This is a genomic window from Pontixanthobacter luteolus, from assembly GCF_947494915.1.
In the GTDB taxonomy this organism is placed as follows: domain Bacteria; phylum Pseudomonadota; class Alphaproteobacteria; order Sphingomonadales; family Sphingomonadaceae; genus Pontixanthobacter; species Pontixanthobacter luteolus.
Genome location: NZ_CANLWR010000001.1, coordinates 1,594,602 through 1,652,272 on the forward strand (window position 1 = coordinate 1,594,602; position 57,671 = coordinate 1,652,272).

The following is a 57,671-nucleotide window of genomic DNA, read 5'->3' on the forward strand; positions in this document are numbered from 1 at the left end:
GAGCGCGACAAGCATGATCATCACGATAATGCCGCTGATCCCGATCTGGAGACGTTGCAGCGCCTGCGACCGGGTTCCGCCCAGCGGCGTTTGCCCGACGGCATCTGCCGGCCCGTGCATGATGCGTTCAAAAAAACGATTTGCCATTTCTGGAATCTAGACCGTCCCGGCATGCGCGCCAAGAGCTAATGGGTCAGTCGCGCAGCCATTCGAAAACCGGCAGGCCTTTTTCTTCCAGCCAGTCGGCATTGTAAATCGTGGACAGATAGCGGAACCCGGTGTCGCATAGGATCGTCGCTACACGCGGCTTTTCCCGCCCTTCTTCGACCAATTGGCGGCCCAGCGCGATTGCCCCGGCAACATTGATGCCGGAAGAAAGGCCGAGGCACAGCCCCTCTTCACGCAGCAACCGCGAAACCCAATCCAGACCTTCCTCGTCGGAAATCCGGAACTGTGTATCGATCGGCGCACCTTCCAGATTGGCGGTGATGCGGCCCTGTCCGATACCCTCCGCTACGGAGCTGCCTTCGGCCTTGAGCTCGCCTTCGGCAAAATAGCTGAAAAGCGCCGCGCCGTGCGGGTCGGTCAGGGCGATCCGGATGTCTTCGTCGAACGCCTTCAGCCCAAGACCGACACCGGCAATCGTTCCGCCGGTTCCGGCAGCACAGGTAAAGCCGTCAATCCGGCCCTCCATCTGCTCCCACAATTCGGCAGCGGTAGTTTCGATGTGGACCTTGCGATTAGCCGTATTGTCGAATTGGTTGGCCCAGATCGCCCCATCGGTTTCTTCAGCCAGCCGGCGCGATGTGTGGACGAAATGATTGCAATCAGAAAACTTGGTCGGCGGAACGGTGACCAGCTGCGCGCCAAGCGCCCGCAGCGTATCCATCTTTTCCTTCGACTGGTTGTCCGGCATCACGATGATGGTTTTGTAGCCCAGCGCATTTGCCACCAGAGCGATACCGATACCGGTGTTTCCGGCTGTCCCTTCAACGATGGTACCGCCGGGCTTCAGATCGCCGCGCGCCTCTGCATCGCGAATTATTCCCAGCGCCGCCCGATCTTTCACCGAAGCGCCAGGGTTCGCAAATTCGCATTTGCCGTATATTTCGCAGCCCGCCGCCTCGCTCGGTCCCTGCAACAGGACGAGCGGCGTGTTGCCGATCAGTTCAAGCGTATCATCGCGCAATTGTGGTGCTGTCATGAGCCTGAACTAGGAAGCTGCGCCGTCAAGAGCAATGCAATTGCTCTTTCAGCGTTAAAATCAATCTTCAGGTGCGATGGTGACTTTGAGACCGTCGAGATCGCTGGTGAAAGGCACCTGGCATGACAGGCGCGAATTCTGCGCGCGGTGGTCAGAGCTTTCCAGCAGGTCGTCTTCGTCTTCCGACATTTCAGGCAGCTTGTCGGAGAATGCCGGGTCGACCAGCACGTGACAGGTCGCGCACGAACAGCAGCCGCCGCACAGCGCCAGCAATTCATCGAAACCGTTGTCCCGGATTGCTTCCATAACGGTCAGGCCGTCTTCGACTTCAACGGTCGATTCTTCACCGGCACGGTTGACGACAATCAGCTTGGGCATGATGAGCAGGCTCCATAAAAGGTCGGCCGGATTGGCCGTTCGGCGTGGCTGCTAAAAGAGCCCTCGCCGATTTGCAAGGCAGGAGGACACACTATGGGCTTGTCGAAAGACCAAATCAGGGAGGGCGTGGATCATGCGGCGGCGGTCGAACCTGCGTTTGCGGCTGCGCTGGACGCCGCAGGTTATCCCGAACCGCGCATCCGCCCGACCGGCTATCGCACCTTGCTGCGCACGATTGTGGGGCAGCAGGTCAGCGTGGCGGCAGCCGCATCTGTGTGGAACAAGCTGGAGGTTGAGCTGGGCGAAGATATCGCCCCGGACGAATTGCTCGCCCGGGATTTCGACACGCTACGGGCCTGCGGATTATCGCGCCAGAAACAGGGCTATGCCCGGTCGCTCTGCGAACTGGTGGTCAGTGAAGAACTCGATCTAAGCGAACTTCCGGCAGACGACGAAGAAGCCATCACGGAACTGACCAGGATCAAGGGCATCGGGCGGTGGTCAGCGGAAATCTACCTCCTTTTCGCGGAGGGCCGCCCCGATATCTGGCCTGCGGGCGACCTTGCCGTGCAAGTGGCCCTGCATAAAATCCTGAGCCTGCCCGCACGCCCGAGCGAGAAGGAGGCACGCGAATTGGCGCAGCCGTACAGCCCGCACCGCGGCGCGCTGGCGATTTTTTCATGGCATTGTTACGATAACCCCGCCCTTTAGGCAGGGGTATTGTGCGTCAGGAAGGCGTGTAAAAGGGGCCAACCTCAGATGGCCGCACATCTGCGCCGCCACGAGTTTTGTTTACGCCGGCGACGGTTTCAACACTCGGTTTGCTCCAACGCTTGGCCTGCGCTGCATCGCTTTTGCTACGATCAAACTTACTCATGAACCATCCCCCAAAACTGCTTAGCGAATCAGAGACCCCAAAAGTGGCTAGATCGCAAGCAGAACATTTGAGTGACATGCTCTCCGGGGATAACGATCATTGAGCCAGCTGTCGGCAGTCAGTCCACCAACGGGCGGGCGACAAGGCACAGACCCGGACTGCCGGGGATCGCCATATTCTTTCCGTAGAACAAAACGCGCCGCACCCAGATCAGCGATCATCAGTGCGGCGCGCTAGCGCATTCTCAATTTATGCTGCTTCGTCTGGAACCGTCATTGCCCCCTTATCAGGGCGCGGCATCAACAAACGCAAATCTTATGAGGCGCAAACCTCATGAGGGATTGTAGAAAGGATCCTCAATCGTGCGGCGAACCGCGCCGCCCATGGTCCGCTTAAGCGGTGTAATCGATTTTACCTGCGGTTTCGACCAGGACTTAGCCTGAACTTGATCGGATTTCGTATCTTTGGACATAAATACCTCTTTAAAACTGCGAATATTTTTTCTTACGATACGACCTTAAAGCCTTGATAGCATTCGAACTACCATAATTGCAAGTGGGCGCGACTATTCCCGCGAACTGGGCAAAGACCGGCAGGGCTGACAGACTTTACGAGAATATAACGCGCCCTGACGGCAAACAGTCCACCAACGGGCGGGCGACAAGGCACAGATCCGGACTGCCGAGGATCGCCATATTCTTTCCGTAAAACAAAACGCGCCGCACCCAGATCAGCGATCATCAGTGCGGCGCGCTAGCGCATTCTCAATTATGCTGCTTCGCCTGGAACCGTCATCGCCCCTGTATCAGGGCGCGGCATCAGCAAACGTAAACCTTATAAGGCGCAAACCTCATGAGGGATTGTAGAAAGTATCCTCAATCGTGCGACCACCAGTTGGACCGCCCATAGTCCGCTTAAGCGGTGTGATCGATTTTACCTGCGGTTTCGACCAAGACTTGGCCTGAACCTGATTCAATTTCGTATCTTTGGACATAAATACCCCGTTAAATTTCAAAGATTTGTTCTTACGATACGACCTTAAGGCCTTGTTAGCATTGCAACTGCCGGGTTTGCAAGGGGGCCAGGCTATACCCACACACCCGGTCACGACCTTTTACGGCGCGCGCACCCTACGCTGACCGATGGTACCCATTCGCGGAATGGACGACCACAGCATGCAAAACGAAGGCAGCCTTACGACGGATTGTAGAAAACAGATTCCGGCCGGGCCGCGTTGGATAGGAAACCCCCACGAGTTTGCCCGACTGAGGCAACTGTCCGCACCGTAGGTTTGGACCATTGTGCCGATGGAATGTTTTTCTGTGGCTCGGTCTTCGTCATTGGATTCCCCCTTATCCGTGAAGCTGAAGATGCCCCATTAACCCAAGCGATATGCAATTCATAACGATATTGACAGCTCGAGCATTTCGCCCGCCCAATTCGTTGGTTTGTCGAATAGTCATAATCCGGCCATGGCCTTTGCCTATCCTCTTCCTATGTTGCCTGAAGGGAGAGTTGTCATGAAATTCAGATCACTATCCAGGAATTTGTTCGCCGGCTGCGCATTCGCGGCATTGGCGATATCCCTGCCCGGCAGTGCTGCGGCAGACCATCATGCGGAGACGACATCAGGAATGAATACACCAGCACAAGCCGCCCCGTTGATCCCGCGCGAGGATTTGTTCGGTAACCCCACGCGCGCATCCGGCCAATTGAGCCCCGATGGCCAATGGCTGAGCTGGCTCGCGCCCAAAGACGGCGTGCTGAATGTGTGGATTGCACCGGCATCCGATCCCGCCGCTGCCAAAGTGATGACCAGCGCCGCCGACAGGCCGATCAGGCAGTATTTCTGGGCCCCGGATTCGCGCAGCCTGCTGTACATTCAGGATAAGGGCGGCGATGAGAACTTCCTGCTTTACGGGATCGACGTGGCGAGCGGCAAGGAACGCACGCTGACCCCCTTTGAAGAAACCCGGGTTCAGGTTTTCGGAACCTCCGAAACAATCCGCGACAAGATGCTGGTCGGCCTGAACAACCGCGATGCGAGGTTCCATGATCCCTATCTGCTGGACCTTAACACCGGCGAATTGACGCTGGTGCTGGAAAATAACGGTTATGCCGGTTTCCTCGCGGATGATAATCTTGACCTGCGGATGGCCGTGCGGCCCAACGCATCGGGGGGTATGGATTTCTTCCCTGTCACAAATGGCGAGATTGCTGCCGAGCCAAGCGAGAGTTCCGGTCTGGCGGATTCGCTGACCACACAGCCCGCCGGCTTCACCACCGATGGCAAGACTATGTACTGGATCGACAGCCGCGGCCGAAACACCGCCGCGCTGATCGCCCAGGATGTGGCAACCGGCGAAAAGACCGTAATTGCAGAGAATGAAAAGGCCGACATTGGCGGCGCCATGCAGGACCCCAAGACTGGCGAGATCGAGGCTTACAGCTTCACCTATCTCACCACCGAATGGACCGCGATCGACCAGGACGTGAAGTCTTCGCTCGATTGGCTGGGCGAGCGGCTGGAGGGCGAATTTGGCGTCCAGTCGCGGACGGAGGACGACACGAAGTGGATCGTCTGGAACGACCCGCTAACCGCACCCAGCAAAACGTTCATTTATGACCGCCCTGCAAAGACGCTGACGGAATTCTACACCACCCGGCCCGAACTGGTCGGGGCGCCGCTGCAGACGATGCACACGCTGGAACTGAAATCGCGCGACGGGTTGACGCTGCCTTCCTACCTCACCCTGCCGCCAGGCAGCGATAGCGATGGCGACGGGGTTCCCGATGCGGCCGTTCCGATGATCCTGCTGGTTCATGGCGGCCCCTGGGCACGCGACGGTTTCGGGTTCAATTCATACCATCAGTGGCTGGCCAATCGCGGTTATGCCGTGATGAGCGTCAACTTCCGCGGCTCCACCGGTTTCGGCAAGGATTTCATATCCGCCGGCGACCTGGAATGGGGCAAGAAAATGCACGATGACCTGATCGACGCGGTCCATTGGGCGATCGATAACGGAGTGACCCGTGCAGATCAGGTAGCGATTATGGGCGGTTCCTATGGCGGCTATGCAACGCTCGCGGGGCTGACGTTCACGCCCGACAAATTCGCCTGCGGTGTCGATATCGTCGGCCCGTCCAACCTCGAAACCCTGCTGGAAACCATCCCGCCTTACTGGGAACCGCTGATTGCTCAGTTCCACGAACGCATGGGCAATCCCAACACGCCGGAAGGGCTCGCAATGTTGAAAGAGCGCAGCCCGCTCTATTCGGCAGACAAGATCGTAAAACCGCTCCTGATCGGTCAGGGTGCCAACGATCCGAGGGTAAAACAGGCGGAAAGCGACCAGATTGTGGGCGCAATGAAGGAACACGGCATCCCCGTGACCTATGTGCTGTATCCCGACGAAGGACACGGTTTCGCGAAGCCAAACAACAACATCGCCTTCAACGCAGTGACAGAGAATTTCCTCGCCACCTGCCTTGGCGGGCGCGCTGAACCGATTGGCGACACGGTGAGCGGATCGACCGCTGAAATCATCGAGGGCGCAGAACATGTGAAGGGCCTTGAAGAAGCCCTCGGCGGGTAAATTTGCCGCCGCTGCTGACAAACGAGCCGCGCGGGGTTAGGTCCCCGGGCGGCTTATTTGTTGGGAGAGCATTTGTGAGCGAGCGGAAAGCTATTTTCATTACAGGCGGCGGGTCGGGCATCGGCCGCGCTATCGCGCAATATTTCGGCGAGCGCGGCTGGTTCATCGGCCTTGCCGATATCGACGCGGAAGGGATGAAGGGTACCGAAGCTTTGCTGCCCGGCGGTTATTCCTACAGCCGTGTGCTTGACGTTCGCGAGCGGGATGCGTGGGATACCGCGTTGGAAGCATTCTCTGTCGCTGCCGGAGGGCGGATTGACGTGGTCGCCAACAATGCCGGGATCCCGATCGGCGGCTCGTTGATCGAAAACAGCACCGATGAAATCGAACGCTGCCTGGATATCAATCTGAAAGGCGTGCTGTTTGGCGCGCAGGCAGCCTATCCGCATCTGAAGAAAACCGCGCCGGGCAGCTGCCTACTGAACACCGCAAGTGCAGCCGGTGTCTACGGCACACCGGGCGCATCGGTTTACAGCGCGACAAAGTTTGGCGTGCGCGGCATTACTGAAAGCCTGGACGGTGAATGGGCGGACGATGGCATTAATGTGCGGTCGCTGTGCCCCAGCTTCATCGACACGCCGTTGCTCGACAAGACCCCCAACCACGGGGCGAACGAGGCCATTCGTGCCCGCGTAACCGATGCCGGTCTTGAAATTACTCCGGTTGAAGAAGTCGCGAAAGCTGCATGGGACGCCGTGCATAGCGACAAATTGCATACGCTGGTTGGCAAGACCGCAAAGCAGATTGGCTTTGCTGCTCGCTGGATCCCGGGCCGGGTGCGCAAACAGACACGTTCATCCTTCCGCCCCCTTGGCAAATAGGCTCCGTATGAAATTTCCAATGATAGCGTGCGCCGCCGCGCTTGCACTGCTGCCGCACAATATTGCCGCCCAGCCTGCTGGCGGTGAACCAGTTTCGATCGGTATGACCTATTCCATTCCGGCGACAGCATTCGAGGGCGAGCGGCGCGTGACCGTGCGTCTGCCAGCCGGATACGTCGAACAGCCCGAAAAACAATTTCCCGTGGTCTATGTGATCGATGGCGGTCCGGAGCAGGATTTCCCGCATATCGCCGGGATTGCACAGAGCCGCGACATGAATTGGAGCTTTGGCCGGTTCATTCTGGTCGGGATCGAGACAGTGAACCGCCGGGCGGAAATTTCGCCCCGGGTCCGGCCAGAGGCGCTGGCAGAATATGAAGAAAGTCTGGGCGCCACGCCGGGCGGGTCGGAGAATTTTCGGCGCTTCATTGCTAAGGATGTAAAACCCTGGGTGGAGGCCAATTTCCGCACCGATGGTCATAACGCCGTCATGGGGGAATCGCTGGCCGGGCTGTTCATCATGGATACCCTGATGAAGCAGCCTGACCTGTTCGATGACTGGATCGCCGTTTCGCCTTCCATGTGGTTCGATGACATGAAATTGGCGCGCGAGGCCGCATCAATGATCCCGGCTGCCGCTGGCGGCAAGGAACGGATTTACCTGACGCTTGCCAATGAAGGCTACCGGCACGAGGAAGGTGTCGAACGACTGGTAGACGCGTTTCGCAGCAGTGCACCGGCCGATTGGAAATGGGCCTATGTCCCGCTGAATGACAGCGAAACCCACGGCACCATCTATCACACCGCAGCGCTCGATGCGTTTCGCCTGCTCTACGGCGAACCGCACCGCGAATACCGCCCTGCTGGTGAGATGGTGGGCGGCACAGCCGATCCCCGCACCGATGCCGAGCAGGCCATTTTTGATACTGAATGCGGTGCCTACAACACCATCAGCACCACCCCAGGGGCCGCAGCCATGGGACGCGACCGGCTGTTTTATCGCTGCCTCAGCCTCGACCTCGGCCCACGCGCGCGCGAAGGGACGCTGATACCCTAGAGCAATTCCTCGATTGCCTTGGCCAGTTTGATATCGCGCTGCGACAATCCGTCCGCATCGTGCGTGGTCAGGGTGATTTCGACGCGCTTATAGACGTTGAACCATTCCGGGTGGTGATCCTGTTTCTCAGCCAGGATCGCTACACTGGTCATGAAACCAAATGCTTCGACGAAGTTCGCGAATTTGAAGGTCCGCTCGATCGCGGCACCATCCCGGCCCAGCGTCCAGCCATCCAGCTGGATCAAAGCATCATCGCGCTCTGCTTCGGTTAGTTTTGCGACACTCATGTAATTCTCCGTGATTGTGCTCTGCGGACTGGCCGCGCGGCGACCCGCCACGCATGGTGGCGCTTGTTACCGGCCAGCCTTTCCCCTATCGGGCAGCGCCATGCAAGCCTGCAGCCTATCCGCATCCGAACTTGCCTGCCGGCGCGGAGATCGTGTGCTTTTCCGCGATCTGGGATTGGCCATGGTCGGCGGGTCTGCTTTGCACATCACCGGCTCCAACGGCATCGGCAAGTCCAGCCTCATGCGGATTCTGGCCGGATTGCTGCGCCCCTATTCGGGATCGGTCCAGCGAACTGGAACGGTGGCCCTCCTCGACGAAAACCCCGCGCTCGATCCGCAATTGCCACTTGGCAAGGCACTGCAATTCTGGGGCCGGGCCGACCGGTGTGATGATGCCGGCGAAATCGCCTCCGTTCTCGACATGGACAGCTTGCTGGATGTGCCCTTCCGCTATCTTTCGACCGGCCAAAGAAAACGTGCCGCATTTGCGAGATTGGTCAACCAAGGCGCACCGATATGGCTGCTCGACGAACCGCTTAACGGATTGGACGCAGAGGCGCGCAAACGCATCACTGCGCTGATCAAATTGCATTGCAGCGATGGCGGTATTTGCGTGATCGCGTCCCATCAGGCGATGGATTTGCCCGATTGCGAAACGCTGCCGCTAGAGGAGTATGCCCTGTGATCTGGCAGCTTCTGCGGCGCGATCTGAGTCTGTTGCTGCCCGGCGGAAAAAGCGGGGGCACGTTGCTGCCGCTGCTGTTTTTCCTGGCCGTTGCGATGCTCTATCCCTTCGCGGTCGGCCCCGATGCACCGCTGTTGGCGCGAACTGGCGGCGGGGTGATCTGGATTGCCGCATTGCTCGCGTCGATACTGCCGCTGGACAGGCTGATCGCCCCTGATCTCGAACTGGGGGTGTTTGATCAATTGGCCCTGCGGGGCATTTCGGATGAGGCGGTTATCGCTGTCCGCATCACCGCCCACTGGCTCAGTTTTGCACCGCTGCTGCTGTTTTCCGCCCTGCCCGCTGCTGCATTGTTGGGGCTGGAGGATGGCAGCGTTCGGCTGGTGATGCTCGGCCTTCTGGCGGGTACGCCGGGGCTTGCAGCAATCGGCGTGATGATCGCTGCCCTAACCGCAAGCCTCCGCGGGGGTGCTGCGTTGTCGGGCCTGATGCTGATACCACTAGCCGTGCCGATCCTGATTTTCGGTGCGGGCAGTCTTGCGCGCGGAGATGCCAGCGGCATCGCGCTATGCGCAGCGATTAGCCTGGTGCTGGTGGCGATTGCCCCGTTCGCTGGCGGCGCGGCGCTCAGGGCCGCGCGCGAAACCTAATCGTAAGGCGGCTGGTGCAGGCCCCTGGGGCTGAGAGTGAAAATCTCGTTGCCCGTTTCAGTGATTGCCAGCGAATGTTCAAACTGCGCCGACAGTGACTTGTCGCGGGTAACTGCGGTCCAGCCATCACTGAGCATTTTGGCCCAAGGCTTGCCGATATTGATCATTGGTTCGATGGTGAAGAACATCCCAGGCTTAAGCTCAGGCCCGGTTCCGGCCTTTGCCGCATGGATCACCTCGGGCGCATCATGAAACAGGCGGCCCAGCCCGTGCCCGCAAAATTCGCGCACCACTCCGTACCGGTGCTTTTGCGCATGCTCTAGAATGGCCGCACCAATATCACCCAACCTGTTGCCGGGTTTCGCCTGATCGATCCCGAGCATCAGGCATTCATAGGTTACATCGACCAGCCGCCGCGCTTTCAGCGGAACATCGCCAACAAAATACATTCGGCTGGTGTCGCCATGCCATCCATCCAGCAAGGGCGTAACATCGATATTGACGATGTCGCCGCTCTTGAGCGTTTTTTCGCTCGGGATACCGTGGCAGATGACATGATTGATCGAGATGCAGCAGCTGTGTGTGTAACCGCGATAGCCAAGCGTCGCCGGCACCGATCCGCCGTCGAACATCAGTTCGCGAACCTTGTCGTCAATTTCCGCAGTGGTCACACCGGGCTGAACCATCGGCGCGATTTCATCGAGGATGCTGGCGGCCAGCTGGCCCGCCTTACGCATACCCTCGAAACCGGCTTGGCCGTGGAGCTTGATAGTGCCGTCGCGCACGACGGTCTCGGTGCCTTCGATTACCTGATATTCGTTCATCTGGCTCACATAGCGATGCCCGCAGCAAATTGCGAGCTTGGAACATGCGCCTCAATCGCTACTTAGTATGGCATGAGCAGAACACATGAATTGATCCAGGCCGACCGCGGCCAAGACGCCATCGCCATCCACCTGGTCAACACAGCCAGCTTCGATGAATTTTCCAAAACGCTCAGTGCGGGGCAGCGATCATCGCTGAAAGCACAGAAATTTAATGGCGGCGGATATCAGGTGGCGATTGTGCCCGATGGCGACAGCTGGTTTGCCGTTGGCGGTGTGGCCGATCCTGCCGACCTGTCCAGTTGGTGCCTCGCCAAACTGGCCGATGTTCTGCCCGAAGGCACTTATCGCCTCAAATCCGGCGATCCCGGTCCGGCCATGCATGGCTGGATTACTGCCCAATACATATTCGATCGCTACACCAAGGATGAGAACGCGACCGGCCCGCGAGTACTGCTCAGCAAGCAAGCAAAGCACATCGATGCGGCGACCGCTGAGGCAAACGCCGTCAATCTCGTCTGCGATATGGTCAACACCCCGGCCGAAGACATGGGGCCAGCTGCAATCGAGGCCGAGGCCGAACGGATAGCAAAGGATTACAAGGCAGAAATCCGCGTAACCAAGGGCGATGCGCTCGAAACCGATTATCCCATGATCCACGCAGTCGGCCGCGCTGCCGCGCGCCATCATGCGCCGCGCCTGATCCAGATGGAATGGGGCGACGAAAAGGCCCCGCGCGTGGCAATCGTGGGCAAGGGCGTGACGTTTGATTCCGGCGGTCTCGACGTGAAATCCGCGGCCGGCATGAAATTGATGAAGAAAGACATGGGCGGTGCCGCGCACGCGCTCGCCCTAGCCGAACTGATTATGAATGCAGGGCTCAATGTGCGGCTGCACGTGTTGGTCCCGGCGGTCGAAAACGCGATTGCGGGCAACGCTTTCAGGCCCGGCGATGTATTGAACAGCCGCAAGGGGCTGACGGTCGAAATCGGCAATACAGACGCCGAAGGTCGGCTTATTCTGGGCGACGCACTGACCCGTGCCAGCGAAGACAATCCGGAATTGCTGATCGATTTTGCCACGCTGACCGGCGCTGCACGCGTGGCGCTGGGCCCTGACCTCCCCGCGCTAATGACCCGCCGCGACGAAACCGCAGCCGAGCTGATCGAAGCAGGCAAGGCGCATGACGATGAGCCGTGGCGCCTTCCGCTGCCCGAAGCCTACGCCGAATGGCTGAGTTCGGAAATCGCGGATGTGAACAACGCGCACGGTAACGCTTATGCCGGTGCCAGCGTCGCGGGCCTGTTCCTGGACAAATTCGTCGGCGAAGGGATCGAGTGGGCGCATTTCGACACATTCGCGTGGCGTCCCTTCGCAAAACCTGGCCGCCCAAAAGGCGGCGCGGCCTATGGCCTGAGGGCTGCGTTTCACATGCTGCGTCAACGTTACGGCTGATCCGGCTGGGCAATCATCGCCCATCATGCGTAAACTTGCCGGGAAGCTTATCTGCGTATAAGCGCGCCAATCCGCCTGCAAGCAGGTTGAAGGCGGTTACGATTAGGGGCAGACAGTCAACGTGAGCAGCAAGGCGCAATACGATTTGCCGAAAGGTGATCTGGGATTGAAGGGCCCCGTTGCGCGCCCGAAACCAGGGACGTTGCCCTTGCGCGGCGATCTGGCGCATATTGCGCTCGCAGACCGGTATCTGGTTCCGCATTATGTCGTGCCTCAAATCGGAAAAATCGCTTCTTCCGGGGCGGACCTGAAACTGACAGCAGATGATGCTTCGGACACCCTGATGCGTCTTGAGGCCGGATCGTATTTCGAAATTCTCGATTTTGCCGGAAATTGGTGCTGGGGCTGCGTTAGTGCAGATGGGCCGAGCGGGTATATCCAGAAGAGCGCGCTCGAAACCGCAGCAGCGTGACCCTGTCTGTCTTCATTGATGGTGCCGCTGGCACCACTGGTCTGGAAATCCGTGACAGGTTGGCAAATCGCGGTGAGTTTTCGCTCATCGTGCTCGGCGACGATCAGCGTAAAGACGCCAATGCGCGCCGCGATGCACTGAATTCTTGCGATATTGCGGTGCTTTGCCTGCCCGATGACGCTGCACGCGAGGCGGTCGGTATGATCGACAACAGCACAACGCGGGTCATCGATGCGTCGACCGCACACCGCGTCGCCAATGGCTGGGCTTATGGATTCCCTGAACTTGTAGGTCAGGCCGCAATCGCCAATGCCCTGCGCGTCGCCAATCCCGGCTGTTATCCCACAGGCTTCCTTGCGTTGCTCGCTCCGCTGGTGCGCTCAGGCTTACTGCCGTCCGACTGGCCATGGTCAGTGAACGCTGTTTCCGGATATTCGGGAGGCGGAAATGCGCTTATCGACCGGTTTGAACAGGACCGTTCGATTGCGTGGCGCGGTTATGGCCTTGCCATGGGCCACAAGCATCTGGGCGAAATGCAGCATTATGCGGGTCTGGCCCATGCGCCGATTTTCGCTCCGGCAGTCATCGATGCACATCGCGGCATGTTCGTGGAAATTCCGGTTCCGCTGGCCTGCCTTGAAACCTCGGCCTCACCTGCAGATCTGCACGGCGCGCTTTCACAGCATTACGCCAGCTCTGCCGTGGTGAATGTCGCCCCGTTTGGCACAGAGATCGGTGAATTGTTGCTGCGCAAGGACGCTGCACCATGGGACGGAATGACGCTGCATGTTTTCGCCGACGCAAACGGCGAACAGGTGCGGCTGATCGCGCAGCTCGACAATCTCGGCAAGGGCGCAAGCGGCGCGGCCGTGCAATCTCTCAACCTGATGGCTGGATTGCCCGAAGAAACCGGCCTTAGCCTGTCTGCCTGAAATTTAGGCACTCCCTGCTTTCGATTCGGGCAGATTCGCCGCACCGAGGCATCTTGCTTTGACTCGCAGCTTTGGCCCTGCTCTAAAAAACCCCGTATTTCCAAGATGTTTTGCGACAAGAAACGCGCATTGCGCCTACGCTCCGCATTTGGCACAGTTCTTGGATAGTCAGGACACGAAGTGTCCGACTAGCCAGTATCGCGCCGCACAGGTCTGCGATGCTGGCAAGTTGCGCAGGGGCAAGGCCCCGGATTTTGAAAGAGGACCGTGTGAAAAAGATCGAAGCGATCATCAAGCCCTTCAAGCTCGACGAAGTGAAGGAGGCGCTGCATGAAATTGGCGTGTCCGGTATTACCGTGACCGAGGCCAAGGGCTTCGGGCGGCAGAAGGGGCACACCGAACTTTACCGCGGCGCTGAATATGTCGTCGACTTTCTGCCCAAGGTGAAGCTGGAAGTCGTGGTGTCCGACACGATTGCCGAACGCGTAATCGAAGCTGTCGCAGCCGCCGCCCAGACCGGACGCATCGGCGACGGCAAAATCTTCGTGACTCCGATCGAAAGCGCGCTGCGCATCCGCACCGGCGAAAAAGACGACGACGCAATCTAGGTTTTTCTGGTTGTGGCCGCACAGGGCGGGCCGCAACCGACAATTCGACCGCCCTTCCCAATCTTTCCGATTAAGAGGAAAATTTATGGCCACCGCAAAAGACATCATCAAGCAGATCAAGGAAAACGACATCGAGTGGGTCGATCTGCGCTTCACCGATCCGAAGGGCAAATGGCAGCACCTTTCGATGGTCGCGAGCGTCATGGGCGAAGACGAGCTCGAAGACGGGCTGATGTTTGATGGTTCCTCAATCGCTGGTTGGAAAGCGATCAACGAATCCGACATGATTCTGAAGCCGGATCTTGATGCGATTTACATGGACCCGTTCAGCGCAACGCCAATGATGATCATCAACTGCGATATCGTCGAACCATCGACCGGCGACCTTTACAGCCGCGATCCCCGTTCGACTGCCAAGCGCGCCGAATCCTATCTGAAATCGACCGGTATCGGCGACACGATCTATGTCGGCCCAGAAGCCGAATTCTTCATGTTCGACGATGTTCGCTTCGAAGACGGCTATGCCGGTTCGGGCTTCATGATCGACGATATCGAGCTCCCGACCAATTCGGGCAGGGAATATGAAGCGGGCAACATGGCCCACCGCCCCCGTGAAAAGGGCGGCTATTTCCCAGTCGCTCCGGTCGACAGCTGCATGGACATTCGCGGCGAAATGGTCGCGACCATGCTCGAAATGGGCCTGCCATGCGACAAGCACCATCACGAAGTTGCCGCCGCGCAGCACGAACTGGGCCTGACCTTTGGCACGCTGGTTGAAACGGCCGACCGTATGCAGGTCTACAAATACGTCGTTCATCAGGTGGCGCATGCCTATGGCAAGACCGCCACGTTCATGCCGAAGCCGATCAAGGAAGATAACGGCAGCGGCATGCACACCCACATGTCGATCTGGGAAAATGGCAAACCGACCTTCGCAGGCAACGGCTATGCGGGCCTGAGCGACAACTGCCTGTATTACATTGGCGGCGTGATCAAACATGCCAAGGCACTGAATGCTTTCACCAACCCGACCACCAACAGCTACAAACGCCTGGTCCCCGGGTTCGAGGCACCGGTTCTGCTGGCATACTCGGCTCGTAACCGTTCGGCATCGTGCCGCATTCCTTACGGCGCTGGCGACAAGGCCAAGCGAGTAGAGTTCCGCTTCCCTGACGCGATGGCCAACCCCTACCTCGCCTATTCGGCGCTGCTGATGGCTGGCCTGGACGGGATCCAGAACAAGATCCACCCGGGCGAGGCGATGGACAAGAATCTCTACGACCTTCCCCCGGCTGAATTGTCAGAAGTGCCAACCGTTTGCGCTTCGCTTCGTGAAGCACTGGAAGCGCTCGAGGCGGATCACGATTTCCTGCTGCAGGGCGATGTATTCAGCACGGATCAGATCCTCGCATACACCGAACTGAAATGGGAAGAGGTCAGCCGCTGGGAAACCACGCCGACTTCTGTCGAATTCGATATGTATTACAGCGTCTAACGCGCAAACGCATACTGCGGCAGAATTGCAACAGGCGGCGGCTGGATTCATCCAGTCGCCGCTTTGTCTTTGGCATCACTGAATCAATCGTTAGTCTCCTTGAGGTTGCAGATTTATCTGTAAGGCTAAGAAATATCTGGCCGATCAACTTAATCAGGGATCACAACACATGAAGAAGTCTTCCGATCGTACCCGCTTCGGGCGTCTGATGGCTGGGGCCGCGCCTTTTGCGCTTGCGCTCGCAGCAGTCAGTTCGCCCGCCAACGCAATTGTCCCGAACGACAATTTCACTCCTGACGACATCGTCGATGAAGATGATGTCTATGCAGGTGTTGGCCAGTTCTTCCGTAACGATGGTTTCGTTTGCACCGGCACGCTGATCAACCCGCGCACCGTGCTTTTCGCCGCGCACTGCGTCAACGATCGCCCTGAAAGCGATTACGACACGAACGGCATCATCCAGTCGGCATTCTCGTTCAACGTAAACGCCCTTCCCGGCTTCATCGACTGGATCAACAACAACTTCACCAGCAATCCCGATCTTGCGGTCTTCAATGTGAACCGCATCTATTACAATCAGGATTCGCTGGCCAACCCCGAAGCGGTCGGTTTCTTGGAAGCAGACATCGCGCTCGCATCGCTCGACACGCCGGCAGCCAACCTGCCGACCTGGAGCCTGCTGTTCTCGCCGCTTCCGACCCCGGAACAGATCACCGATGCCGACGGCACCGGATATCACGTGGCGATCACCGGCTACGGCCGTTCGGGTTCCGGCACAACGGGCGCTACCGTTGGCATCGATTGGCGCCGTAAGGCAGCCGAGAACATGCTCGGTTCGCTGACTTCGTTCGACGAACGCAACACGTTCCTGTTCGGCGCCCCGTTCGGCAACCTGCCGCAGAGCCTGTATCGTCTCGATTTCGACGATCCGAACAAGACCAACCCGTTCGATTTCAACCTGTACAAGGATGAGCCGCGCGAGCTCGAAGGCACGACCGCTGGCGGTGACTCGGGTGGCCCGCTGATCCTCGATGCAGCCAACAACACGCTTTCGGACGAAGATCTGGTAATCGGCGTTCTTTCTGGCGGTTCGCGCTTCTTTGGCCCGCAAGCTTTCTCCAGCTACGGCACGGAAAGCTTCTACCAGCCGCTGTATCTCTTCTGGGATTACATCGTGGCGACCAACCCGTACCGCTATGTCACCAACAAGACTGGCGACGGCCGTTGGGAAGACAGCTCACACTGGGAAACCACGCTTGACCCGATCTACCGTGTCATCGACGCGGACGGCAATGTCGTAAACGGCCTGCCGACCACTCCGGGTGCTGGCATCACCGGCGGTTCGCCAGACTTCGGTGAAGTCTGCTTCGATCCGGAAGGTGACAATCCAGGTGACGGTTGTCAGGATCTGGGCACAGGCGATGACACTCCGCCAGCACGCAGCACCCTTAACGGCGGCGTGGCTTCGGGCATCGGCGTAGTCGATGGTATCGAACTGGCTGGCTTCGACCTCGACGGGGCTGTAACCCGCGATGGGCTGCTTGGTGACGGCCTCGCCCTCGCTGTTGAAGCTCACAACGGTGTCGAACTGGCTGAGGAATCGCCATTCGCTTCGGATGGCGGTTCGCCGGAATTCTCCGACGATCCACTGCCCGCACCGACCATTGACAACGGCCTTCCAGGCGCCACCGGCTTCGTGCCGAACAACGTCGACCCGGTTATCAGCGATGATCCAGTCGTCAACGTCGACCCGCGTTACTATGACGTAACCCTTCAGGCGGCTGGCAACACCACCCTGGGCACCGATGTAACGATCGACCGTCTGACCGTTCGCGGCCCTGCGGAACTGACCATCTACGACCAGGGTTCGCTTACCTCGCTGATCGATGTCAGCCAGTTCGGCGGTACAGTCACCGTGAACGGCGCGCTCAACTCCACCGGAGATTACACTCTCTTCGGCGGTCTGCTGGGCGGTCGCGGCACGGTAACTACGCCGTTCCTGACCAACATCATGGGCGCAATCTCGCCCGGCCTGATGGGTCAGATCGGTACCTTCACGGTTGATGGTAACCTGGTTCTGAGCTCCGGCTCGACCCTGCTGATCGACATCAGCGGCAACGGCGCTTCTGACACCGTGGCTGTAACTGGCGAAGCCAGCGTTGGCGGCGTTGTCGCTCTCGGCACCGGCGTCACGCAAGTGGTCAACGGCAATGGTGTTCAGTACACCATTCTGACTGCTGATGGCGGCGGCATCGTCGACACCGATGGCAATCCGATCAACACCTTCGTCGAAGGCACGGTCTCGGCAATCCTCAGCCAGAGCTTCACTTATGAAGAAAACGCTGTGCTGATGGAAATCGAGGCAGGAAACTACGTCGACGTGGTTGACGCAACTGACCCGGTACAGCTGGCATATGCCCAGCTTCTGGATCAGGAACGTTCGAACCCGCTGGCTGGTGACCTTTACGCCCTGGACTTCGCTTCGACTGGCACCATTCAGTCGACGCTCAACGGTCTTGCACCGGTTGGTGAAACTGCCATCCGCACCCTGACTGCACAGAGCTATACCCAGCTGATGAACTTCAACGCTGGCCGTATGGCTACCTCCAGCCGCGCAAGCACTGGTGGTACGGTTGCAACGCTCGGTAATCCGCTCGGCACCGCCGAAGCCGGCCTTGCCCGGGCTTACGCACCGAACGCGCTGTCAGAAATGGGACTTTCCGACCATGACGACATGGACGTGGAAGTAGGCGCGGTTCCGGACAGCATGGCTGTGTTCTTCGCAGGCGGCTTCATCAACGGTGAAGGCGACTCGATGCCGGGCTTCCAGAACGTTCAGACCGACTTCGACGGATATTTCCTCGCTGGCGGTGTTGAATTCTTCCCGAGCGACAACACCATGATCGGTGCTTCGGTTTACCACTCGAACCTCGATGCGGACGTTACCCTTGGTGGCACCGCTGATAGCGAATTGTGGGCCGGTTCGTTCTACGGAAGTGCAAAGACAGGCGCAGGCCTGGTCTTCGAAGGTCAGTTCAGCTTCTCGAACTACAATACGAAGACAGCACGGACTGTGGACTTCCTTGGCACGCCGCAGACACTTGTCAGCAACGGCACCAATGGCGGTATCACTGCAGGCCTCGGCGTCTCTTATGACATCGACATGGGCGGCCTCACCGTGGCACCGGGCGTTGAGACCCGTTACACCAAGGTTTCTTTCGATCGCATCTCCGAGCAAGGTGGCTTCGCAGCGCTTAGCATCGACCGCGAGAATTTCGAAAGCTTCCAGGGTCGTGCAGGACTTGAGTTGAGCACCAACGAAGACAGCGCCTTCCAGCTTCGCGCAAATGCCGATTATGTGCATGAGTTCGAAGACGGTCCGCAGCTCTTCACGGCCAACTTCGTCAACGGCGTTGGTCCGGGTGTACCGTTTGCTTACGACGTGACCGATGAAGACTGGTTCGAAGTTGGCGCATCGGCCAGCTTTGGCAACGGTCCGATCCGTCTCGGCGTCGGTGTCGACACCACGATTGGCCGCGATAATGCTGAAGCTCAGACCTACAGCGCAAGCGCGACATTCCGCTTCTAATATCGATCACTGCCGTAAGGCAGTGCCGAGAAAGTTCAGGGCGTCCGGAGAGATCCGGGCGCCCTTTTCTTTGAGCACCGCAAGCCTGCTCCATCTGATCGAACTGATGTCGGCCTTGCCCCGCACCGGCCGAAAAACCATTTTCCTACTGCCTACCCAGCTGTCTATTGGCGCTGCCTCATTCATCATCGAGGCGACGCAGGAATGAACCACAAACCGATTTTTGATGCAGTCCGCAGCATCGCTGGCCGCAAATTCAAAAGAAACGAAATCACAAAGCTGGATAGAGCGATCGAATGCGCCGCAGGCCAGATAGCTTCCTGCCACCCTAGTCCGACCAGTGAAATCGGCCCCGAGGGTATCGCGCTGATAAAATCATTCGAAGGGTGCGCACGGCAGCGCACCGACGGACTGGTAGAAGCATATCCCGATCCTGGAACGGGGTCTGCGCCCTGAACGATCGGTTGGGGAGCGACCGGCGCCGGAATTGGGCCGCAGACGGTCTGGACACGGCAAAAATGCGACCAGCGCCTGCAGTCCGATCTCGTCCGGTATGCGCAGGATGTGGCCCGCGAACTCGGCTCATCCCCCACTAGCCAGACCCAATTCGATGCGCTGGTCAGTTTTCATTATAACACCGGTGCCATTGGCCGTGCCACGCTCACCCGGCTACACAAGCAGGGCGATTTCAGTGCAGCGCAGGCAGAATTTGCCCGGTGGAATCGGGCCGGCGGACGTATTCTGAAAGGGCTGGTACGGAGACGAGCGGCAGAGGCGCGCCTGTATGCGCAAGGGATCTAGTAGTCCCGGCTGACTTCCACCCGCACGCTTTCACGGCCAATTGTCGATACGCTCGCCAGCAGCGATAGCCAGCTGGTTACCCGGAATTCAGCCTCTGTCGCGCTGTAACCACGCCCGTCAGTGATGATCTCGACGTAGAATTTGCGCCCGATATTCTTGCCCAGTGCAACGCCCGTACCGCGGTCCAGCGCCGGATCGGCCCCGACAATGCGCAGCCGGTCCAGGCCGATGGCGCTGCGCAGCTGATTGATCGGATCAAGGCCGGCCCCGCCCCTGAGGCTGGCCAGCGCCGTGCCCAGCTGAAGCGCGTCGGTTGCAGACAGGCTGGTGATCGATCCTCCGAACAGAAGGCGCGCGAGGATTTCCTCCTCCGGAAGAAGGGGGTTTGAACTGAATGAAATTTCCGGCTGCTGGGCATTGCCTTGCACGCGGACCGTCACGTCCAGACCGTCACGCTCGGTTTCTGCGATGATATCGATGCGCGGATCAATCGGCACATTCGCATCGAAATCGATCCGTCCGCGGGTCAGCTCGAACCGTGTACCGGCAAAGGTATAATCGCCGCGAACCACCCTCGCCTCGCCTCCGATACGGGGATCGGAAGTGGTGCCGCGAAGCTGAATGTCCGCCTGCCATTCGCTGTCGAGGCCCATACCGTCCACATCGACCCGGCTCGGGGCGCGGGCATTGATCAGATAGCGCCACGGGATACGCGCCGACCGCGCCGGTCCGATATCGGCTGCAAGGTTGATCTCGCGGGTCTTGATATCGGGCAATTCGGCGGTGGCATCCATCGCGGAGCCCAGGCGCCAACTTGCCCGGTCAATTTCGACCTTCCCAGCAATTGTTCCCTGATAACCGTCCGACACGATACGCAGCGGCCCCGTAATCACAGCGCGCAACCCGGCTGCGTCAAGCAAGGCCGCATTTTTGGCCGCCACCTTGATATCCATGCCCGGGCCGCGTTCTGTCAGATTGTCGAGATCGACGGTGCCGCTGCCCGATACCGTGCCGCCATTCTCCGTTGTCCCGGCAAAGCGGCTCAGCGTCAGCCGCGAGCCGGCAAAGGTGCCGCGCGCCTTGATGCTGCGCACATCGGTGCCTGAGAGGGAGCTTCGGACACGAAGATTATCGCTGGCGACCGAGCCGCGAACATTGGGGTTGGCTAGCGTTCCGGTGACATTGGCCGATGCATTGAGAGGCCCGGTCAAATCGAACCCTTCGACCCCCGATAGCCGCCACAGGGCAGCCGCCGGGCCGCTGTAGCGAAGCTGAGCGAATAGATCGCCGCGGTTCAGCCGGTCGACCAGTCCGCCAGCACCGGCCAGACCGGTGATACGTGCCTGCAGGCGGCCCCTGCGCTGGCCATCTTCGTCAATCACAGCACGCGCTTCGAGCCTGCTCGCCGAAAGCTGCGAAACAAGCGCCACGTCGATCGGGCTGGACGTCAGGACAAGGCCGGAGCGGGTCAGATCGTCGATCTTCACCCTGGCACTGCCTGTCGGAACACCTCCGCGATTGGCAGTGAACTCCACCTTGCCCGAGACGGTCCCGCCAAGGCCGATATCCGCGATTGCGATATCGACCAGCGACAACGGCATTTTATCCATCGCCAGATCGATTGCAGTCATCCCGCCGCCAAATTCACCAGAAACGAGGGTCGATCCATCTCCGTAATTGATCTGGGTTTTCTGCAGCTGCCAACCGCCGTCTTGCTGCGCCACGAAAACTGCCCTGCGCGGCATGGAGATTTGCTTGCCTGCGAAACCGCCTTGCGCTGCAATCGTGATGCGTTCGGGGGCGAAACTGGCATTCGCCTGAAGCGCGAAGCGGCTGCCTCGCCGCCCTGTGATAGATGCAGTCGCTGTGCCGCGTCCGTCCGTGATCTCTGCCTTGGCAGCCATGCGGCCAACAAACAGCGAACCGTAGCTGAGACCTTCGGCAATCAGATTGCCATCGACCATGCTCGAACCGTTTTTCAAATATCCCCGGGCCTCGATTTCGGCACGAGCAACCGAGATCGGCGTCGCGCCGCCAAAGCTTGCCCGGTTAGCATCAATATCGACTGCAAACCCCTGCCCACCGTCCCGCGTTGCCAGCCCGATCCTGCCGTCAAGGCCGCCGCCGCTGAGGTCCAGCCTACCATTTGCTCCGCCATCGCCAAGCACCAGGTCACCCCGAACGGAAGTCTTCCAGACATTCAGCTCGTTGACTGCAATCCGCGTCGGGCCATCGGCTGGCGATATCAGTCCAATAAGTCCGTTGAACTCGCCAAGCAGCGACTGGCCTTCTGTCTCGATGTTGAAACCGTCATCGCTAGGTGAAATGGCAACCCGGACATCGCGCAGCCCCGCGGCAGGCAGCGGGCTTGCAAACACCAGTTCTGCGACCGGACCGGCATCGTCGAGCGATGCCTCAACCGTGAAGTCGCCGTAATCGGCCTGTGTCCCTCGCCCGGCGAGGCTGGTCGTTCCATCCGCGACGCGGCCATCGAGCTGCAATGTCAGTTTTTGCGCGTTGACCCTGACATTGTTGAAATTGAGCGGCGCCGCTGCACCGATAGAGACCGCGCCGCTTGCGCGGATATCCGGGCCGGCAAGGTTCGCCAGCGTCGCATTCGACACGTCCGGGATCCGGGCATCGAATTGTGTCATCAGCGTCCACGGACGGTTGGCACCAATCCGGAAATCGATCTTGCCGGATCCGTTGACCGTGCCGACATTCTCCAGCGGCAATCCGCGCAGCTGGACCGGACCGACCAGTGCATAACCGCCCCGCGCAGTGTCGCCGCGCAGCGCGAGCCGCGCATTGGCGTCGCGGAAGACAATCCGCAAATCGTCCGATAGCAATTTCGACCCGGTGTATATTATCGTGCCGTCCACCGCACCGCTGCCAAGCCGCGGATCGATCAGATCGTTTCCGGTCACAACCGACGCCACTCGCGTATCCAGCGGAAGGGTCCAGCGGGTTCCGTCGAAGGTCGCAGTGCCCTGCTGGACAATATCGGATAGTCTGGTTTCGCCAGACACCAATTGCCCGACGGACAATGTATGTTCGATCGACAGATCACGGAACGCACCGTCGAGATTTGCGGCCAGAGACGTATTCCCAAGACTGAAACCATCGCCAAACAAGGCCGGATCAATCAGCTGTGCGTTGATTGAAAAGTCACTGAAACTGTTTCCGGCTAGGTCGACGCTTCCGCGCCCGCTCCCCTGAATCGCACGGGCAGCCATCTGCATCGTTCCGTCAAATTCGCTGTCGACCAGTGTACCCCGCGCGCGCAGCGACACTTTCTGGCCCAGCGCATCCTGCGGCAATCCGCTAAGGATTTGTGCCGGGTAAGCCTGGCCCAGCAGGCCGTATTCGCCGCCTTCGTTGGTTAGCTTGAAGGACGCGAACCGTTCATTGCTGCGCCGGATCACCAGTGCGCCGTCCCAATTGCTCCAAGTGCCATCGCCAAGAATGCGCGCCGTGTAGCCAGCATCTGTACCGAGCAATCCGGCCAGCACACCGCCCTCGGGCGCGCGGTAATCAAGGTCCAGATCGAACCTGTCACCATCGGGCTGTGCATCGATCAATGCAAACAGGCGATCTTTCTCACCAAGGTCGCTCTGCGCCTTCACAAAGACCCGGCCATCGCGAATGTCTGCCTCTGCAAGCAGATCGATTACCGGGCTCTGTTCGCCGACAATGCCCGGTGCAATCGTGAGACTGTCGATTTCGAAACGGTCGATGCGGATATCGAAGTCGGGCATGATCGGCGCGTCCGGATTTCCGGGCAGCAGTTCCGGCATTCGCAGCAAAGTGCCGCGCTTTGCGACCAAATTTCGAACGTCCAGCCCGCTATCGATCCAGCTGAGCGGACGCCAGTCCAGATCGACTTCCGGAATAGTGAGGAATTTGCCCTTGGGATCGTACAGCACCACATCGTGGAGCACGGCCTTGCCAAACAGGTCGCCTTCTATCCTGCCAACTTCGAACCGCATCCCGGAAGCCGGTGCAACCTTCGCGATCTCGTCTGCGATCAGCCGTTTGCCGATCGGGCTGTTGAGCACAGCAGCGAACAACAGCACCGCCGCGATCACGAAGATCACAAATCCTGCAAGCCATTTGCGCCAGCCTTTCGGCTTATCAATATCGGTAGTCTGCGCCAGCTCCGCGCCATCGTTGGTGACAGGTTCGCCCATCAGAAAGCCTGACCCAGCGAGACATAGACTGCGACCGGGCTATCGTCGGGATCGGGATTGAGCGGGACGCCCACATCAACCCGGATCGGCCCGAAGCCGGTTTCGTATCTCACGCCGACGCCAACGCCGTATTTGATGAAGCGGAAATCTGGCACCTGTTCAATCGATACCGAGGCAGCATCGACAAACGGGACCACGCTGAGCGCGCCGTCGAAGAAGCCGGTCTGTACGCGCGCCTCCAGCGAAAGTTCGACCAGCGATGAACCGCCCGTTGGCTCTCCCAGATCGTTTTTAGGCCCAATGGACTGATAGCCATAGCCCCGCACCGATCCGCCTCCGCCCGCATACAGCCTGCGCGAAGGTGCAATATTGAAAAATCTCGTGCCGACATTGCTCGCCAGCCGCGTACGCCCGGCCAGAACGACTTTGTCAGTGAACGATTGATAGATGCTCGCGTCGATCTGGCCGCGCAAATAAAAGCTTTCGATACCGCTGCTTCGCGATATTTCCGGCGAGAACCGGCCTGCTAGCCTGAAACCTTCGGTCGGGTTGAGCAGGCTGTCGGACGTGTCGATCTGAGCGAACAGCGGAATCGCCCCGACCAGATAGGTTTGGCGCGGTCGGGCGATCCCGCCGATAACCCGGTTACGTTCATCGGTCGCCACCGCTTCCAGCCCCACGCTCCAGCTCAGCGGCTTTTGAAACAGCAGGGTCGAGGTTTTTTCGAATGTCCCAACCAGCGCGATGGTCCGCGCATCGAAAGCGTCGCTATCGACAGTGCTGGCATAGGCATCGACCGTCAGAACGCGGTCGCGCCCCCTGAAATTGTTCTTGCGGAAGGTAACCCCGGCCAGTTGTTCCTGTGTGCCGACGATGCCGCGAACTTTCAGTGACCCTTCTGGCGGGAAGAAATTGCGGTGTTCCCAGCTTGCTTCCAACCTGAAGCCTTCTTCCGATCCGTAACCGATCGCCCCTGCAACCGTGCGCAGCGGGGCCTCCGTCAAATCGACCTCAAGATTGACCGTGCCTGGCGTGTCAGCCGTTGGCGGGGTGACCTCTTTGGGTGTGATCGTAATCGATGAAACAAGGCCCGTAGCGGTAATCGCGCGGCGCAGGTCGAGTTCCAGGCTGCGCTTGTAGACATCGCCTTCTTCAAAGCGCGCGATCATGGCGAGATGCTTGCCCGACAGGAAACCGGGTTTGGATGATACCACGCCGCCGAAAACATATTTGCCGTTCGGGCTGACAGGCAGTGTCAGCGAGCCGGTCACGGCGCGGTGATCGATGACCAGTTCGGGTTCATTGATCGCAGCAAAGGGGTAACCCGTCTCGCCCAATGCGATATCAAGGTTGATGCGTTCTTCAACGATCTTGTCGGTAAGAACGAAATCACCGGAGAAGATCTCGAACGCGGCGCGCAGTTCATCCGCATCAGGCGCGGTGGTCAGATCGCCGAGGTCGATTGCGTCATAAACATAGCGCTGCCCCGGGATGATGTTGAAACGCACCGTTGCTTCTTCGCTGGCGGCGCGTTCTTCACCGGGGGAAATGCCGCCAACGGTCCGGATTACCTGACCATCGTAGTAACCATAAGCCCGCAGAATTTCGTCGAGCAGTTCCTGGTCGGAACGCGCGCGGGCGGCCAGCTGGGCGATGTTGTCGTCCGACCCGGATAGCTGTTCGATCGTCGAAAGTGCTTCGAACCGTTCGATGAAATCCTCGCGCACAGGGAATGCCTGATCGGTCGCCGGAAACGCCAGCGCGACTTCGTCGCTCAGCCGTTCTACTGCAAGGTTCTTGTCGGTTGCGAGGTCAGGCAGGTCGGGAACGGCGAGCTGGATGCTGTCATCCGGCTCCAGCGGCTCGATCGGCTGCAGGTCCAGATCATCGGGCCAGTCCACCGCCAGATCGGGCAAATCTGCCAACGGGGCGTCGGGCTCTACTGAAACTGCGCTGTCGTCTTCCTCGATAGGAGGACCGTTGTCTTGGGCCCAGTCTTCTGGGTTTTCGACAGCGGAATCGGGTATCAGATCGTCGATACCTGCCTGGGGGCTGCTATCTTGCGCCGCAAGCGGACCGGCGATGGAAGCAGAAGCTGCGGCGAAAAGCAGGGCAGCGCGAAGCGCCGGAAAACTAGTTTTGGGGAATGGCCTGATCGGGGCGATACTGTTTCGGATCGCCATCCTTGGCTGGAACATTACCACCGATTTCAGTGCTGCGCTTTGTCGCGGCTGTGCTGGCGATGAGAGCGTCTTGCTGTTCCCGCGAGATACGCTGCCAGCCTTCGGCGGTAAGTTGTTCGATCGGCCGGTAACGGACTTTGTACCGCATTCGGTCCGACCCATCGACCCAATATCCGAGATAGACATAAGGGAGCCCTTGCTCGGCAGCGCGCCGAATATGGTCGAGAATGATATAATTCCCAAGACCTGATCGTGCCTCATGTTCCGGATCGTAAAAACTGTAAATCATCGACAGCCCATCGGACTGGCGATCTGTAAGGCAGGCTCCAACGAGGCGACCCGGTTCCGGCCCGTCGGATGGCTCCCTGTATTCAATGACATAGCTGGTTACTGGGGTGTGCTCAACCATATCCGCATAATCGACTTCGTCCATAGAAGCCATGCCGCCACCTGGATGGCGAACACCGAGATAACGCTGCAGCAGCTCAAACTGTTCCTCAGTCGCCCATGGGCGGCACTCGGTCGCCACAAGGTCGCTGTTCCGACGCAAATTCTTCCGCTGTGTAGCGCTGGATTCAAACGCCTCGGCAACGACCCGGACTGATACACAGGCATTACAGCCGGCGCAGCTTGGACGATAGGCCACCGTTTGGCTGCGGCGGAACCCAATCCGGCCGAGCGCCTCGTTCAGCTGATCCGAATGGTCACCCTTGAGTTCTGTGAACACCTTTCGCTCTTCACGGCCCGGCAAATACGGGCATGGAGCGGGCGTGGTCACAAAGAAGCGGGGGAAACGAACGGGAGCCGTCACGACGGGATGCTGTTCCTCTTGGGCCAAAACGAAATTGCGTGCGAATTGATTGCACTATGCCCATCTTACCGCGTCGGTAAAAGTCCCTTAACCATGAAACATCGTTAACAATTGATTATTTTGCACAATTTCGAAAAGGTTACCGAGGGCCCACAAGGCCCCGTCAGTTCAATTCCACCTGATTGACCTGATAACCCTTTAACCGCATCGACTCGATCAGAGCGTCGAGCTGCTCACGGTCCCGCGCCTCGCACTCGATATCGGTGATCAACCCCTTCGCAGGCAGGCTGGTAAAGATGCGTTGATGGTAGATTTCGATGATGTTGACGTTGTGGTTGTCGAATTCGCGCATCACCTTGAACAGCGAGCCGGGCCGGTCTTGCAGGGTAATCCGCAGCCGTGCCAATCGGCCGGACCGTGCAAGATCGCGCAGCAGCACATTTGCCAGCAGCCGGGTGTCGATATTGCCGCCGCAAAGCACCAGGCCGATCTTGCGGCCCGCAAATTTTTCCGGATTGGCAAGAACCGCCGCAAGTCCCGCTGCGCCTGCGCCCTCGACCACGGTCTTTTCGATCTGCAGCAGCAGCGAAACCGCTTTCTCGAGGTAGTTTTCACTAACCAGCAAAATATCATCGACCCGCTCGGCGATGATCTGCGACGTGAATTCGCCCGGCTCCTTGACCGAGATGCCTTCTGCCAGGGAGTCGCCCCCGCAATCCAGCTTCTGACCTTTGATCTTTGCGTACATCGAGGGATAGAGTTCGGCCTGGACCCCGATCACTTCCATGTCGGGTTTCAGTGCGCGCGCAACAGTCGCCATTCCCGATAGCAATCCCCCGCCGCCGATCGGAGTTACGATGCAATCAAGATCGGGGGCATCCTCGAACATCTCGAGCGCCACGGTACCCTGCCCGGCCGCGACGTTGGGTTCATCAAACGGGTGCACGAACGTCAGGCCGAGCTCTTTCTCCAGCTTGCAGGCGTGCGCATAAGCATCATCGAAAGTCTCGCCATGCAGCACGACATTGCCGCCGACACTCTCGGTCTGCATGACCTTCACCGTGGGTGTCGGGCGCGGCATCACGATTGTGACCGGAACACCAAGCCGCCGCCCGTGATAACTCAAACCTTGCGAATGGTTGCCGGCAGACGCGGCAATGACGCCGCGCTTTCGCTGTTCGTCGGTGAGGTGCAGCAACGCGTTCAGCGCGCCGCGTTCTTTGTATGCAGCGGTGAATTGCTGGTTCTCGAACTTCAGCCAGATTTCCGCACCGGTAATTTCCGACAGCGTAATGCTGTGCATCGTGGGCGTGCGCACTACAGCGCCTTCGATCCGCTTGGCGGCGGCACGAATTGTATCGATAGTCAGAAGATCTGTCGGTTTCTCGCTCATGACGGTGGGGTAAGCGAAAACCGATAATTGGGGAACACATGATTGGCTTTGGGCGGATATGCATTTGCTTTGACAGCCATCTCGCTTAACCACAGCACATGACTGACAGATACGATATCGCCTTTATCGGGCTTGGCGTGATGGGCGGACCGATGGCGGGCCACCTCGCAAAAGCCGGGCACCGCGTCATAGCGTTCAACCGAACCGGCTCACGCGCGCAGGAATGGCTAGCGCAGCAACGTGATCAGGGGCTCGACTGTGATAGCGCGCCCACCCCGGCGGCAGCCGCCGAAAATGCCGACATTGTCATCAGCTGTGTTGGCAATGACAGCGATTTGGCAGAGGTTCTGCTTGGCGACGATGGGGCACTGCAATCGATGCCGCAGGGCAGCCTGCTGATTGATCATACCACGGTTTCAGCGAAAATGGCCCGCTGGATCGACGAAAAATGCGCCGAGCAACAGGTTGCTGTGATCGACGCCCCTGTTTCCGGCGGGCAAGCGGGCGCTGAGAACGGCGCTCTTGCGATCATGTGCGGCGGAGACAGCGGCGCATTCGAGCGCGCCGAACCCGTGATGCAGGCATATGGCCGCCGGATCGTTCACGTCGGCCCTGCTGGCGCGGGCCAGACAACCAAAATGGCCAATCAGATGTGCATCGCCGGGGTCCTCGGCGGGCTGAGCGAAGCAATTCGACTGGTTCAGGCATCCGGTATAGATTCCGACAAGGTGCTGGAGGCGATATCGGGCGGCGCAGCGCAAAGCTGGCAAATGGAAAACCGCTGGCAAACCATGGTCGCCGGGGAATTCGACTTCGGCTTTGCAGTCGACTGGATGCGCAAGGACCTTGCCTATGCGCTGGATGAAGCGAAAAGGCTTGGTCTCGACAGCCCGGTGACGGCGTTGGTCGACAGTTTTTATCAGGAAATTCAGGAAATGGGCGGGGGCCGTCAGGATACAAGCTCTCTGATACGCCGCCTACCGGAAGGAAATTCTCAATGACAAAGTCCCGCTCGTTCAAAGCGTTGGTCGCCGCGATGTGCACCGCCGCCGCCTTTGTTTCCGTGCCGGCGCACGCAGATCAGCTGATCGACAATGTGCAGGGCATCCGCATCAACGAGGACGGCAAGGCAGAACGGTTCACCGCCTTGCTGGTCGGCGACGATGGCAAGATCGAACAGGTTCTCAAGCGCGGCGATCCCATGCCGGAAGGCGTAGAGTACCGGCTGGACGGCCAGGGCAAGTATCTGATCCCCGGACTGATCGACTCTCACCTGCACGTCATGGGTCTCGGCTTCGGTGCACTCACGCTCGACCTGTCCGGCACCAATTCGCTGGCGGAAGCCCAGGAAGTGATTGCCAAATACGCGGCGGAGAACCCGCAGGTTCGCTGGATCATCGGACGCGGCTGGAATCAGGAAAAATGGGGCCTCGGCCGCTTCCCCACAGCCGCCGAACTGGATGCGGTCGTCGCAGATCGGCCAGTATGGCTCGAGCGGGTGGACGGTCACGCTGGCTGGGCGAATACCATGGCGATGGATCTTGCCGGTGTCAGCGCTGCGACCAAGGCGCCCTCTGGCGGTAACATCGTGCGCGCTTCTGGCAGCCGACAGCCGACCGGAATTTTCGTAGATAACGCCGCCGCACTGGTGCAAAAGGCTGTGCCCACCCCGCGCCCGGAAGACCGTGATCTCGCGCTATCCAAGGCGCAGGAAATCCTCCTTTCTTACGGCATCACCGCCGCAGCCGACATGGGCACAACGATAGAGGATTGGCAATCATTTCGCCGGGCTGGCGATAACGGGTGGCTGCGGATGCGCATCATGTCCTACGCCGCTGGTGTCGGTGCGATGGAGCTGATTGGCGGCCCCGGCCCCTCTCCCTGGCTTTATGAGGACAAGCTTCGGCTGAACGGGGTGAAACTGTATCTGGATGGTGCGCTGGGATCACGCGGGGCGTGGCTGAAAAAGGATTATGCCGATGATCCGGGCAATACCGGACTCCCGCTGCAAACCCCCGACCAGCTGAGAAATCTGATGAGCCGTGCCGCGCTCGACCGGTTCCAGCTTGCGATCCACGCGATCGGCGATGCGGCTAACAGCGAAGTGCTGAATGCGATCGAAGAACTTTCGTTCACCTATGAAGGCGACCGCCGTTGGCGCATCGAACATGCACAAATCGTGGATGCCGCCGAGCTCGCCAAATTCGGAAAGCATGGGACCATCGCTTCGATGCAGCCGGTGCACCAGACATCCGACCGGACAATGGCAGAGGCGCGGCTTGACCCTCCTCGCCTCGAAGGGGCTTATGCTTGGCGCAGTATGCTTGGAAACGATGCCGGGCTGGTTTTCGGATCTGACGCTCCCGTCGAATCGCCCGACCCGTTTGCCGGACTGGCCGCGGCAATCTCGAGAACCGGGCCGGACGGCAAGCCATTCGGCGGCTGGCGCCCTGAAGAGGTCGTGAATCGGGAAGAGGCGCTGGCCGGATTTACCTCATGGGGCGCTTATGCCGGATTCGCGGAAGGCAAATTCGGCCGGCTGGCTCCGGGCGAACGCGCTGATTTCGTATTCATTGACCGCGATCTGTTGTTGGCATCGCCGTCAGAGATTCGTGAAACAAAGGTACTCCAGACCTGGGTTGGCGGAATGCGGGTTTATTCGGCCGACCAATAGCCCCTTTATTGCGTCGTATCATCCTGAATTGGCAACGGTTCGCCGAAATTTCCAAGATATTGCTTGGGCTTAACCATTTTGAAACCTTAACCACCCAAGTGAGGTATCCGGCGCTCGAAAGATTGAATTTTGTTCGGAACCAGCTTGTTTTTGAGCCGTTTAGCAGCTGAACCGGACGCGGTAATTAACTAGGATAAGTGTTACAATTCGGTAACATATCGCGAAAAGCGAGACTGAATTAGGACTTGCCTCACTTCGCAGACTACCGTAGGTGGTCGATGAGATTAAACGAATAGAGAGCTCTAAGGAGACGATTGAATGAAGTTCCGTAACCTGCTTGCCGCTACCGCGGCCGTATCGATGGCAGCCTCGCCTGCAATGGCACAAAGTGCAAATGCTGACCGTGTTGCTGCTCCGGCTGCTGATGAAAGCCAGCTCGGCGGTGACTCCGGCGGCGCCGGCATCATTCTCGCAATTCTTGCAGCTGCTGCAATTATCGCTGGTATCGTTATTGCTGGTGGTAACGAAGACGACGACGCACCTGCTAGCCCATAAGGCTCGGCACCAGTCGAACAAATTGAGCGGGGTCTTCGGGCCCCGTTTTTTTGTGCCTTGCGTCGGCGTGATCGGAAATGACGGCGGGTACAGAGAATGCTGTCTGGCCGTTCGCCATGGTCGAAGTGCCTGAGCACGTGAAACGAGCCCGAAAGGTCCTGCTACTTCGGCAAACGCTACACCGAAATTGAATAGTCTATCCTGGCTGAACGTCCGGGGCTCGTCTTTGCGCGAGATCACATCGAGATGCTGATTGAACCGGAGCCTTGGTTACACTCGCACCCAAGTGCAGTCCTAATCAGTAGCAGCCGCTTCCTCGGATGCCTCGGCCGCCTTGCGCTGCCGTCGTTCGGTCAGCCGCATGATCAGCAGCGACCCCTCGAACAACAATAGAAGCGGTACGGCCAGGATCAGCTGCGAACCAGGGTCCGGCGGGGTCACAATCGCCGCAACCGCCACAACCAGTACGACAACGTAGCGCCGTGCACCTGCAAGCTGCTTGCGGTCTACAATCCCTGCCCTGTTCAGTAGCAACAGCAATACTGGCAGCAGGAAGCTGATGCCGAATGCCAGAATGAATTGCATAACCAGGCCAAGATACTCGTTTGCGCTTGGCAGTGCCTCGATCTCGAGCCCGCCAGTCTGCCCCTGAAATCCCAGAAACCAGCTGAATGCTGTCGGCATCACAACGTAGTATGCCAGCGCCGCGCCAGAGGTAAAAAGGATCGGCGTCGCAATGATAAACGGCAGAAAGGCCTTCTTTTCTTTCGCATAAAGGCCCGGTGCCACGAACGCCCATAGCTGGTTCGCGATGATCGGAAAGCTGAGGCAGAAGCCGGCAAAAATCGCCACCTTCAACTCGACGAAGAAAACCTCGTAAAGCTTGGTGAAGATCAATTGGCCTTCGCCGTCGGGAAACGCGCCCTTGAGCGGCTGGACAAGGAAGCCGAGGATTGGATCTGCAAAGTACAGACATATGCAGAAAGCGACCACGAGTGCCAGAACGCAGCGCACGAGCCGCCCGCGCAGTTCGATCAGATGATCGAGCAGCGGAGCCTGTGTGTCGTCGATATCTTTCATTCCGAGCGCCACGACCAATCAATCCTTTGGCGCAGGGGTATTGAGGGGAAGCGAGCGCTGCTCGGTTTCTGTATCCGCCTCTACCTGCGCGGCTGCTTCAACGTCTGCGCTCTCCGCCCGGCTCTCTGCCGTGGCGGATGCTGCAGGCTCAGCGTGAGTCTGCATTTCCGACCCGCCATTCTCGGCGCTCGGTAGCGGCCTCATCTCGCCCTGCGGAGTTTCGGCCATAATCCGCTCGTTCTGCTCCTTCCACTTGCGCTCCATGTCCTCCATCTCGGCTTCGCGCACCATCGCGTCGAAGCCGCTGCGGAATTGCGCGGAAACCCGCCGGATCTTGCCGACCCACCGGCCTGCCACACGCAAGGCCGCGGGCATATCCTTGGGGCCGATCACGATAATCGCGACGACGACTATGAGCAGGAGTTCAAGAGCGCCGATGTCGAACATTCGATTGGCGGCTTTTCCGGATTAATCTGTGCGGTCTGCGGTCTTGCCGGGCTGCTTCTTTGGCGACGCGTCGACAGCAGGCCCTTCGATCGAACCGGTAGGCTTGGCCTGTGCCGATTCGTCTTCGTTCATGCCTTGCTTGAAGCTTTTGATGCCTTTGCCGAAATCACCCATCATCTCAGAAATGCGCCCGCGCCCGAAAAGGACCAGGATGACGAGCGCGATAATGATAAGTTGCCAGGGGCCGAGCGACATGATGAATTGTCCGTATTGGTGTTTCGCAGTTACCCGGCCAATATAGGGATTAACTCAGCCCAACGCCAGCGATTGCAGTCGCGGGAAGCGATAACCGGGATTACTCGTCCGGCTCTTTGCCATCACCTTCGATGGCAGACTGATCAGTCCGGGGCATGTCGGCTTCGGTTTCCGGCGTATCCGCAAGGCCCTGCGGCTCATCTGTTTCGATCAATGCATCATAGGCCTCGTCGACGGGATCGAGCAGACCGGCGGCACGCAGTTCATCCAGCCCCGGCAAGTCTTTGCGGGTCTGCAAGCCGAAGTGCTGCAGGAATTCAGCCGTGGTTGCATAAATCACCGGACGTCCCGGCACTTCCCGCCGACCGGCAATCTTGATCCAGCCGGCTTCCATCAGGACATCTACGGTGCCCTTGGCCGTTTGCACGCCGCGAATCGATTCGATCTCGGCCCGGCTGACTGGCTCGTGATACGCGACAATCGCAAGGACTTCGGTCGCAGCGCGTGACAGGCGGCGCACCTGCTCCCGCTCTCTCCTCAGCAAGTGTGCAAGGTCCGGCGATGTCTGGAAATGCCATTTCCTGCTTCGTTCAACCAGCTCGATACCGCGCCCTTCGTAATGGTCCGCCAATTGCCGGACCGCCTCACGCACTGCGGGCAGATCGGCATCTCCAAGATGCCCGGCGAGAGCTTCCAGCGTCATCGGCTCTTCTGCGGCAAACAGCGTCGCTTCGACCGCGCGCTGCAAATCATCGGGTTTGGTTCCGCTCATTGTGCGCCCTGCCCCCTGATCCGCCGAAGCCGCATCTCACCGAAAATCTCGTCTTGCGAGATTTCCGCTTTGCCCATCCGGGCGAGTTCCAGCGCGGCGACAAAACTGGATGCCAGCGCCGATTTGCGCAGCCGCGGCTCTGCATGGGGCGGAAGGAATTCCTCCAGCGTCATCCAGTCCAGCGTAACGCCAAGCATGCTGGACACCCGGTCCAGCGCACTTTCAAGCGTCATCACGGGCCGTTCGCGGACCATATGAACCGCCGGGGCCGTGCGGGCCTTCACCTGCCCATAGCCCTGGATGAGCATGTACATATCGCACCGCCACTGGGTCTTGCGATCAATCCGCAAGCCTTCGGGTGCCCCGCGAAGGAAGACATCCCGCCCGATCCGGTCCCGGGCCATCAGGCGTGCAGCGGATTCGCGCATTGCACCCAAGCGTTGCAGGCGAAGCTGCAACTTCAGCGCAAGTTCTTCGGGGCTTGGGTCTTCCTGCTCTTCCTTGGGAAGCAGCATCGAAGATTTGAGATAGGCCAGCCATGCGGCCATCACCAGATAATCGGCCGCCAGCTCCAGTTTGAGCGCCTCTGCACGGTCGATATAGTCGAGATACTGGTCAACCAGCGCGAGGATCGAGATTGCCCGAAGGTCGACTTTCTGTCTGCGCGCAAGGTCGAGCAACAGATCGAGAGGCCCCTCCCATCCATCCAGTTCAAGATAGAGAGAGGTGTCCTCCCCTTCCTTGGTGGCAGGGGCAATCCAGTCCGAATCGCCGGCCTGATCATCCGCCGTGAACATCAGGCCGTTCTCGCTCATGCCGCGTTCTCCGTTATCGCCAGCAAGCTGTCACGCTTGGCGAGCAATTCGCGTTTGTCCCCTTCCGAACCGCTTAGCCGCGTGGGTGCCAATGCACGTCCCAGCCGGGCCAGGGCCTTTTCAGTCATCGCGGGAACGCGCCCAGCGATCTGCTGCATCTCATCCATCTTGGCCCAGCAATTGAGCACGACATCGCAGCCTGCGGCGATGGCCCTTTCCGAACGGTCGGCGACTGAACCCGATAGGGCTTCCATGTCGATGTCATCGGTCAGCAGCAGGCCGTCGAAACCGATCCGTCCGCGAATAATCGTTTCGATTATATAGGGGGACAGAGTGGCCGGCTGGTCTTCATCCCAAGCGGTGAACAGCAGATGCCCGGTCATTCCGATGGGGGCGTCGGCCAAAGTCCTGAAGGGGGCGATGTCCCACTCCAGTTCGGCATCCGAAGCGGTTACGGTGGGCATTTCCTTGTGCGTATCGGTTGTCGTGCGGCCATGCCCGGGCATGTGCTTGATGCATCCGGCAATCCCCGCCTTTGCGAAACCATCCAAAATGGCGCGCCCAAGCGCGGCAACCTGCACCGGCTCAGCACCCAAGGCACGGTCGCCGATCACGTCGTGCGCCCCTTCCTGACGAACATCGAGAGGCGGATGATAATCCACCGTGATGCCCATTTCAGCCAGTTCCAACCCCATGGCCCAGGCGTTCACGCGCGCAGCCTCGATCGCGCTGGCTGGAGCAATCTGGTAAAGTTTGTCGAAGACTTCGCCAGCGGGAAACGGCGACCAGAGCGGCGGGCGAAGTCTCGCCACCCGGCCGCCCTCCTGATCGATGGAAACCAGCAGCCTGTCGCGCCCGTGAAGTTCACGCAGCGAGTCAGTCAGCGCACGCAGTTGCTCTGGATTTTCGCAATTTCGGCCAAACAGGATGTAACCCGCCGGGTCAGCCTCGCGGAAAAAGGACCGCTCATCAGCAGTCAGGGTTGCTCCGGCCAGACCGAAAATCGCGGGTGTCATGGTCTGAAAGTCGCAGTCTCATGCGGCTTGTGCAAGCGTATTTACCGCCAGCAATGTGGACAATTTGCCGCTTGGGAATCGGGCGGCTGCACGAGCCGCCCGGTCCTCATCCAATCAGCGCTTGACCTGGCAGGCCACGCCATCCGATTTCAGCGCCGAACACAGCGCCCGCGCCGATGCCGCATCGCCGGCCATGGCTTGCAGACGGAAGACTGTGCCGATGTCGGCCTTACCTTCTTCGATCCGGTATTTGACGCCTTGCAGCGCTTCGGTCTGCCCGCGCAGCGTGTTCCAGCCGGCCAGCGCGCTTTCGCGGGTTGAAAAAGCACCCACCTGCACCGCGACACCGCTCGCCGCAGCCGTAGCTTCCGAAGACGATGCAGCAGCGTCGATGCTTGGCCGCGGAGTTTCTTCCGCTGCGATCCGGCCTTCGGTCGTCTTGCCTTCACCTACGCCGGGAGCAACATTGCCGGTCCCTTCGAATGTCTTGCCACCGGCATCATCCGGTTTTTCCTTGATCGGTCCCTCAGGCGCCTCGATCGTGCCGCCCTGCTCAACCAGATCGGGATCAGTGCTGCGATTGGAAAACCACCAGATAAGCGCAACGAGAAGGGCAACCGCCAACAGGCCGAGAAGGGCAAAACCGACCAGACGACCGGTGTCGTATCCCTCTTCCTCTTCGTCATAATCCGATTCGAGCCACGGCAGCGGCTCGTCTTCTTCGACCAGACCCAGATCTTCGCTGGTTTCCGCCTCATAGTCCTCACCCTCGAACGGCTCTTCGCCGTCCCGGTCGTTCCCCTCATGGACCATCATTGTTACATCTCCTCGACGGCTTCGACCCCAAGCAGGGCCAGCCCGTTACGGATAACCTGCCCGATCTGCGACGCCAGGAAAAGTCTCGCAGCGCTCAATTCCGGATTCTGTGCCACGATGAAGCGTTTTTCAGGGCGATCGTTGCCCAGATTCCAGTATGAATGAAACGCTGCGGCGAGGTCATACAGGAAGAATGCGATCCGGTGCGGCTCGCGCGCCAGAGCTGCTGCTTCCACTATACGCGGGAATTGCGCCGCCTGTTTTACCAGTGCGAGCTCCTCTGCGCCGAGCAATTCGATCGCGTCGGTAGAAGGTTCGAATCCTTCAGCTGCACCCTTGCGCAAGGTCGAGCTGATCCGCGCATGGGCATATTGGACATAGAAGACAGGGTTGTCTTTCGATGCCTCGACCACCTTGGCAAAGTCGAATTCCATCTGCGCTTCGGGTTTGCGCGTCAGCATCGTGAAGCGGACTACGTCCTTGCCGACTTCCTTGACCACGTCGGCCAGCGTCACAAAAGTGCCTGAGCGCTTGGACATTTTGACTGGTTCGCCGCCGCGCAGCAGCTGGACCATCTGAACCAGCTTAACATCGAAAGGGATCGTCTTGCCCTGCCCTTCGCCCAGCGCGGCCACTGCGGCCTTGATCCGCTTGACCGTGCCAGCGTGGTCAGCACCCCAGATATCGATCAGTGCATCGGCCTTCTCCGCCTTTTGCATGTGATAGGCGAGATCGGCCCCGAAATAGGTCCATTTCCCATTGGACTTCTTGATTGGCCGGTCCTGATCGTCACCGAATTTGGTCGAGCGGAACAGTGGCAATTCCACCGGTTCCCAATCGTCAGGCGTTTTGCCTTTCGGCGCTTCCAGAATGCCGTCGAACACAAGATCATGCTCACGCAGCCATTTTTCCGCTGTTTCCGGCTTGTGCGCCGCTTGCAGTGCGGCTTCCGAAGCAAACTCGTCATGCTCGATACCGAGCAGTTTGAGGTCGGCCTTGATCAGCCCCATCATCTGTTCGACGGCTTCAGCGCGGAAAATCGCGAGCCATTCTTCTTCCGGCTCGTCCTTGAACCGGTCGCCCAGTTCCTGAGCCAGATACTCGCCCACCGGAATCAGGTAATCGCCCGGATAAAGTCCCTCGGGAATAGCGCCGATGTCTTCGCCCAGTGCCTCGCGGTAACGCAGGTGCGCGGACCGCGCGAGCACGTCCACCTGACCGCCCGCGTCGTTGATGTAATATTCGCGAACGACATTGTGCCCGGCATATTCCAGCAGCGATGCCAGCGCGTCACCGACCACCGCACCGCGGCAGTGGCCCATGTGCATCGGACCGGTCGGATTGGCCGACACATATTCGATATTCACGGTCGAACCGCCGCCCAGGTCTGACCGGCCATATGTCGCGCCAAGTGCGGCGATGGCCTGCAATTCGCGCTGCCAGGCAAGATCAGACAGACGCATATTGATGAAGCCGGGGCCAGCGATGTCAGCGGAAACAATGTCGGGATCAGCGGTGAGCTTCTCGACAATTTTGCCGGCAAGCTCGCGCGGATTTGTCTTCGCATGCTTGGCCAGAACCATCGCAGCATTGGTTGCAAGGTCGCCGTGGCTTGCATCGCGCGGCGGCTCCACCGTCACGTTCGAGTGAGGTGTTTCCGGCGGGAGAGCGCCTTCGGCTTCAAGCGCGGCGAGAACTGCACCGACCTTCTCGGCGAAGGCGGCGTGCAATGTGTGCAGCTCCGGAGCTGCTACTGATGTGTTTTCAGACATGCCGCGCGACTAGCCGAACTGGCCAGAATCGCAAGCATTCCGCACCGCAGAAGCGTAGTGTTGGCGAAATTAGTCGGCGCTTTGCGGGTCGCGCTTAGCGGGTCGCGTTGAAAGCCAGTTGAGCCTCGGTCAGCTGGAAGCCGACAAGAAGTTCGAACGTTGCCCGTGTCAGGGCGGCGCGGACTTCCGGATCGGCCAGCGGATCAAGCGCGGCATCGGGATCGCCCGCCTTGCGCTTGCGGGTGATCTTTTCGCGGATATCGGCCGGCAGCGTGGCTGCGGAACGATCGACAAATGCCCCGCCCTTGCCGGTTGCCTGAGCGCGTTCCTGCCCGTCTGCGAATGTGAGCGTTACCGAACCGATACGCTTCGCCTGAACTGCAGATCCGCCCTGCAAGACGGTTGTGAAGTAAGGCAGAGTTACCGTTCGCTGGCCGCGTGTGTCGGTGCGGCGCGCAAGCACGTCGAAGCTCGCTTCGGCATACACCTTCTCACCCGTTTCGTTGCACGTGCTGCGCAGATTGGTGATCGCCGCCACCACATCGATCTGGTCGGCCGTGGTCGCGCCCGGCGTACGGAAGGTCGTGATATCGCCAGTGTAGTCGGGAATACCGACCGCAGGGCAAGCCGTGCGGACTGCTGTGATCCCCACGCCCTGGTTCACGACCAGATCGCCTTCTTTCGCACAACCAGCGAGCGTACCCGCCAAAATAGCGAGAATAAGCGATGGGCGATGGAGTTTCATGCAGCAGAGTCCTTCACAATTTCGTTCCACGATCCTAGCTAGGCAGCGGATGCAGCCCCAGCTTGGCATCAATGATTTTCACGGCCCTAGCGGGCCATCGCGCAAAGCGCTAGAGGCCTGCATATGAACGCCCCCTTGCAATCCACGAAAGCGAGCGCGACCAAACCCGCGCTGACCATCCTGATCGCCGCCCCACGCGGATTTTGCGCAGGTGTCGATCGGGCGATCGAAATCGTCGAGCGTGCGCTCGAACGTTATGGCGCGCCCGTCTATGTCCGCCATGAAATCGTGCACAACAAGTTCGTTGTCGACGGGCTGAGGCAAAAAGGCGCCATCTTCGTCGAGGAACTGGATCAGGTGCCCGATGGCGCGCCGGTCGTATTCAGCGCGCACGGCGTTCCCAAGGCAGTCCCGGCAGAGGCGGATCGCAGGGGCCTCGATTATCTCGACGCGACCTGCCCGCTGGTCAGCAAGGTTCACCGCCAGGCGGAACGCCAGATAGAGGCAAATCGCCATATCGTGTTCGTCGGCCACCGCGGTCATCCCGAAGTCATCGGCACCATGGGACAGGTGCCGGAAGGCACGATGACCCTGGTCGAGACGGTGGAAGATGTTGAGGCTCTTAGCCTCGCGGCAGACCAGCCGCTCGCTTTCCTGACGCAGACCACGCTGTCGGTCGATGACACGCATGAAATCGTGCGAGCGTTGCAGACCAAATTTCCGCACATCGTCGGACCGAAGGCGGAAGACATCTGCTATGCCACGTCCAACCGGCAGGCAGCGGTGAAGAGAATTGCGCCTGGCAGCGATCTGGTGCTGGTGATCGGGGCAGGAAACAGCTCCAATTCGCTCAGGCTGGTCGAGGTTTCCCAGAAGTGCGGCACCGACGCCAAACTGATCCGGCGTGCATCGGAAATCGACCCCGCATGGCTCGAAGGGGTTGGTACACTGGGCCTGACTGCCGGCGCTTCCGCACCGGAAGAACTCGTCCGCGAAGTGGTCGCCAAGCTGTCCGAATGGCGCGAAGTTGAAGAGCACACGCTGGTCACCGCAGAAGAAAAGATGGTCTTCAAGCTGCCGCGCCAGCTGACAGACTAAGGTACTTGGCGCCGTGGCTGTCTATACTCACCTCAGCGCCGACGATATCGATGCGTTCGTCTCGCACTACGGTGTGGGGAAGCTGGTATCTGCCAAAGGTATCGCGGAAGGCGTTTCCAATTCCAACTGGATCATCGAAACCTCTGCGCCTGACGGCGATAGCGAACGCTTCATCCTGACCGTCTATGAAGAACGCACCAATACCGATGATCTGCCTTTCTTCCTCGACCTGCTCGATCACCTTTCTGCCAAGGGTTGCCCCGTACCGCGGACCATTCACGATGCAAGCGGCGCCGCTTACCGCGAAATCGAAGGCAAAGCGGCCGCTCTGATCGAATATCTGCCCGGTGTTTCCATCGACCGGCCCAGCGTTGATCAGGCCAAGGCGGTCGGGTGCGCGCTGGCGGGAATTCATCTTGCGGCAAGCGATTTCAGCGACAGCCGGGTCAATGATCTGGGGCCGGCAGGGTGGCGCGGCCTTTTGCAACAATGCGACGGCGCAGCTCTGGGCGAAATCGATCCGGCCTTGCCCGAACTCGTGGATGCCAAGCTGGGTCAGATCGAGCGTGACTGGCCTGATCACCTGCCAACCTCGATCATTCATTCGGACCTGTTCCCGGACAATGTCCTGATGCTGGCGGACCAGGTGAGCGGCCTGATAGATTTCTATTTCGCCTGCAACGATATGTCTGCCTACGATCTGGCGGTCGCGCATGTTGCATGGAGTTTTTCCGGTGGCGGCGGGGAATTTCATCGCGACATCGGGGATGCGCTGATCGAAGGCTATGAAAGCGTTCGCACGCTGATCGATCAGGAAAAAGCTGCCATGCCTCTGCTCTGCCAAGGTGCAGCCATGCGGTTTATCGCGACCCGTGCCTATGACTGGCTGAACACCCCGGCAGAGGCGCTGGTCACACGCAAGGACCCGATGGATTTCGCCAATCGGCTTCGATTCTACGACGAAGCGGGTGCAAATGCCTTTCCGTTTGTCCAGCAAGCGGGCACAGCAAACAGATGAAACGCGTAGAAATTTTCACTGACGGCGCCTGCAAGGGTAATCCCGGCCCCGGCGGCTGGGGTGCCTTGTTGCGGTTGGGCAAACACGAAAAAGAACTGTCCGGGCGCGACCCGGATACGACCAACAACCGGATGGAACTGACCGCCGCGATCAAGGGGCTGGAAGCGCTGATCGAACCGTGCGAGGTCGACCTGTATTCCGATAGCAAATACGTGCTTGATGGAATGACCAAATGGGTTGCCGGCTGGCAAAAACGCGGCTGGATCAATTCCAGCAAGAAACCTGTCCGCAACGCTGAATTGTGGCACGAACTGATCGAGGCAGCCCGCCCGCACAAAGTTAACTGGCACTGGGTGAAGGGCCACAACGGCCACCCTGAGAACGAACGGGTTGATCAATTGGCCAGCGAACAGGCTGATATCGCCGGTTATTCGTAAATAGCTTTCAGGCACGAAAAAGGGCGCAGCCGGTGATGGCCGCGCCCCTCGCGAAATCTCTTTCGATTAATCGGTGGTGGTATCGACCACTTCGGCTTTCGGACCGTTCTTCAAAACCGACTCAATCGCATTCTTGGCGCTTGCCTTGGAGCTATAGCCTTCTGTCCACCAGATCGATTCCGAGTTGTAGACGAAGTACGAAACGAATTCGCCTTTCTTGTTTTTACGAATTTCGAAACGATGGGCCATTTGGCAATCTCCTCTTGGTTGAATCCGGCGCTACCCTAACCGCAAATACGGGAAAATCTACCCAAACCGCTCAGGGCTATAAATGGACGCGTCGATCCCCCGGGCAAAGTCTTCTCGCGGTGTTTGCAGCAACATTGCAGTGGCTATCGCTGCCGCAGCGGGTGCCGTCTGGATTCCGTACCCGCCCTGCCCCGCAAACCAGAAGAATGCAGGCTTGCGCGGATCTGGCCCGTAAACGGGCAGCCGGTCAGGCGCGAAGCTGCGCAGGCCGGCCCACTTTCGCTCCACGGCTTCGACTTTCCAATCGACCACACTTTCCAGCCGGTCGATTGCCTCGGCCACGGCCAGTTCTTCCGGTGCCGCGTCGCATGGTTCCGACGGTTCCTCGTCGTGCGGGCTTAGCCACAATCGCCCGCTCTCAGGCTTGAAATAGAATCTGCCGGAGATATCGAGCACGAGCGGATTGGTGGCCGCTGGCGCAGGGGACACGCGCAATTGAGCAACCGTCCGGCGTAGCGGGCCAATGCCGACCGGTCTGCACCCGGCAATTTCGGCAATCCGGTCAGCCCACGCGCCTGCTGCGTTCACCAGGGTGCGGGCTCGGTATTCCCGCCCGTCAGAGGTTTGCAGCTGCCATTCGCCGCCATCATACTCAGCCTGATCCAATTCGGCTTTGGTGACGAGATCGGCCCCGCCGCTGCGCAATCCCTTCAGATAATGCTGGTGGAGACCGGCGACATCGATATCGGCGCATGCCGGTTCCCATATAGCATCGCACCAATCATCCCGGATGCCGGGTATCATTGCCCGCAGGCCCGCTGCGTCAAGCCGTTCGAACGTCGCGCCGGTCGATCCGAAACGCTCCTCAAAAGCGTCCAGCCTGGGCTTGTCCTGCTTGCGCCCGACATACAGAGCGCCGCGCCGGTTCAAAAAGCCGCCGTCTCGCAGGAATTCTCCCGAGGCCAGAGTAAGCGGCACGATCTCCGGACCGCCGTAACATTCTTCCCAGAATGCTGCGGATCGGCCTGTCGAATGAAAACCGGGTTGATCCTCAGCCTCCAGCACCACCACGCTGGCCTGGCCGGCAAGCCCGGCGGCAAGGCTGGCCCCCGCCATGCCCGCACCGACAATCGCGAAATCATACACTTCCATGATTATTTCGCCGGCGCGTTCCGTTCGAGGAATTCATCGATCGCGGACAGTGCCTTGCCCCGCACCGCCTCGACTTCGCGCAACACCTCGTGGTGTGCTTCTCTGCCAAATTCCAGCAATTCTGCGTTGGGCAGACGGCTGGCAGCTTCGCGGATGGCTCTGATGTCGACCAATTTGTCGTTTGACGTGCCCACCAGCAGAATCGGCGTCTTTATCGCTTCGAGTCTTCCGGGCGCGAATAGTGACCGCATGGAGGCATAGGACCGCTCGACCCAGCCCCAGCTGCCTGGTCCCATGACCAGTTCGGGGCGTTCTTCCCGCCACCAAAGCTCGTCTTCATAACGGTCTTTGTCATGGGTGAGCAGGTTGATTCGCCCAACTGGAATTTCGCCCGGCTTCTCGCTCCATTTCCACGCAGGCGTTGTCCCGCCGCGCAGGCGCAGGATCAGTTTTGCCAGCCGGTGCATCCAGCTGTTCGGCAGGAAATTGCCAAAGAAGCCAAGCATCGGTGCTGATAGCACCATGGCATCGGGCGCTACCGCCCCGTCTGCCAATGCCCGCAAGACCAGATGTCCGCCCATCGAATGCCCCATCAGGACATGCGGCCCCGGTGTCTCGCCGACCCATTCCTGCCAGAACGCGCCAAGGTCTTGCACCCAGGTGTTGAAATCATCGATATGGCCGGTGACCGGATCATCGCCCAAACGGCCCGATCCCGCCTGCCCGCGCCAGTCGGCGCCGGTTACGCGCCAGCCGGCGTCATGAAGTCCGTGCAGTGTTTCGAGATATTTTTCATACGCATCGCCACGGCCCGGAAAAAACAAAATGGAACCGCGCGGTTTCGCGCCTGCTCCCGGCCAGTCGATCCGGCGTATCTCGTGCCCGTCCCCGGCGACCCAGCGGGATTCGGTTGCCTCTGCCGGTATGGCCCGGCGATCGAATTTAGCGTGGTTCACACCGTCTTCCCGTACTTGGCTAATACGAACCTCCTGCGCTTGGTTACTTTTTGGTAAGTGATGATCTGTAGCAGCAGAACCTCAAAGGGACCTTTGGGGGCAAAAATGCTGGGCGAATATTTCCACTACGGCTTGCTTGTTGCGTTGGCAATCGCACTGATTGTTGCGGCGTTTACAGACATTCGCCGCCGTCAGATCGATAATTGGCTGAATGCAGGCATCGCCCTGGGTGCGCCATTGTTCTGGTGGTCCAGCGGGCTGTCGCTGTGGCCGGATGTGGCCTTGCAGTTCGGTCTTGCGCTGGGCGCGTTCACCGTTTTCGCTGGCCTGTTTGCTCTTCGCATGATGGGCGGCGGTGACGTCAAACTGCTGACCGTGCTGGCGCTGTGGATTGTCCCGAGCCAGTTTTTCAAGCTGCTGATCATCATGGCGCTGGTTGGCGGATTGCTGACCATTGTGATGGGCGCCTGGCACGTCATGCGCCGTCAGCGCGACCGCCTGGCGATCCCGTATGGCGTGGCGATTTCTGCCGCCGGACTTTGGGTCCTTGGAACATATTATTTGCCGGCTGCCACGCATGCAGTCGGCGCGGGGTGAACCTGATTTTAACCATTGGATGCGTAACCAACAATTTAACGAATGCCCGCAATCCCGTCGGGCCGAATAGGGGGCTAGAATAGCCATGGATAGGAAGAAGCTGGTTCTGCTGATCGGAGCATTGGTCATCGCGATCGGTACTGCGCTTGCAGCACGGAGCATGTTTGCCGGAGCGCCAGCTCCGCAAGCGGAAGCGGCCGCACCCGAGCCTAAAGGACCAAAGGTTCTTGTCGCTCAGCGCGGTCTCGCAACAGGCACAATCATTACTGCTGATGCGATCAACTATCAGATGTGGCCGGAAGAGCTCGTCCAGGACGCCTACTTTATCGATGGCGAATCGGATGTCTCGCAGCTTCTGGGCACAGTCGTCCGTCACCCGATCACCGCTGGTGAGCCGGTAACGCAAGGCTCGCTGGTCAAACCTGGCGACCGCGGGTTCCTCGCGGCGGCGCTTGGTCCGGGCATGCGCGCTGTTACCGTACCGGTATCGGCCAAGACCGGCGTTGGCGGCTTTGTATTCCCGGGCGACCGTGTCGACCTGGTCCTGACCCAGACGGTCAAAGGTGAAGGCGAAGCTCTGAAAGCGTCGGAAACCATTCTTAGTAACCTTCGCGTCCTCGCCACCGACCAGTCGACCCGGCAGGAAAAAACCGAAGCCGGCAACACCGTTGTTCGCGCCTTCCGTACTGTCACACTCGAAGTGACCCCGCGCATCGCTGAAAAGGTCGCTGTCGCTCAGACAATCGGCACACTCAGTCTTTCGCTGCGCTCGATCGCCGACAACCAAGGCGAACTGGATAAAGCGATTGCGTCAGGCGACATCAAAGTCCCGGACGATGCCACACCGGAAGAGGAAGAGAAAATCCTCGCAGCCGCCATGTCACGCCCGAGTGATGCGAAGTCCACCTTCGTAACCGGCGGCGATGTCTCGCGCTTCCAGCGCCGTACGATGCCCCCCAGCGGCGCAAAAGGCCCTGCTTCGGCACCGCCAGCGATGGGTGTGTCCGGCACTGGCAAGGTTGCACCAAAAGGTCCGACGGTTCGTGTGACCCGCGGCAAGACAACCACTGAACTGCCAGTATCACGCGGCACCGGCGCAATGGTCGCCCAGGAACAGCAAGGCATCGAAAGTGCCGCAGAAGTTGTCCCGGTCGCCGGCACGATCCTGAGGTGAAGCGAACCATGACAAACCGTAATTCTTCTTCCGATCTGATCGGCATGACTGCCGGCAGCATCAAACCGAGGGGCAAGACCATGAAACGTCGCCTAACTGCAACCCTGCTGATGGCCAGTCTGGCCGCAGCACCATTGATCGGCATTCCCGTCGGCACTGCGAACGCGCAGTCCGTGACCAAGCCATCGCATGACGTCGTCCTGTCGATCGGCCGCGGCGAACTGCTGACCGTACCGGGGAACATGGCGGATGTTTTCATCTCCAACGATTCGGTTGCCGATGTCCAGATCAAGTCGCAGCGTCAGCTGTACCTGTTCGGTAAGGCCGGCGGCCAGACCACTGTCTACGCCAGCGATGCACGCGGTGACATCATCTGGTCGGCTAACGTCCGCGTCGGGTCCAACCTCGACAGCGTGGACCAGATGCTGACCCTCGCCATGCCGGAAGCGAAAATCAACGTTTCGACCATGGGTACCAACACGGTTCTTCTGACCGGGACGGTTGCAGCACCTGAAGATGCCGCTGAAGCTGAACAGCTAGTGCAGGCCTTTGTCGGCGACGGATCGAACGTTATCAGCCGCCTGAAGATGGCAACCCCGCTGCAGGTCAACCTGCAGGTGCGGTTTGCCGAAGTCAGCCGCTCGCTGGTTCGTGCCATCGGCGCCAATCTGACCACGGGTGATCTTACCGATGGTTTCCAATTCGGCATCGGGAATGGCCGCGCCGCGGTTACGCAATACTCTCCTGGCGGACCTCTCGGGGTTAATGTCACCGAAGGTGCAGACGGAACTTCTGTTGTCTCGACAACCTCCACCGGCTCGACGATCGCGGCGTTCGGCAAGCTGTTCGGCCTTGACCTGGCGGGAACACTCGACCTTGCGGAACAAAATGGCCTCGTGACCACGCTGTCGCAGCCCAACCTGACTGCACTTTCGGGCGAAACTGCCGACTTCCTTGCCGGCGGTGAATTCCCGATCCCGATCAGCCAGGGCCTAGGCACGACTGCGGTAGAATATCGCAAATTCGGTGTCAGCCTCGCCTACACTCCGACAGTGCTTGCCAATGGCCGGATCTCGATCCGCGTGCGTCCGGAAGTTTCCGAACTGTCGACGCAGGGGGCCGTGACGCTTAACGGCTTCCAAATCCCGGCGCTGACCATTCGCCGCGCTGAAACAACCGTGGAACTCGGCTCCGGCCAGAGCTTCATGATTGCCGGCCTGATGAGCAACAACGCGCAGAACACGATCGACAAGGCACCGGGCGTCGGTGACGTTCCGATCCTTGGCAACCTGTTCCGTTCGCGGTCTTTCCGCCGCGGCGAGACAGAGCTGGTGATCGTGGTGACCCCGTATCTGGTGAACCCGGTTGACGCGAACGACATCAAGCTGCCGACTGACGGCTTCCGCGCCGCCAACGAACTCCAGTCGTTTCTCGGTTACCGGGACAATGACGGTGTGAACGGTGGCTTGCGTCCGGTGCCGACTGCACAGGACAAGGACGCCCCGCCGCCTGCAGTGTCGACCATCGACCCGGCTGCGATCAATCCTAATGGCGGTCCGGTATCCGGTCGCCGCGCAGATGCAGCCGACAAGAAACGCAAGTCCGAGCGCACCGCCGAAGCGGCTGCACCCGGCTTCAGCCTCAAGTGAGAAAGGTGAATAAGATGCCTATTGCAATCAATCGCAAACTAGCAGGCGCGCTTGCCCTTTCGCTTGGGCTCGCCCTGGGTGCTTGCGGCGGCATGCCGACCAATCGCAGCCTGGAAAGCGTTAAGCAGCCGGTTGTGGAACGCACCAATTACACATTCGATGTTCGTGCCAATCAGGGCGGTCTGGCAATTTCCGAACAGAAGCGTCTCGCTGACTGGTTCGAAGCCATGGACCTTCGCTATGGCGACCGTGTTGCCATTGATGATCCGATGGCCAGCGGCGCAACCCGCGAAGCCATTTCCAAACTGGCAGGTCGCCACGGCATCCTGATCAGCGACGGTGCGCCGGTCACGGCTGGCTATGTCGATCCGGGCAATGTCCGTGTCGTACTGACCCGCTCCACCGCGTCTGTTCCGGGCTGCCCCGACTGGTCGGCCAAATCCGACATGAACTACGCCAACGCGACCAGCCCGGGATATGGCTGCGCCATCAACGGCAATCTGGCCTCCATGGTGGCCAATCCGGAAGATCTGGTCACTGGCCAGAAGGGAACCGGGCAAACCGTTGTCACGACCTCTTCGAAGGCGATTGGCAGTTATCGTGAACAGGCACCGACCGGTGAAGGCGGGCTGAAAGAAAATGGAACCGGAGGCTAAGTCATGAACGCTCCTTGGAAACCAAATGCTGCGGGTAACCGTGACCCCTTCGCCGCCTTCATCTGCGACGATGCCGCGCTGGACGTCCTGCGTCCGGTAGTGATCGAACTCGGCTGGCAGCCGGAAAAATGTGCCAAGGGCGGACTGCGCAATGCAGTGCAATCGCTCTCGGTCGCGGCCAGCCCCAACATCCTGATGGTCGACCTGTCGGAAAGCGGCGATCCGCTGAACGACATCAACGCCCTCGCCGAGGTTTGCGAACCCGGTACGGTCGTGATCGCTATCGGCCAGGTGAACGATGTTCGCCTGTACCGCGATCTGCTGGCCAGCGGCATTCACGATTATCTGCTGAAACCGCTTTCCGCCGGGCAGCTACGCGACTCGCTGAACAACGCTCAGGCAGTGTTCTCCGCTCCGCGTGCAAGCGATCCGGAAGCTGCGAAGCGCCATGTATCCACGGCTGTTGTCGGGACCCGCGGCGGTGTCGGTGCTTCCATGCTGGCGACCTCGCTCTCGTGGCTCTTCAGTGAAGATCACAAGCTGCCGACGGCACTGCTCGATCTCGACGTGCACTTCGGGACCGGCGCTTTGGCGCTGGATCTGGAACCTGGACGCGGCCTGACCGACGCGATCGATAACCCCAGCCGCATCGACGGCCTGTTCATCGAACGCGCCATGATCCGTGCCAACGATCACCTTGCCATCCTGTCCGCCGAGGCGCCGATCAATTCACCTCTGATGACCGATGGTTCGGCCTTCATCCAACTGGAAGAAGAGTTTCGCCAGGCATTCGAGATGACCATGATCGATCTGCCGCGCAACATGCTGATCAATTTCCCGCATTTGCTTGCCGACGTGAACGTTGTGGTGCTGGCGGCGGAAATGACCCTGGCATCCGCGCGTGACACGATCCGGATTCTCAGCTGGCTGAAAACCAACGCGGCGCATGCAACTCCGCTGATCGTCGCCAACAAGGTACAGACTGGCGCGGCTGAAATCAGCAAGGCTGACTTCGAAGCGTCGATCGAACGCAAGATCGATTTTACCATCCCTTACGACCAGAAAGCCTCCGCGAACGCAGCCAAGCTTGGCCAGACGTTCATCGAAGCCAATCGGTCGAGCAAGGCGACGGCAGCGATCAAGCAGCTGGGTGACCGCATCCTGGGTGCAAGCGAGGAAGAAATGGAGGGCGACGAGCCGGCCAAAAAATCCCTGCTCGGCAGCTTCGATCTGAAGTCGCTGCTCGCCAAAAAAGAAAAGAAGTCTTCGGTTCCGGCCGAATAATTCACTCCGCCGGCCACGCTCGCAAGGGCGTGGCCGAACCAACCAATTTTGCGAAGATTTAGGAAAGGCAGGTCAAGAGCATGGGCATACTTCAGCTCCTGCTGGTAGGCGCCGGGATCATGGGACTGCTGGTTATCGGCTATATCCTGATCGCAGGTCCATCTGCCGCAAAGGAAAGCCAGCGCCGCTTGCAGGCGCTCCGCTATCGCCACTCTGAAAGCACGGACGCCAAGGTGGAGTCCCAGCTCAAGAAGGCTATCGCGGCGCGCAAGCCGAAACTGCACAAAATCGCAGGTTCGACATCGCGGGTCGATGCTCTCGCCATCCGGCTCGACCGGACAGGCAAGAACTGGTCCCTTTCCCAATATGTCTACGCATCGGTTGGACTTGCGCTGGCCATCGCGCTCATCATTTATCTTCGCTCGGGTGCGGCTCTGCTGTCGCTCGGCGTAGGTATCTTTGTGGGCGCAGGACTGCCGCATATGGTCGTCAATTTCTTCATCAAGAAACGTACCGGCAACTTCAACGCGAAGTTTCCCGATGCGATCGAACTGCTTGTCCGCGGCTTGCGTTCAGGTCTGCCTGTGACGGAAACGCTAGCAGTTGTGGCCCAGGAACTTCCCGGCCCGGTTGGCGAGGAATTCAAGGGCATTGTCGAGCGTATCAAGATCGGCCGGTCGATGGAGGAATCCCTCCAGGAAACGGCGGACCGCCTTGGCATTCCGGAATTCAACTTCTTCTGCATCACCCTCGCCATTCAGCGCGAGACGGGTGGTAACCTGGCGGAAACATTGTCGAACCTTTCCGACGTGCTCCGCAAGCGTTCACAGATGAAGCTGAAGATTCGCGCGATGAGCTCGGAATCGAAAGCATCGGCGTACATCGTTGGTGCCCTGCCCTTCATCGTGTTCGGCATGATCTGGTGGATCAACCCCAGCTATATCGGCGGCTTCTTTGAAGACGACCGGCTGATCGTGACCGGTCTTGGCGGACTGGTTTGGATGTCGATCGGCGGCTTCATCATGGCCAAAATGGTCAGCTTCGAGATCTAAGGCGAGGACGGAACAAAATGTTGAACCAAGGTTCAGGCCCAACCCTTCTCGGCTTCGATGTCATCCTCGTCGGGACCATCCTGGTCGGTGTTGCCGCATTCGCGGTGATCCTCGCGGTCTATGCGGCTGTCACCGTGAAGGACCCGATGGCCAAGCGCGTAAAAGCGCTGAATGCACGCCGTGACGAGCTGAAATCGGGTATCATTACCGGCAGCGCAAAGAAACGCGCCAGCCTGGTACGCAAGACCGAAAAAACCGAGAAGATGAAAGACACTCTGCAGGGGATGAAAGTCCTCCAGCAGAGCCAGATCGAAATCATCCAGCAAAAACTGGCACATGCCGGTATCCGTAACAAGGAACTGGCGGTTCTGGTGATCGGTGCACGGCTTGCCCTGCCGATCGTGCTGGGCGGTATCGGCTTCCTGATGATCTACGTGATCGACTATTTCCCTGACTGGGGCGATTTCAAACGGCTTGGCGCCTTCGCGTTCCTCCTGTTCATCGGCTACAAGGGGCCTGAGATTTACCTCAAGAACATTGCTGGCAAGCGTACCGGCGAAATCCGCAAGGGTTTGCCTGACGCGCTCGATTTGCTGGTTATCTGCGCCGAAGCGGGTCTTACCGTCGATGCTGCATTTAACCGTGTGGCGAAGGAACTTGGCCGCGCATATCCTGAACTGGGTGATGAATTTGCCCTGACGGCAATCGAGCTGTCGTTCCTGACCGAACGCAAGATGGCCTTCGCCAACCTTGCATACCGTGTCGATCTGGAATCGGTGCAAGGGGTGGTCACGACCATGGTTCAGACTGAACGCTACGGTACTCCGCTTGCATCGGCGCTGCGCGTCCTGTCAGCTGAATTCCGTAACGAACGCATGATGCGCGCCGAAGAGAAGGCAGCCCGTCTGCCGGCAATCATGACCGTTCCGCTGATCCTGTTTATTCTGCCGGTGCTGTTCATTGTTATTCTTGGCCCGGCGGCCTGTTCGATCAGCGACGCGTTCGCTGCCAAACCGGGGCGCTAGGGCGCCGCGTAACGGACAGCAAACCAAAGGCGGCCCCGAAGCGATCATGCTTCGGGGCCGCTCTTGTTTGATGCCGCGCTGTACAGACAGGCCGGGGAAATCCGGCTGCCAGTCTAGCTTGCCTTTTGACGTATTCGGTCAAGCAGGCTGCGAAACAGTTCCTGTTCGTCCTGCGCAATCGAGGCGAGCAACCCGGCTTCTATCTCGCGCGCCATCGGCACGATTTTCGCATGCATATCGCGGCCGCTATCGGTCAGTTCCAGATGGTGCGAGCGCCCGTCCTTCTTGTTCGGCACGCGAACGGCCAGCTTGCGTTCTTCCAGCACCTTGCACGCGCGGTTTACCGCAACCTTGTCCATCAAGGTCTTGGCAGTCAGTTCGCGCTGCGTAAGCGCGCCTGCATCCCCGAGCATCGCCATCACGCGCCATTCGGTCACCTTGAGGCCGAATGCGTCGTTGTACGCCCGTGCGATGCGGTTGCTCACGGCATTCGATGCCACGGACAGCTGGTAAGGCAGGAACTCGTTTAGCCGGAACTGATTATCGCTCATGAACTGGTTTCTAATGCAACCGCTTCACTTGGCAAGCGCCCTATTCGTATCCCGGCTCTTCCCACCATGGATAGAATTCCGGCATATCCTGCGTAACCTTGCCCAGAAATTCTGCCGGACGCTTCTCCAGAAAACTCTGCACGCCTTCCAGCGCATCCTTGCCGCGCGACAGTTTGTAGATCGACCGGCTATCGACCCGGTGAGCTTTCATCGGGTGGTCTTCCGAGGGGAGACGCCACAACATCGCGCGGGTCATCGCGACCGACACTGCCGAGGTGTTCTCCGCGATTTCGAGCGCAAGCCCGCGGGCGACATCCATCAGTTCGCCTTGCGCATGGATGGACCGGACCAGACCGCCATCCTTGGCCTCCTGCGCATCGAAAATCCGGCCGGTCATGCACCATTCGAGTGCTTGCTGCGGTCCGACCAGCCGCGGCAGGAACCAGCTGGAGCACGCCTCGGGCACAATGCCGCGGCGGGCGAAAACAAATCCATACCGCGCATTGTCCGACGCCAGGCGGATATCCATCGGCAATTGCATCGTCGCGCCCACGCCCACGGCAACCCCGTTGCAGGCCGAAATCAGCGGCTTTGTCGACTGGAACATGCGCAAGGTTATCCGCCCGCCGCCATCGCGAACGATCTCATCCGACAGATCCGATACTTCGGTTTCGCTTGAAAACGGGCGAGCACCGTCATCCGGTGTAAGATCGGCACCGGCACAGAATGCGCGGTCGCCGGCACCAGTAAAGATCACGGCACGAATATTGTCATCTGCATCGGTATTGTCGAGCGCGTGGATCATTTCATCCATCATGATCCGCGTATAGGCGTTCATTTTCTCCGGGCGATTCAACGTGATTGTTGCAATCGGCCCGTCTTTATCCAGCAATATCTGGCTATAGTCGCTCATCTCTCTCTCCAATCCTTCATGCAGATACAAAAAGGGCCCCGCTTTCGCGGAGCCCCTTGAATTCCGGCCTTAGCGCGGTGCCATCCGGATGGCACCGTCGAGGCGGACATCCTCGCCGTTGAAATACCCGTTCTCGATCATTGTCATTGCGAGATGTGCATATTCTTCCGCATTGCCGAGGCGCTTGGGGAAAGGAACCGAAGCTGCCAGCGCTTCCTTCACCTGCGGCGGGGCTGCGTTCATCAGCGGGGTGTTGAAGATGCCCGGCAGGATCGTGTTGACCCGGATGCCTTCGCTCATCAGGTCGCGTGCGATCGGCAATGTCATGCCGATTACGCCGCCCTTCGACGCGGAATAGGCAGCCTGACCGATCTGGCCATCTTCGCCCGCAACCGAGGCAGTGTTCACGATCGCACCGCGATCACCGTCTTCGCTCAGCGGATCAAGCGTCATCATTCCCGCAGCCGACTTGGCGATACAGCGGAAGGTGCCGACCAGGTTGATCTGGATGATCCAGTTGAACGCGTCGAGTGGGAAGTGGGAAATCTCGCCCGTGTTGCGGTCACGCTTTGCAGTCTTGATCGCATTGCCGGTGCCGGCGCAGTTGACCAGGATACGCTCCTGACCGTGGGCGGCGCGGGCTTTCTCGAAACCGGCATCAACGGATGCTTCGTCGGTCACGTTCACTTCACAGAAGATGCCGCCGATATCAGCAGCCACGGCTTTGCCCTTTTCTTCCTGAAGGTCGAAAATCGCGACCTTTGCGCCCTTTGCGGCCAGCGCGCGTGCAGTGGCTTCACCAAGGCCCGATGCGCCGCCGGTAACGACTGCTGGGGTGTTTGCGCCTACTTCCATGGGATATTCCTCTTTTAATTCAGATAATTGATAGGGGTTGTGAGTTAAAGCGACTCGATGATGGTGACGTTAGCAACGCCGCCGCCTTCGCACATCGTCTGTAGACCATATTTCTTACCCCGCGCCTTGAGCGCGTGGACCAGAGTTGCCATCAGCTTGGTGCCCGATGCACCAAGTGGGTGACCCAGCGCAATCGCGCCGCCATTGACGTTCAGCTTCTCCGGATCGGCTCCGGTATGCTTGAGCCACGCCAGCGGCACCGGCGCGAAGGCTTCGTTCACTTCGTAAAGGTCGATGTCGTCAATCTTCATGCCTGCGCGCTGCAACGCCTTGTCGGTCGCGAACAGCGGTTCTTCCAGCATGATCACGGGATCACCGGCGGTGACCGTCAGGTTGTGGATTCGCGCCATCGGGGTCAGCCCGTGATCCTTCAGGAACTGTTCGGAAACAACCAGTGCGCCGCTCGATCCGTCGCAGATCTGGCTGGATGTGGCCGCGGTAATCGTGCCCTTCTCGCTCAGCAGCTTGACCGACGCGATGCTTTCCAGTGTCGCATCGAAACGTATGCCTTCGTCGACCGTATGCCATTCCTCGCCCTCGGGCGTTTCGATCCGGACCGGGACGATTTCGTTCTTGAAGGCACCGGCATTCGTTGCCTCGATCGCTTTCCTGTGGCTTTCCAGCGCGAACCGGTCGAGGTCACCCTTGGTGAAACCGTGCTTTTGCACGATCATTTCCGCCCCCATGAACTGTGACCACATGATTCCGGGATATTTCTCCTCCAGCCCGGGGGATTTATACATTCCCAGGCCTTCTTTCATGTGGAACGTCGCGGTCGAACCCATCGGGACCCGGCTCATGCTCTCTACGCCGCTGGCGATAACGGCGTCCTGCGTGCCTGACATGACTGCCTGCGCCGCGAACTGGATCGCCTGCTGCGAAGAACCGCATTGCCGGTCAATCGTGACAGCCGGGGTGGATTGCGGCAGATGCTTTGACGCGAGCACCGCGTTGCGCCCTACCTGCATCGATTGTTCACCTGCCTGGCTGACACAGCCCATCACGACATCGTCGATCGCCGCCGGATCGACTCCGGTTCGCTCGATCAAGGCATCCAGCGATTTCGCCGCGAGATCGACCGGATGGACCCCGGCAAGGCGGCCGCCCCTGCGCCCTCCGGCAGTACGAACGGCATCGACGATATAGGCGGTTGTCATAACGGCGTCTCCAACAAGGTTCACTTAGTTAGCTATGTTTGCGGAAGAAAGCGATACCATCGCGGGATTATGGGTCAAGCAAGTATCTGCTGATGTTTGCCTCGAGATGCCCCCCTTGAAGGCACTTCCGCAGCAACGTCAGACTCAAGACCTTACACGCCCGACACAGCGAAAAACCGCGCAAAATCGCTTTGTGTCAAATTAGTCACACAGCGCATTCGAAGGCTCTGAATGGCGACAAACGCTTTGCATTTACCCCTATGGATTGGGCAAGAGGCGCTATCCGTTGAGGGGGCGTCATGCGTAACCAACACGGGGATTAGGGATCTGAAGGTGTTTGCCCGGCGGAATTTTCCTCGGGGAAACTTTAGATATAAGGATAGAATCAACATGAAGATGCAAAGCAAGCTGAAGCTCGCATCCGCGCCTCTGGCGTTGGGTGTTGCGCTGACAGCGGTGCCAGCGATGGCGCAAGATGCTGACACCGATGAGGGCGCCGGCAACCAGCCGATCGTCGTTACCGGTTCGCGTATCGTGCGCCCCGAAGTCGAAAGCGTTTCGCCTGTGACCACGGTTGGTCAGGCTGCGATCGACCAGACCGGTACCGTCCGCGTCGAAGACATTATCAACGACCTGCCGCAGACTGTTGCTGGCCAGAGCGCGTTCCTTTCGAACGGTGCTTCGGGTACTGCGACCGTCAACCTGCGTGGCCTCGGCTCGAACCGTACACTGGTTCTCGTCGACGGTCGCCGTCTCCCGGCTGGTGACCCGTTCGCAACCGCACCTGACCTTAACCAAATTCCTTCGCAGCTCATCGAGCGCGTTGAAGTGGTTACCGGTGGTGCTTCCTCGGTATACGGTGCAGACGCCGTTGCTGGTGTTGTCAACTTCATCATGGACCGCGATTTCGAAGGCTTCAGCCTCGAAGGTCAGATGAGCTTCTACCAGGCTGGTAACAACAACGACGAGATCCGTGATCTCCTTGGTCGTACCAACAACCCGCTACCTGCTGAATCGCAGGCAAATGGTTTCACCTACGACGTAAACGCCACATTCGGCGCTTCGTTCGATGATGGCCGTGGCCGCGTTACCGCATACCTCGGTTACCGTGAAATCGAAGAAATCGTTCAGGCCGACTACGATGAAAGCGCTTGCGCACTCTCGTTCAGCGCTGGTGACCCAACCGGTTTCACCTGCGCAGGTTCGTCGACCACTCCGAACGGCACGTTCTTTGTAACCTCGGCTGGACCAGGCGGTCTTGGCTTCAACGGTACGCCTTCTTCGGGTGTCTTCACGCTTGACGAAAACGGTCCGGGTAACACCTTCCGTGACTCGCTCGCGTTCTCGGGCACTGGCGCGGATACGTACAACTACGCTCCGACCAACTACTATCAGCGTCCCGACACGCGTTGGACTGCAGGCTTCTTCGCAGATTACGAAGTAAGCGAGTCGTTCCACCCGTATGCTGAATTCCAGTTCATGGATGACCGTTCGGTTGCACAGATCGCGTTCTCGGGTACGTTCTTCAACGGTCCCGGCACTCTGAGCTGCGCAAGCTCGCTGCTCAGCGACCAGCAGGGCAACACGCTCGGCTGTACTGACACCAGCGACACTTCGACTGAAACAGTCGGCGTCCTGATCGGTAAGCGTCTCGTTGAAGGTGCTCCGCGTCAGAACGACCTGCGTCACACTAGCTACCGCGCTGTAATCGGTGCTCGTGGCCAGATCACTGACGACTGGTCCTACGACGTATACGCCCTGCGTGGTAACACCATCTATCAGAACACCTACCTGAACGACCTTTCGGTCACGCGTATCAACGCGGCGATCAACGGTTGCCCAGGCACTGGTGAACCTGCTGGCTGTGTTCCGCTTGACCTGTTCCAGGTTGGCGGTGTTACTCGCGAACAGTTCGATTACATCGCCGTTGGCGCTCTTTCGAACGCAGACCTCGAAACACGCGTTGTAAGCGGTTACGTCACTGGCCCGCTCGGTGATCTGACTGGCGCAGGCGACATTCAGGTCGTTCTGGGTGCTGAATACCGTGAAGAAGCTTACGACCTTCGCGTCGACGAGAACTTCGCACAGGGCAACCTTTCGGGTCAGGGCGGTCCAACCGCACCGGTCTCGGGTTCGTTCGATGTGAAAGAACTCTTCACCGAAATCGTAGTGCCGCTTGTTCGCGACAGCTTCCTCTACGACTTCTCGATCGAAGGCGGCTTCCGCTATTCGGACTACAGCACATCGGGTACCTCGGAAACTTACAAGATTGGCGTCAATCTTGCTCCGACCGACTTCCTGAAGTTCCGTGGTGTTTACAGTAAGGCCGTTCGTTCGCCGAACGTAGTCAACCTGTTCTCACCTCAGCAGATCGGCCTGTTCGGCGGTACTGATCCTTGCGCCGGCGCTACGCCGTCCGCAACTCAAGCTCAGTGTGCCAACACCGGTGTGACCGCAGCTCAGTATGGTAGCG

Annotated in this window: 53 protein-coding genes (2 of these 53 cut by a window edge); 27 read left to right on the forward strand and 26 right to left on the reverse strand. The window is 59.3% G+C overall.

Annotated features, from left to right (window positions below; all coding sequences use genetic code 11):
• The 3 genes in view from PO778_RS07815 to PO778_RS07825 are tightly spaced (at most 60 nt apart) and all read right to left on the reverse strand, a layout consistent with a single transcriptional unit that may run on beyond the window.
• Positions 1-147, reverse strand: the 5' portion of a protein-coding gene (locus tag PO778_RS07815; protein WP_271439157.1) for a tumor necrosis factor receptor family protein. Its footprint begins 213 nt before the window's first position; the window shows 147 of its 360 coding nt (coding positions 1-147); its start codon is at positions 145-147; the stop codon falls past the left edge of the window.
• Positions 148-193: 46 nt separating this feature from the next.
• Positions 194-1,204 carry a cysteine synthase A gene (locus PO778_RS07820; RefSeq protein WP_271439158.1) on the reverse strand — a complete coding sequence of 337 codons (1,011 nt, stop codon included), beginning with the start codon at positions 1,202-1,204 and terminating at the stop codon, positions 194-196.
• A 60-nt stretch (positions 1,205-1,264) separates the two neighbouring features.
• A complete protein-coding gene (locus PO778_RS07825; RefSeq protein ID WP_160730358.1) occupies positions 1,265-1,582 on the reverse strand; it encodes a 2Fe-2S iron-sulfur cluster-binding protein in 318 nt (105 codons plus the stop codon).
• A gap of 93 nt (positions 1,583-1,675) precedes the next feature.
• On the opposite strand from PO778_RS07825, the gene PO778_RS07830 reads away from it, so the two are divergent.
• The 4 genes from PO778_RS07830 (at position 1,676) to PO778_RS07845 (ending at position 7,993) form a co-directional block, all read left to right on the forward strand.
• Positions 1,676-2,293 carry a DNA-3-methyladenine glycosylase family protein gene (locus PO778_RS07830; protein WP_271439159.1) on the forward strand — a complete coding sequence of 206 codons (618 nt, stop codon included), beginning with the start codon at positions 1,676-1,678 and terminating at the stop codon, positions 2,291-2,293.
• Positions 2,294-3,979: 1,686 nt separating this feature from the next.
• On the forward strand, positions 3,980-6,055 hold the full coding sequence (locus PO778_RS07835; RefSeq protein WP_271439160.1) for a S9 family peptidase: 2,076 nt from the start codon (positions 3,980-3,982) through the stop codon (positions 6,053-6,055).
• A 74-nt stretch (positions 6,056-6,129) separates the two neighbouring features.
• Positions 6,130-6,936 carry an SDR family oxidoreductase gene (locus PO778_RS07840; RefSeq protein WP_271439161.1) on the forward strand — a complete coding sequence of 269 codons (807 nt, stop codon included), beginning with the start codon at positions 6,130-6,132 and terminating at the stop codon, positions 6,934-6,936.
• Between the two features lie 19 nt (positions 6,937-6,955).
• Positions 6,956-7,993 (forward strand): alpha/beta hydrolase, encoded by a 1,038-nt coding sequence (locus PO778_RS07845; protein ID WP_271439162.1) that lies wholly within the window; start codon positions 6,956-6,958, stop codon positions 7,991-7,993.
• Here the strand turns inward: PO778_RS07845 and PO778_RS07850 are convergent.
• The gene (locus tag PO778_RS07850) at positions 7,990-8,280 is read right to left on the reverse strand and encodes a 4a-hydroxytetrahydrobiopterin dehydratase (RefSeq protein WP_271439163.1); all 291 of its coding nucleotides are present in this window, start codon (positions 8,278-8,280) and stop codon (positions 7,990-7,992) included. The two genes, PO778_RS07845 and PO778_RS07850, sit on opposite strands and share 4 nt — an antisense overlap.
• A 100-nt stretch (positions 8,281-8,380) precedes the next feature.
• Between PO778_RS07850 and ccmA the strand changes: the two genes are divergently transcribed.
• Both ccmA and PO778_RS07860 read left to right on the forward strand, forming a co-directional pair.
• Entirely contained in the window at positions 8,381-8,965 is a 585-nt protein-coding gene (gene ccmA / locus PO778_RS07855) for a heme ABC exporter ATP-binding protein CcmA (protein ID WP_271439164.1), read from the forward strand.
• The gene (locus PO778_RS07860; protein WP_271439165.1) at positions 8,962-9,615 is read left to right on the forward strand and encodes a heme exporter protein CcmB; all 654 of its coding nucleotides are present in this window, start codon (positions 8,962-8,964) and stop codon (positions 9,613-9,615) included. Before ccmA ends, PO778_RS07860 begins: the two co-directional genes overlap by 4 nt.
• Here the strand turns inward: PO778_RS07860 and map are convergent.
• Positions 9,612-10,439, reverse strand: coding sequence for a type I methionyl aminopeptidase (gene map / locus PO778_RS07865; protein ID WP_271439166.1), 828 nt, complete (start codon positions 10,437-10,439; stop codon positions 9,612-9,614). The genes PO778_RS07860 and map overlap by 4 nt on opposite strands.
• A gap of 72 nt (positions 10,440-10,511) precedes the next feature.
• Between map and PO778_RS07870 the strand changes: the two genes are divergently transcribed.
• The 6 genes from PO778_RS07870 to PO778_RS07895 all read left to right on the forward strand — a co-directional run bounded on the left by PO778_RS07870 (position 10,512) and on the right by PO778_RS07895 (position 18,990).
• Positions 10,512-11,894 carry a leucyl aminopeptidase family protein gene (locus PO778_RS07870; protein ID WP_271439167.1) on the forward strand — a complete coding sequence of 461 codons (1,383 nt, stop codon included), beginning with the start codon at positions 10,512-10,514 and terminating at the stop codon, positions 11,892-11,894.
• Positions 11,895-12,015: 121 nt separating this feature from the next.
• Entirely contained in the window at positions 12,016-12,366 is a 351-nt protein-coding gene (locus tag PO778_RS07875) for an SH3 domain-containing protein (protein ID WP_271439168.1), read from the forward strand.
• Positions 12,363-13,298: an N-acetyl-gamma-glutamyl-phosphate reductase gene (gene argC / locus PO778_RS07880; RefSeq protein WP_271439169.1), complete on the forward strand. Its 936-nt coding sequence runs from the start codon at positions 12,363-12,365 to the stop codon at positions 13,296-13,298. Before PO778_RS07875 ends, argC begins: the two co-directional genes overlap by 4 nt.
• A gap of 269 nt (positions 13,299-13,567) precedes the next feature.
• Positions 13,568-13,906: a P-II family nitrogen regulator gene (locus PO778_RS07885; protein ID WP_160730370.1), complete on the forward strand. Its 339-nt coding sequence runs from the start codon at positions 13,568-13,570 to the stop codon at positions 13,904-13,906.
• Positions 13,907-13,991: 85 nt separating this feature from the next.
• Entirely contained in the window at positions 13,992-15,401 is a 1,410-nt protein-coding gene (gene glnA / locus PO778_RS07890) for a type I glutamate--ammonia ligase (RefSeq protein WP_160730371.1), read from the forward strand.
• Positions 15,402-15,570: 169 nt separating this feature from the next.
• On the forward strand, positions 15,571-18,990 hold the full coding sequence (locus PO778_RS07895) for an autotransporter domain-containing protein (RefSeq protein WP_271439170.1): 3,420 nt from the start codon (positions 15,571-15,573) through the stop codon (positions 18,988-18,990).
• Positions 18,991-18,996: 6 nt separating this feature from the next.
• On the opposite strand, the gene PO778_RS07900 is transcribed toward PO778_RS07895, so the two are convergent.
• The gene (locus PO778_RS07900; protein ID WP_271439171.1) at positions 18,997-19,317 is read right to left on the reverse strand and encodes a hypothetical protein; all 321 of its coding nucleotides are present in this window, start codon (positions 19,315-19,317) and stop codon (positions 18,997-18,999) included.
• 132 nt (positions 19,318-19,449) lie between these two features.
• Here PO778_RS07900 and PO778_RS07905 point away from each other — a divergent pair, with 132 nt between their 5' ends.
• The gene (locus PO778_RS07905; protein ID WP_271439363.1) at positions 19,450-19,791 is read left to right on the forward strand and encodes a lysozyme; all 342 of its coding nucleotides are present in this window, start codon (positions 19,450-19,452) and stop codon (positions 19,789-19,791) included.
• On the opposite strand, the gene PO778_RS07910 is transcribed toward PO778_RS07905, so the two are convergent.
• The 4 genes from PO778_RS07910 to PO778_RS07925 form a co-directional block, all read right to left on the reverse strand.
• Complete coding sequence (locus PO778_RS07910; protein ID WP_271439172.1) at positions 19,788-23,981, reverse strand: translocation/assembly module TamB domain-containing protein; 4,194 nt, start codon at positions 23,979-23,981, stop codon at positions 19,788-19,790. The genes PO778_RS07905 and PO778_RS07910 overlap by 4 nt on opposite strands.
• The gene (locus tag PO778_RS07915; RefSeq protein WP_271439173.1) at positions 23,981-26,164 is read right to left on the reverse strand and encodes an autotransporter assembly complex protein TamA; all 2,184 of its coding nucleotides are present in this window, start codon (positions 26,162-26,164) and stop codon (positions 23,981-23,983) included. The genes PO778_RS07910 and PO778_RS07915 overlap by 1 nt, the downstream gene beginning before the upstream one ends.
• Positions 26,115-26,975 carry an arginyltransferase gene (locus PO778_RS07920; protein WP_160730375.1) on the reverse strand — a complete coding sequence of 287 codons (861 nt, stop codon included), beginning with the start codon at positions 26,973-26,975 and terminating at the stop codon, positions 26,115-26,117. The genes PO778_RS07915 and PO778_RS07920 overlap by 50 nt, the downstream gene beginning before the upstream one ends.
• Before the next feature lie 163 nt (positions 26,976-27,138).
• On the reverse strand, positions 27,139-28,368 hold the full coding sequence (locus PO778_RS07925) for a threonine ammonia-lyase (RefSeq protein ID WP_271439174.1): 1,230 nt from the start codon (positions 28,366-28,368) through the stop codon (positions 27,139-27,141).
• A gap of 98 nt (positions 28,369-28,466) precedes the next feature.
• Between PO778_RS07925 and PO778_RS07930 the strand changes: the two genes are divergently transcribed.
• The 3 genes from PO778_RS07930 (at position 28,467) to PO778_RS07940 (ending at position 31,597) form a co-directional block, all read left to right on the forward strand.
• Positions 28,467-29,369: an NAD(P)-dependent oxidoreductase gene (locus PO778_RS07930; protein WP_271439175.1), complete on the forward strand. Its 903-nt coding sequence runs from the start codon at positions 28,467-28,469 to the stop codon at positions 29,367-29,369.
• Positions 29,366-31,042 carry an amidohydrolase gene (locus PO778_RS07935; RefSeq protein ID WP_271439176.1) on the forward strand — a complete coding sequence of 559 codons (1,677 nt, stop codon included), beginning with the start codon at positions 29,366-29,368 and terminating at the stop codon, positions 31,040-31,042. Before PO778_RS07930 ends, PO778_RS07935 begins: the two co-directional genes overlap by 4 nt.
• A gap of 318 nt (positions 31,043-31,360) precedes the next feature.
• Positions 31,361-31,597: a hypothetical protein gene (locus PO778_RS07940; protein WP_160730378.1), complete on the forward strand. Its 237-nt coding sequence runs from the start codon at positions 31,361-31,363 to the stop codon at positions 31,595-31,597.
• A 294-nt stretch (positions 31,598-31,891) separates the two neighbouring features.
• On the opposite strand, the gene tatC is transcribed toward PO778_RS07940, so the two are convergent.
• The 9 genes from tatC to PO778_RS07985 all read right to left on the reverse strand — a co-directional run bounded on the left by tatC (position 31,892) and on the right by PO778_RS07985 (position 39,315).
• A complete protein-coding gene (gene tatC, locus PO778_RS07945) occupies positions 31,892-32,677 on the reverse strand; it encodes a twin-arginine translocase subunit TatC (RefSeq protein WP_160730379.1) in 786 nt (261 codons plus the stop codon).
• 18 nt (positions 32,678-32,695) lie between these two features.
• On the reverse strand, positions 32,696-33,124 hold the full coding sequence (gene tatB, locus PO778_RS07950; RefSeq protein ID WP_271439177.1) for a Sec-independent protein translocase protein TatB: 429 nt from the start codon (positions 33,122-33,124) through the stop codon (positions 32,696-32,698).
• A gap of 21 nt (positions 33,125-33,145) precedes the next feature.
• Positions 33,146-33,379, reverse strand: a complete 234-nt coding sequence (gene tatA, locus PO778_RS07955) for a twin-arginine translocase TatA/TatE family subunit (protein WP_271439178.1) — start codon at positions 33,377-33,379, stop codon at positions 33,146-33,148.
• Between the two features lie 100 nt (positions 33,380-33,479).
• Positions 33,480-34,151, reverse strand: coding sequence for an SMC-Scp complex subunit ScpB (scpB, locus tag PO778_RS07960; protein ID WP_271439179.1), 672 nt, complete (start codon positions 34,149-34,151; stop codon positions 33,480-33,482).
• Entirely contained in the window at positions 34,148-34,966 is an 819-nt protein-coding gene (locus PO778_RS07965) for a segregation and condensation protein A (protein ID WP_271439180.1), read from the reverse strand. Before PO778_RS07965 ends, scpB begins: the two co-directional genes overlap by 4 nt.
• A complete protein-coding gene (gene nagZ / locus PO778_RS07970; RefSeq protein ID WP_271439181.1) occupies positions 34,963-35,982 on the reverse strand; it encodes a beta-N-acetylhexosaminidase in 1,020 nt (339 codons plus the stop codon). Before nagZ ends, PO778_RS07965 begins: the two co-directional genes overlap by 4 nt.
• 114 nt (positions 35,983-36,096) lie before the next feature.
• Positions 36,097-36,798, reverse strand: coding sequence for an SPOR domain-containing protein (locus tag PO778_RS07975; protein ID WP_235903634.1), 702 nt, complete (start codon positions 36,796-36,798; stop codon positions 36,097-36,099).
• Positions 36,799-36,800: 2 nt separating this feature from the next.
• Positions 36,801-38,570 (reverse strand): arginine--tRNA ligase, encoded by a 1,770-nt coding sequence (gene argS, locus PO778_RS07980; RefSeq protein ID WP_271439182.1) that lies wholly within the window; start codon positions 38,568-38,570, stop codon positions 36,801-36,803.
• A 94-nt stretch (positions 38,571-38,664) separates the two neighbouring features.
• Positions 38,665-39,315, reverse strand: a complete 651-nt coding sequence (locus PO778_RS07985; protein WP_160730385.1) for a hypothetical protein — start codon at positions 39,313-39,315, stop codon at positions 38,665-38,667.
• A 123-nt stretch (positions 39,316-39,438) separates the two neighbouring features.
• Between PO778_RS07985 and ispH the strand changes: the two genes are divergently transcribed.
• Genes ispH through rnhA form a run of 3 tightly spaced genes read left to right on the forward strand, consistent with a single transcriptional unit; the run spans position 39,439 to position 41,868 of the window.
• Positions 39,439-40,413: a 4-hydroxy-3-methylbut-2-enyl diphosphate reductase gene (gene ispH, locus PO778_RS07990; RefSeq protein ID WP_271439183.1), complete on the forward strand. Its 975-nt coding sequence runs from the start codon at positions 39,439-39,441 to the stop codon at positions 40,411-40,413.
• Positions 40,414-40,426: 13 nt separating this feature from the next.
• Positions 40,427-41,431, forward strand: a complete 1,005-nt coding sequence (gene thrB, locus PO778_RS07995) for a homoserine kinase (protein ID WP_271439184.1) — start codon at positions 40,427-40,429, stop codon at positions 41,429-41,431.
• Positions 41,428-41,868 carry a ribonuclease HI gene (gene rnhA / locus PO778_RS08000; protein ID WP_160730388.1) on the forward strand — a complete coding sequence of 147 codons (441 nt, stop codon included), beginning with the start codon at positions 41,428-41,430 and terminating at the stop codon, positions 41,866-41,868. The genes thrB and rnhA overlap by 4 nt, the downstream gene beginning before the upstream one ends.
• Before the next feature lie 66 nt (positions 41,869-41,934).
• Here rnhA and PO778_RS08005 read toward each other — a convergent pair whose 3' ends face one another.
• From PO778_RS08005 to PO778_RS08015, 3 genes are read right to left on the reverse strand one after another with little or no spacing between them, the layout of a single operon-like run.
• The gene (locus PO778_RS08005) at positions 41,935-42,117 is read right to left on the reverse strand and encodes a YegP family protein (RefSeq protein ID WP_160730389.1); all 183 of its coding nucleotides are present in this window, start codon (positions 42,115-42,117) and stop codon (positions 41,935-41,937) included.
• A gap of 57 nt (positions 42,118-42,174) precedes the next feature.
• Positions 42,175-43,269, reverse strand: a complete 1,095-nt coding sequence (locus PO778_RS08010) for an NAD(P)/FAD-dependent oxidoreductase (RefSeq protein ID WP_271439185.1) — start codon at positions 43,267-43,269, stop codon at positions 42,175-42,177.
• Positions 43,270-43,271: 2 nt separating this feature from the next.
• On the reverse strand, positions 43,272-44,225 hold the full coding sequence (locus PO778_RS08015) for an alpha/beta fold hydrolase (RefSeq protein WP_271439186.1): 954 nt from the start codon (positions 44,223-44,225) through the stop codon (positions 43,272-43,274).
• 105 nt (positions 44,226-44,330) lie between these two features.
• Between PO778_RS08015 and PO778_RS08020 the strand changes: the two genes are divergently transcribed.
• From PO778_RS08020 to PO778_RS08050, 7 genes are all read left to right on the forward strand, one after another.
• Positions 44,331-44,822 carry an A24 family peptidase gene (locus PO778_RS08020; protein WP_271439187.1) on the forward strand — a complete coding sequence of 164 codons (492 nt, stop codon included), beginning with the start codon at positions 44,331-44,333 and terminating at the stop codon, positions 44,820-44,822.
• Between the two features lie 85 nt (positions 44,823-44,907).
• A complete protein-coding gene (cpaB, locus tag PO778_RS08025; protein ID WP_160730393.1) occupies positions 44,908-45,996 on the forward strand; it encodes a Flp pilus assembly protein CpaB in 1,089 nt (362 codons plus the stop codon).
• An 80-nt stretch (positions 45,997-46,076) separates the two neighbouring features.
• The gene (locus PO778_RS08030; RefSeq protein ID WP_160730700.1) at positions 46,077-47,645 is read left to right on the forward strand and encodes a type II and III secretion system protein family protein; all 1,569 of its coding nucleotides are present in this window, start codon (positions 46,077-46,079) and stop codon (positions 47,643-47,645) included.
• A 14-nt stretch (positions 47,646-47,659) separates the two neighbouring features.
• On the forward strand, positions 47,660-48,301 hold the full coding sequence (locus PO778_RS08035; protein ID WP_160730394.1) for a CpaD family pilus assembly protein: 642 nt from the start codon (positions 47,660-47,662) through the stop codon (positions 48,299-48,301).
• Positions 48,302-48,304: 3 nt separating this feature from the next.
• Positions 48,305-49,585 carry a pilus assembly protein CpaE gene (locus tag PO778_RS08040; RefSeq protein WP_271439188.1) on the forward strand — a complete coding sequence of 427 codons (1,281 nt, stop codon included), beginning with the start codon at positions 48,305-48,307 and terminating at the stop codon, positions 49,583-49,585.
• 80 nt (positions 49,586-49,665) lie between these two features.
• On the forward strand, positions 49,666-50,637 hold the full coding sequence (locus PO778_RS08045; RefSeq protein WP_160730396.1) for a type II secretion system F family protein: 972 nt from the start codon (positions 49,666-49,668) through the stop codon (positions 50,635-50,637).
• A 17-nt stretch (positions 50,638-50,654) separates the two neighbouring features.
• A complete protein-coding gene (locus PO778_RS08050; protein WP_160730397.1) occupies positions 50,655-51,662 on the forward strand; it encodes a type II secretion system F family protein in 1,008 nt (335 codons plus the stop codon).
• A 113-nt stretch (positions 51,663-51,775) separates the two neighbouring features.
• Here PO778_RS08050 and PO778_RS08055 read toward each other — a convergent pair whose 3' ends face one another.
• The 4 genes from PO778_RS08055 to PO778_RS08070 form a co-directional block, all read right to left on the reverse strand.
• Positions 51,776-52,213, reverse strand: a complete 438-nt coding sequence (locus PO778_RS08055; RefSeq protein WP_160730398.1) for a MarR family winged helix-turn-helix transcriptional regulator — start codon at positions 52,211-52,213, stop codon at positions 51,776-51,778.
• A 40-nt stretch (positions 52,214-52,253) separates the two neighbouring features.
• Positions 52,254-53,126, reverse strand: a complete 873-nt coding sequence (locus PO778_RS08060; RefSeq protein WP_271439189.1) for a crotonase/enoyl-CoA hydratase family protein — start codon at positions 53,124-53,126, stop codon at positions 52,254-52,256.
• Positions 53,127-53,195: 69 nt separating this feature from the next.
• Entirely contained in the window at positions 53,196-53,981 is a 786-nt protein-coding gene (locus tag PO778_RS08065; RefSeq protein WP_160730400.1) for an SDR family NAD(P)-dependent oxidoreductase, read from the reverse strand.
• A 44-nt stretch (positions 53,982-54,025) separates the two neighbouring features.
• Positions 54,026-55,198 (reverse strand): acetyl-CoA C-acetyltransferase, encoded by a 1,173-nt coding sequence (locus PO778_RS08070; RefSeq protein WP_271439190.1) that lies wholly within the window; start codon positions 55,196-55,198, stop codon positions 54,026-54,028.
• A gap of 390 nt (positions 55,199-55,588) precedes the next feature.
• Here PO778_RS08070 and PO778_RS08075 point away from each other — a divergent pair, with 390 nt between their 5' ends.
• Positions 55,589-57,671: the 5' portion of a TonB-dependent receptor domain-containing protein gene (locus PO778_RS08075; protein WP_271439191.1), read on the forward strand. Its footprint extends 869 nt past the window's final position; only the first 2,083 of its 2,952 coding nucleotides appear in the window; the start codon lies at positions 55,589-55,591; the stop codon falls past the right edge of the window.

Excerpts from the sequence above, each read along its gene's own strand:
- PO778_RS07820 (WP_271439158.1), bottom strand. The coding sequence starts at position 1,204 with ATGACAGCACCACAATTGCGCGATGATACGCTTGAACTGATCGGCAAC.
- PO778_RS07825 (WP_160730358.1), bottom strand. The coding sequence starts at position 1,582 with ATGCCCAAGCTGATTGTCGTCAACCGTGCCGGTGAAGAATCGACCGTT.
- PO778_RS07830 (WP_271439159.1), top strand. The coding sequence starts at position 1,676 with ATGGGCTTGTCGAAAGACCAAATCAGGGAGGGCGTGGATCATGCGGCG.
- PO778_RS07835 (WP_271439160.1), top strand. The coding sequence starts at position 3,980 with ATGAAATTCAGATCACTATCCAGGAATTTGTTCGCCGGCTGCGCATTC.
- PO778_RS07845 (WP_271439162.1), top strand. The coding sequence starts at position 6,956 with ATGATAGCGTGCGCCGCCGCGCTTGCACTGCTGCCGCACAATATTGCC.
- PO778_RS07850 (WP_271439163.1), bottom strand. The coding sequence starts at position 8,280 with ATGAGTGTCGCAAAACTAACCGAAGCAGAGCGCGATGATGCTTTGATC.
- ccmA (WP_271439164.1), top strand. The coding sequence starts at position 8,381 with ATGCAAGCCTGCAGCCTATCCGCATCCGAACTTGCCTGCCGGCGCGGA.
- map (WP_271439166.1), bottom strand. The coding sequence starts at position 10,439 with ATGAACGAATATCAGGTAATCGAAGGCACCGAGACCGTCGTGCGCGAC.
- PO778_RS07870 (WP_271439167.1), top strand. The coding sequence starts at position 10,512 with ATGAGCAGAACACATGAATTGATCCAGGCCGACCGCGGCCAAGACGCC.
- glnA (WP_160730371.1), top strand. The coding sequence starts at position 13,992 with ATGGCCACCGCAAAAGACATCATCAAGCAGATCAAGGAAAACGACATC.
- PO778_RS07895 (WP_271439170.1), top strand. The coding sequence starts at position 15,571 with ATGAAGAAGTCTTCCGATCGTACCCGCTTCGGGCGTCTGATGGCTGGG.
- PO778_RS07910 (WP_271439172.1), bottom strand. The coding sequence starts at position 23,981 with ATGGGCGAACCTGTCACCAACGATGGCGCGGAGCTGGCGCAGACTACC.
- PO778_RS07915 (WP_271439173.1), bottom strand. The coding sequence starts at position 26,164 with ATGGCGATCCGAAACAGTATCGCCCCGATCAGGCCATTCCCCAAAACT.
- PO778_RS07925 (WP_271439174.1), bottom strand. The coding sequence starts at position 28,368 with ATGAGCGAGAAACCGACAGATCTTCTGACTATCGATACAATTCGTGCC.
- PO778_RS07930 (WP_271439175.1), top strand. The coding sequence starts at position 28,467 with ATGACTGACAGATACGATATCGCCTTTATCGGGCTTGGCGTGATGGGC.
- PO778_RS07935 (WP_271439176.1), top strand. The coding sequence starts at position 29,366 with ATGACAAAGTCCCGCTCGTTCAAAGCGTTGGTCGCCGCGATGTGCACC.
- PO778_RS07940 (WP_160730378.1), top strand. The coding sequence starts at position 31,361 with ATGAAGTTCCGTAACCTGCTTGCCGCTACCGCGGCCGTATCGATGGCA.
- tatC (WP_160730379.1), bottom strand. The coding sequence starts at position 32,677 with ATGAAAGATATCGACGACACACAGGCTCCGCTGCTCGATCATCTGATC.
- tatB (WP_271439177.1), bottom strand. The coding sequence starts at position 33,124 with ATGTTCGACATCGGCGCTCTTGAACTCCTGCTCATAGTCGTCGTCGCG.
- tatA (WP_271439178.1), bottom strand. The coding sequence starts at position 33,379 with ATGTCGCTCGGCCCCTGGCAACTTATCATTATCGCGCTCGTCATCCTG.
- scpB (WP_271439179.1), bottom strand. The coding sequence starts at position 34,151 with ATGAGCGGAACCAAACCCGATGATTTGCAGCGCGCGGTCGAAGCGACG.
- PO778_RS07965 (WP_271439180.1), bottom strand. The coding sequence starts at position 34,966 with ATGAGCGAGAACGGCCTGATGTTCACGGCGGATGATCAGGCCGGCGAT.
- nagZ (WP_271439181.1), bottom strand. The coding sequence starts at position 35,982 with ATGACACCCGCGATTTTCGGTCTGGCCGGAGCAACCCTGACTGCTGAT.
- PO778_RS07975 (WP_235903634.1), bottom strand. The coding sequence starts at position 36,798 with ATGATGGTCCATGAGGGGAACGACCGGGACGGCGAAGAGCCGTTCGAG.
- argS (WP_271439182.1), bottom strand. The coding sequence starts at position 38,570 with ATGTCTGAAAACACATCAGTAGCAGCTCCGGAGCTGCACACATTGCAC.
- PO778_RS07985 (WP_160730385.1), bottom strand. The coding sequence starts at position 39,315 with ATGAAACTCCATCGCCCATCGCTTATTCTCGCTATTTTGGCGGGTACG.
- ispH (WP_271439183.1), top strand. The coding sequence starts at position 39,439 with ATGAACGCCCCCTTGCAATCCACGAAAGCGAGCGCGACCAAACCCGCG.
- rnhA (WP_160730388.1), top strand. The coding sequence starts at position 41,428 with ATGAAACGCGTAGAAATTTTCACTGACGGCGCCTGCAAGGGTAATCCC.
- PO778_RS08005 (WP_160730389.1), bottom strand. The coding sequence starts at position 42,117 with ATGGCCCATCGTTTCGAAATTCGTAAAAACAAGAAAGGCGAATTCGTT.
- PO778_RS08010 (WP_271439185.1), bottom strand. The coding sequence starts at position 43,269 with ATGGAAGTGTATGATTTCGCGATTGTCGGTGCGGGCATGGCGGGGGCC.
- PO778_RS08020 (WP_271439187.1), top strand. The coding sequence starts at position 44,331 with ATGCTGGGCGAATATTTCCACTACGGCTTGCTTGTTGCGTTGGCAATC.
- cpaB (WP_160730393.1), top strand. The coding sequence starts at position 44,908 with ATGGATAGGAAGAAGCTGGTTCTGCTGATCGGAGCATTGGTCATCGCG.
- PO778_RS08030 (WP_160730700.1), top strand. The coding sequence starts at position 46,077 with ATGAAACGTCGCCTAACTGCAACCCTGCTGATGGCCAGTCTGGCCGCA.
- PO778_RS08035 (WP_160730394.1), top strand. The coding sequence starts at position 47,660 with ATGCCTATTGCAATCAATCGCAAACTAGCAGGCGCGCTTGCCCTTTCG.
- PO778_RS08040 (WP_271439188.1), top strand. The coding sequence starts at position 48,305 with ATGAACGCTCCTTGGAAACCAAATGCTGCGGGTAACCGTGACCCCTTC.
- PO778_RS08045 (WP_160730396.1), top strand. The coding sequence starts at position 49,666 with ATGGGCATACTTCAGCTCCTGCTGGTAGGCGCCGGGATCATGGGACTG.
- PO778_RS08050 (WP_160730397.1), top strand. The coding sequence starts at position 50,655 with ATGTTGAACCAAGGTTCAGGCCCAACCCTTCTCGGCTTCGATGTCATC.
- PO778_RS08055 (WP_160730398.1), bottom strand. The coding sequence starts at position 52,213 with ATGAGCGATAATCAGTTCCGGCTAAACGAGTTCCTGCCTTACCAGCTG.
- PO778_RS08060 (WP_271439189.1), bottom strand. The coding sequence starts at position 53,126 with ATGAGCGACTATAGCCAGATATTGCTGGATAAAGACGGGCCGATTGCA.
- PO778_RS08065 (WP_160730400.1), bottom strand. The coding sequence starts at position 53,981 with ATGGAAGTAGGCGCAAACACCCCAGCAGTCGTTACCGGCGGCGCATCG.
- PO778_RS08070 (WP_271439190.1), bottom strand. The coding sequence starts at position 55,198 with ATGACAACCGCCTATATCGTCGATGCCGTTCGTACTGCCGGAGGGCGC.